46 protein-coding genes, 1 tRNA gene and 1 pseudogene (2 of these 48 running past the window's edge) are annotated in these 57,671 nt (G+C 47.2%); 29 read left to right on the forward strand and 19 right to left on the reverse strand.

From position 1 onward, the window contains the following. Window positions 1-530: the 5' portion of a hypothetical protein gene (locus ACQUQM_RS02140; RefSeq protein WP_432472834.1), read on the reverse strand. It extends 316 nt beyond the left edge of the window; the window shows 530 of its 846 coding nt (coding positions 1-530); the start codon lies at window positions 528-530; the stop codon falls past the left edge of the window. 576 nt (window positions 531-1,106) lie between these two features. Here ACQUQM_RS02140 and ACQUQM_RS02145 point away from each other — a divergent pair. Both ACQUQM_RS02145 and ACQUQM_RS02150 read left to right on the forward strand, forming a co-directional pair. Further along, entirely contained in the window at window positions 1,107-2,225 is a 1,119-nt protein-coding gene (locus ACQUQM_RS02145; RefSeq protein ID WP_432472835.1) for a hypothetical protein, read from the forward strand. A gap of 729 nt (window positions 2,226-2,954) precedes the next feature. Further along, window positions 2,955-3,824, forward strand: a complete 870-nt coding sequence (locus ACQUQM_RS02150) for a tetratricopeptide repeat protein (RefSeq protein ID WP_432472836.1) — start codon at window positions 2,955-2,957, stop codon at window positions 3,822-3,824. 364 nt (window positions 3,825-4,188) lie between these two features. On the opposite strand, the gene ACQUQM_RS02155 is transcribed toward ACQUQM_RS02150, so the two are convergent. Then, complete coding sequence (locus ACQUQM_RS02155) at window positions 4,189-5,100, reverse strand: LysR family transcriptional regulator (RefSeq protein WP_432472837.1); 912 nt, start codon at window positions 5,098-5,100, stop codon at window positions 4,189-4,191. A gap of 269 nt (window positions 5,101-5,369) precedes the next feature. Here ACQUQM_RS02155 and ACQUQM_RS02160 point away from each other — a divergent pair, with 269 nt between their 5' ends. The 9 genes and pseudogenes from ACQUQM_RS02160 (at window position 5,370) to ACQUQM_RS02200 (ending at window position 12,396) form a co-directional block, all read left to right on the forward strand. Next, window positions 5,370-5,678, forward strand: a complete 309-nt coding sequence (locus ACQUQM_RS02160) for a DUF1330 domain-containing protein (protein ID WP_432472838.1) — start codon at window positions 5,370-5,372, stop codon at window positions 5,676-5,678. 104 nt (window positions 5,679-5,782) lie between these two features. Next, window positions 5,783-5,858 (forward strand) — tRNA-Thr (locus ACQUQM_RS02165). A 603-nt stretch (window positions 5,859-6,461) separates the two neighbouring features. Continuing rightward, the gene (locus ACQUQM_RS02170) at window positions 6,462-7,244 is read left to right on the forward strand and encodes a thioesterase family protein (protein ID WP_432472839.1); all 783 of its coding nucleotides are present in this window, start codon (window positions 6,462-6,464) and stop codon (window positions 7,242-7,244) included. A gap of 120 nt (window positions 7,245-7,364) precedes the next feature. Further along, window positions 7,365-8,195: an SDR family NAD(P)-dependent oxidoreductase gene (locus ACQUQM_RS02175; RefSeq protein ID WP_432472840.1), complete on the forward strand. Its 831-nt coding sequence runs from the start codon at window positions 7,365-7,367 to the stop codon at window positions 8,193-8,195. Beyond that, on the forward strand, window positions 8,192-8,851 hold the full coding sequence (locus ACQUQM_RS02180; protein WP_432472841.1) for a glutathione S-transferase family protein: 660 nt from the start codon (window positions 8,192-8,194) through the stop codon (window positions 8,849-8,851). Before ACQUQM_RS02175 ends, ACQUQM_RS02180 begins: the two co-directional genes overlap by 4 nt. Before the next feature lie 131 nt (window positions 8,852-8,982). After that, window positions 8,983-10,199: pseudogene (gene fabB / locus ACQUQM_RS02185) on the forward strand (beta-ketoacyl-ACP synthase I). A gap of 76 nt (window positions 10,200-10,275) precedes the next feature. Further along, a complete protein-coding gene (lpdA, locus tag ACQUQM_RS02190) occupies window positions 10,276-11,721 on the forward strand; it encodes a dihydrolipoyl dehydrogenase (protein WP_432472842.1) in 1,446 nt (481 codons plus the stop codon). Beyond that, window positions 11,711-11,854 carry a hypothetical protein gene (locus ACQUQM_RS02195; RefSeq protein WP_432472843.1) on the forward strand — a complete coding sequence of 48 codons (144 nt, stop codon included), beginning with the start codon at window positions 11,711-11,713 and terminating at the stop codon, window positions 11,852-11,854. The genes lpdA and ACQUQM_RS02195 overlap by 11 nt, the downstream gene beginning before the upstream one ends. A gap of 179 nt (window positions 11,855-12,033) precedes the next feature. Beyond that, window positions 12,034-12,396 carry a MarR family winged helix-turn-helix transcriptional regulator gene (locus ACQUQM_RS02200; RefSeq protein WP_432472844.1) on the forward strand — a complete coding sequence of 121 codons (363 nt, stop codon included), beginning with the start codon at window positions 12,034-12,036 and terminating at the stop codon, window positions 12,394-12,396. A 143-nt stretch (window positions 12,397-12,539) separates the two neighbouring features. Here ACQUQM_RS02200 and ACQUQM_RS02205 read toward each other — a convergent pair whose 3' ends face one another. After that, on the reverse strand, window positions 12,540-13,730 hold the full coding sequence (locus ACQUQM_RS02205; protein WP_432472845.1) for a pyridoxamine 5'-phosphate oxidase family protein: 1,191 nt from the start codon (window positions 13,728-13,730) through the stop codon (window positions 12,540-12,542). 171 nt (window positions 13,731-13,901) lie between these two features. Continuing rightward, the gene (locus ACQUQM_RS02210) at window positions 13,902-14,888 is read right to left on the reverse strand and encodes a cyclase family protein (protein ID WP_432472846.1); all 987 of its coding nucleotides are present in this window, start codon (window positions 14,886-14,888) and stop codon (window positions 13,902-13,904) included. Window positions 14,889-15,016: 128 nt separating this feature from the next. On the opposite strand from ACQUQM_RS02210, the gene ACQUQM_RS02215 reads away from it, so the two are divergent. Then, window positions 15,017-15,964: a LysR substrate-binding domain-containing protein gene (locus tag ACQUQM_RS02215; RefSeq protein WP_432472847.1), complete on the forward strand. Its 948-nt coding sequence runs from the start codon at window positions 15,017-15,019 to the stop codon at window positions 15,962-15,964. Between the two features lie 148 nt (window positions 15,965-16,112). On the opposite strand, the gene ACQUQM_RS02220 is transcribed toward ACQUQM_RS02215, so the two are convergent. Then, complete coding sequence (locus ACQUQM_RS02220) at window positions 16,113-16,451, reverse strand: hypothetical protein (protein ID WP_432472848.1); 339 nt, start codon at window positions 16,449-16,451, stop codon at window positions 16,113-16,115. Window positions 16,452-16,781: 330 nt separating this feature from the next. On the opposite strand from ACQUQM_RS02220, the gene ACQUQM_RS02225 reads away from it, so the two are divergent. Then, window positions 16,782-18,887, forward strand: a complete 2,106-nt coding sequence (locus ACQUQM_RS02225) for a cache domain-containing protein (RefSeq protein ID WP_432472849.1) — start codon at window positions 16,782-16,784, stop codon at window positions 18,885-18,887. An 87-nt stretch (window positions 18,888-18,974) separates the two neighbouring features. Here ACQUQM_RS02225 and ACQUQM_RS02230 read toward each other — a convergent pair whose 3' ends face one another. Both ACQUQM_RS02230 and ACQUQM_RS02235 read right to left on the reverse strand, forming a co-directional pair. Further along, window positions 18,975-21,710, reverse strand: coding sequence for an EAL domain-containing protein (locus tag ACQUQM_RS02230; RefSeq protein WP_432472850.1), 2,736 nt, complete (start codon window positions 21,708-21,710; stop codon window positions 18,975-18,977). After that, window positions 21,710-22,840: a substrate-binding domain-containing protein gene (locus tag ACQUQM_RS02235; protein WP_432472851.1), complete on the reverse strand. Its 1,131-nt coding sequence runs from the start codon at window positions 22,838-22,840 to the stop codon at window positions 21,710-21,712. Before ACQUQM_RS02235 ends, ACQUQM_RS02230 begins: the two co-directional genes overlap by 1 nt. 370 nt (window positions 22,841-23,210) lie before the next feature. Here ACQUQM_RS02235 and ACQUQM_RS02240 point away from each other — a divergent pair, with 370 nt between their 5' ends. Then, window positions 23,211-23,987, forward strand: a complete 777-nt coding sequence (locus ACQUQM_RS02240; protein WP_432472852.1) for a CLCA_X family protein — start codon at window positions 23,211-23,213, stop codon at window positions 23,985-23,987. Window positions 23,988-24,070: 83 nt separating this feature from the next. Here ACQUQM_RS02240 and ACQUQM_RS02245 read toward each other — a convergent pair whose 3' ends face one another. From ACQUQM_RS02245 to ACQUQM_RS02255, 3 genes are all read right to left on the reverse strand, one after another. Then, window positions 24,071-24,592 carry a hypothetical protein gene (locus ACQUQM_RS02245; RefSeq protein WP_432472853.1) on the reverse strand — a complete coding sequence of 174 codons (522 nt, stop codon included), beginning with the start codon at window positions 24,590-24,592 and terminating at the stop codon, window positions 24,071-24,073. A gap of 317 nt (window positions 24,593-24,909) precedes the next feature. After that, entirely contained in the window at window positions 24,910-25,971 is a 1,062-nt protein-coding gene (locus ACQUQM_RS02250) for an alpha/beta hydrolase (protein WP_432472854.1), read from the reverse strand. Window positions 25,972-26,027: 56 nt separating this feature from the next. Beyond that, a complete protein-coding gene (locus ACQUQM_RS02255) occupies window positions 26,028-26,510 on the reverse strand; it encodes an Lrp/AsnC family transcriptional regulator (protein WP_432472855.1) in 483 nt (160 codons plus the stop codon). 206 nt (window positions 26,511-26,716) lie between these two features. Between ACQUQM_RS02255 and megL the strand changes: the two genes are divergently transcribed. Next, complete coding sequence (gene megL / locus ACQUQM_RS02260) at window positions 26,717-27,913, forward strand: methionine gamma-lyase (protein WP_432472856.1); 1,197 nt, start codon at window positions 26,717-26,719, stop codon at window positions 27,911-27,913. Window positions 27,914-28,314: 401 nt separating this feature from the next. On the opposite strand, the gene ACQUQM_RS02265 is transcribed toward megL, so the two are convergent. After that, entirely contained in the window at window positions 28,315-29,085 is a 771-nt protein-coding gene (locus tag ACQUQM_RS02265) for a hypothetical protein (RefSeq protein WP_432472857.1), read from the reverse strand. A gap of 287 nt (window positions 29,086-29,372) precedes the next feature. Between ACQUQM_RS02265 and ACQUQM_RS02270 the strand changes: the two genes are divergently transcribed. Continuing rightward, the gene (locus ACQUQM_RS02270; RefSeq protein ID WP_432472858.1) at window positions 29,373-29,492 is read left to right on the forward strand and encodes a cold-shock protein; all 120 of its coding nucleotides are present in this window, start codon (window positions 29,373-29,375) and stop codon (window positions 29,490-29,492) included. Between the two features lie 353 nt (window positions 29,493-29,845). On the opposite strand, the gene ACQUQM_RS02275 is transcribed toward ACQUQM_RS02270, so the two are convergent. Next, window positions 29,846-32,086, reverse strand: coding sequence for a cytochrome c3 family protein (locus ACQUQM_RS02275; protein ID WP_432472859.1), 2,241 nt, complete (start codon window positions 32,084-32,086; stop codon window positions 29,846-29,848). Window positions 32,087-32,189: 103 nt separating this feature from the next. Then, window positions 32,190-33,746, reverse strand: a complete 1,557-nt coding sequence (locus ACQUQM_RS02280; RefSeq protein WP_432472860.1) for an arylsulfatase — start codon at window positions 33,744-33,746, stop codon at window positions 32,190-32,192. A gap of 1,003 nt (window positions 33,747-34,749) precedes the next feature. Here ACQUQM_RS02280 and ACQUQM_RS02285 point away from each other — a divergent pair. Together ACQUQM_RS02285 and ACQUQM_RS02290 are read left to right on the forward strand one after the other, a co-directional pair. After that, a complete protein-coding gene (locus ACQUQM_RS02285) occupies window positions 34,750-35,181 on the forward strand; it encodes a hypothetical protein (protein WP_432472861.1) in 432 nt (143 codons plus the stop codon). 70 nt (window positions 35,182-35,251) lie between these two features. After that, a complete protein-coding gene (locus tag ACQUQM_RS02290) occupies window positions 35,252-35,761 on the forward strand; it encodes a glycine zipper domain-containing protein (RefSeq protein WP_432472862.1) in 510 nt (169 codons plus the stop codon). 15 nt (window positions 35,762-35,776) lie between these two features. On the opposite strand, the gene ACQUQM_RS02295 is transcribed toward ACQUQM_RS02290, so the two are convergent. Together ACQUQM_RS02295 and ACQUQM_RS02300 are read right to left on the reverse strand one after the other, a co-directional pair. Further along, entirely contained in the window at window positions 35,777-36,463 is a 687-nt protein-coding gene (locus ACQUQM_RS02295; RefSeq protein ID WP_432472863.1) for a potassium channel family protein, read from the reverse strand. Next, window positions 36,460-37,656 carry a cation:proton antiporter gene (locus tag ACQUQM_RS02300; RefSeq protein WP_432472864.1) on the reverse strand — a complete coding sequence of 399 codons (1,197 nt, stop codon included), beginning with the start codon at window positions 37,654-37,656 and terminating at the stop codon, window positions 36,460-36,462. Before ACQUQM_RS02300 ends, ACQUQM_RS02295 begins: the two co-directional genes overlap by 4 nt. 633 nt (window positions 37,657-38,289) lie before the next feature. On the opposite strand from ACQUQM_RS02300, the gene ACQUQM_RS02305 reads away from it, so the two are divergent. Both ACQUQM_RS02305 and ACQUQM_RS02310 read left to right on the forward strand, forming a co-directional pair. Further along, entirely contained in the window at window positions 38,290-39,822 is a 1,533-nt protein-coding gene (locus tag ACQUQM_RS02305; protein ID WP_432472865.1) for a phospholipase D family protein, read from the forward strand. Window positions 39,823-39,867: 45 nt separating this feature from the next. Continuing rightward, window positions 39,868-42,087 (forward strand): patatin-like phospholipase family protein, encoded by a 2,220-nt coding sequence (locus tag ACQUQM_RS02310; protein WP_432472866.1) that lies wholly within the window; start codon window positions 39,868-39,870, stop codon window positions 42,085-42,087. 104 nt (window positions 42,088-42,191) lie between these two features. On the opposite strand, the gene ACQUQM_RS02315 is transcribed toward ACQUQM_RS02310, so the two are convergent. After that, complete coding sequence (locus ACQUQM_RS02315) at window positions 42,192-42,875, reverse strand: DUF3313 domain-containing protein (protein WP_432472867.1); 684 nt, start codon at window positions 42,873-42,875, stop codon at window positions 42,192-42,194. Window positions 42,876-43,364: 489 nt separating this feature from the next. Here ACQUQM_RS02315 and ACQUQM_RS02320 point away from each other — a divergent pair, with 489 nt between their 5' ends. The 3 genes from ACQUQM_RS02320 to ACQUQM_RS02330 all read left to right on the forward strand — a co-directional run bounded on the left by ACQUQM_RS02320 (window position 43,365) and on the right by ACQUQM_RS02330 (window position 45,632). After that, on the forward strand, window positions 43,365-43,745 hold the full coding sequence (locus ACQUQM_RS02320) for a DUF3302 domain-containing protein (protein ID WP_432472868.1): 381 nt from the start codon (window positions 43,365-43,367) through the stop codon (window positions 43,743-43,745). Between the two features lies 1 nt (window position 43,746). After that, window positions 43,747-44,880, forward strand: a complete 1,134-nt coding sequence (locus ACQUQM_RS02325) for an HlyD family secretion protein (protein WP_432472869.1) — start codon at window positions 43,747-43,749, stop codon at window positions 44,878-44,880. Between the two features lie 245 nt (window positions 44,881-45,125). Next, window positions 45,126-45,632 carry an aminoacyl-tRNA deacylase gene (locus tag ACQUQM_RS02330; protein ID WP_432472870.1) on the forward strand — a complete coding sequence of 169 codons (507 nt, stop codon included), beginning with the start codon at window positions 45,126-45,128 and terminating at the stop codon, window positions 45,630-45,632. A gap of 46 nt (window positions 45,633-45,678) precedes the next feature. Here ACQUQM_RS02330 and ACQUQM_RS02335 read toward each other — a convergent pair whose 3' ends face one another. Then, complete coding sequence (locus ACQUQM_RS02335) at window positions 45,679-47,907, reverse strand: bifunctional diguanylate cyclase/phosphodiesterase (RefSeq protein WP_432472871.1); 2,229 nt, start codon at window positions 47,905-47,907, stop codon at window positions 45,679-45,681. 305 nt (window positions 47,908-48,212) lie between these two features. On the opposite strand from ACQUQM_RS02335, the gene ACQUQM_RS02340 reads away from it, so the two are divergent. Together ACQUQM_RS02340 and ACQUQM_RS02345 are read left to right on the forward strand one after the other, a co-directional pair. After that, entirely contained in the window at window positions 48,213-48,866 is a 654-nt protein-coding gene (locus tag ACQUQM_RS02340; RefSeq protein ID WP_432472872.1) for a cupin domain-containing protein, read from the forward strand. 2 nt (window positions 48,867-48,868) lie between these two features. Beyond that, the gene (locus ACQUQM_RS02345; RefSeq protein WP_432472873.1) at window positions 48,869-49,741 is read left to right on the forward strand and encodes a hypothetical protein; all 873 of its coding nucleotides are present in this window, start codon (window positions 48,869-48,871) and stop codon (window positions 49,739-49,741) included. Between the two features lie 262 nt (window positions 49,742-50,003). On the opposite strand, the gene arsB is transcribed toward ACQUQM_RS02345, so the two are convergent. Beyond that, window positions 50,004-51,053: an ACR3 family arsenite efflux transporter gene (gene arsB, locus ACQUQM_RS02350; protein WP_432472874.1), complete on the reverse strand. Its 1,050-nt coding sequence runs from the start codon at window positions 51,051-51,053 to the stop codon at window positions 50,004-50,006. Between the two features lie 712 nt (window positions 51,054-51,765). On the opposite strand from arsB, the gene ACQUQM_RS02355 reads away from it, so the two are divergent. From ACQUQM_RS02355 to ACQUQM_RS02370, 4 genes are all read left to right on the forward strand, one after another. Continuing rightward, entirely contained in the window at window positions 51,766-52,521 is a 756-nt protein-coding gene (locus ACQUQM_RS02355; protein ID WP_432472875.1) for a TetR/AcrR family transcriptional regulator, read from the forward strand. 78 nt (window positions 52,522-52,599) lie between these two features. After that, the gene (locus ACQUQM_RS02360; protein ID WP_432472876.1) at window positions 52,600-54,981 is read left to right on the forward strand and encodes an efflux RND transporter permease subunit; all 2,382 of its coding nucleotides are present in this window, start codon (window positions 52,600-52,602) and stop codon (window positions 54,979-54,981) included. Beyond that, a complete protein-coding gene (locus ACQUQM_RS02365) occupies window positions 54,978-55,781 on the forward strand; it encodes an outer membrane lipoprotein-sorting protein (RefSeq protein WP_432472877.1) in 804 nt (267 codons plus the stop codon). Before ACQUQM_RS02360 ends, ACQUQM_RS02365 begins: the two co-directional genes overlap by 4 nt. A 1-nt stretch (window position 55,782) precedes the next feature. Next, window positions 55,783-56,985: a hypothetical protein gene (locus tag ACQUQM_RS02370; protein ID WP_432472878.1), complete on the forward strand. Its 1,203-nt coding sequence runs from the start codon at window positions 55,783-55,785 to the stop codon at window positions 56,983-56,985. Window positions 56,986-57,358: 373 nt separating this feature from the next. Here ACQUQM_RS02370 and ACQUQM_RS02375 read toward each other — a convergent pair whose 3' ends face one another. Continuing rightward, on the reverse strand, window positions 57,359-57,671 hold the 3' end of the coding sequence (locus tag ACQUQM_RS02375; protein ID WP_432472879.1) for an ATP adenylyltransferase family protein. It continues 563 nt past the right edge of the window; the window shows 313 of its 876 coding nt (coding positions 564-876); its start codon lies beyond the right edge, outside the window; its stop codon occupies window positions 57,359-57,361.

Raw genomic sequence — 57,671 nt, forward strand, 5'->3', positions numbered from 1 at the left:
TCACAGATGGTGACATTCAGTATCAGCATGGCCGGCAGCCAGGGCGACAGCCGGGTCAGGTATCCGAGATGCCCGATACAGTAGCCGAACAGGAACAGGCCAAAATTGATGGCGCCCAGTGAAAAAACAATCCCCTTGCTGTTGTAGCCGGGCAGGGTGGCCAGAAGCGCTGTAATGAATACGCCATAAACCGGAATAAACAGAATAAACCCCTGGTACTGACCGGTCATAATCAGCAGGCTGGTGATCGGAATAGCCAGATAAGCCCCGGCAATCGGTAGGCGGTCTTCAGGCCGGACAGCTATCAGGGAAAAGTATTCCCTGAGCGCAGCCAGTGAAAGTACACAGAGAATCCATATTGCAACCTCAGCTCCGATAAACTGGACAACTAGCAGATAGCAAATCAGAACCCAAAGACTGGGAAAATAAACATCCAGTGGGTTTTTAAATGGTTTGAATACATTCAGGACGGTTATTGCAGAGATAACCAGAAAGACAGCCAACAGCACTAAAGCTGATGCAGAGAGCATCCGTAGTCTCCTTTAAAGGCGTTTCCTAGGAGTATAGGCAGAAATTTGTGATGTGATTAGATTAGTTTCCACTTCAAGTGCAGCTGGTCAGGTCCGTATTACGCAACTGACTGGATTGAACAGAGCCTGGACCACTTTTCAGCCTTTAGGCCGTTCTGGTGCTGCTGGTCACACTCAGATTTAAATGAAGTTGCACGGCAGTTAAACGAACGACCTAGAAAAACACTGGACTATGTAACACCTGCTGATAAATTAAACGAGTGTGTTGCAACGATCCACTGAATTCACAGCACAAAGCAGACAGCTATCAAACTAATGAATAGGGACCGTGTCTCCTTTTCCTTTCAGGCAAATCGTCTTGTGATGATCGGACAATCAGTTACAGAGGCGTTCTGACAAGCGGCGTAAACACGAGCTAAGCTGGCAACGACCGACTGTCGCTTGCCATATATCGGAAAGGAGCTTTCCTTGTCTGCAGAACAAAACCCATTGTCGGTTTGTGTCATAATTATCCCTGAACGAATCTGGCAAAGGCTTTTAAGAAGCCAGTAAAATAACCCTCACCGGGAAATGCTCATGTCGAAAATATTGGTTCATGCAGGCCCTCCAAAGACAGGTTCTACACAGTTTCAGGCTTTGCTGAACGAGAATAGTGAAGTCTTAAACGAACACTTAATTACAAAATTAAGTCCACAATTGAAACCGTCGATTCGTCCATATTTTCAAGCATTCAATAAAGCCAGAAGGGCTTCGGGAATTGAGAGGTTTGACCGCTACCCCTGGTTTTCTGATATTTCGGAATCTGCCTTTCTCAGGAAAGATGGGCATGAGCACAGCATTGTCTCCGAAGAAGCTTTATTCAAGCTCTTTCCTCACACTTATGAACTCTCAGCTTTCGATAAACTCCTATCAGAAATGTATGAGTACAGAACCTACCTTGTAGTACTCAGAGAGATAAATGGGCTGATAACATCGCAGATATCCCAGGCTATAAAAGGGGTCAGGAGGTTTGACTATCTGTCATGCCAGGGGCCACTGAAACGATACTCACTGGATCGCCTGTTTGAGGGCGTTATAACGAATGAGTATGACCTGGAAATACGGACGTTCAACCAACTGGTCAGAAGCCCTGATAGTTATGCAACAGCCTCAGAGGTTCTGCAAAGGACCTTTAATCGCCCGAACATTAACCTGAAAAAAATCGAAGGTATCAAAAACAAAAGCCTGGGCGCAGAAGGAACAGCTATCCTTCTGGCATACAACAATATCATTCGTATGATTATAGGGCAGCAAGAGCTGGATCGATTACGAATTGAAATACGAGACGCAGGCCGTGCCCTTGATGATAAAATTATGCAGAACTTTCCCACACAACATAAGTTCTGCCCCTTTTCCGAAACTGAACAATCTCGATTTAATGATAGACAGCTAAAGAGAAGCCAGAAGTTTATCGCGTATGCACCAGGAGCATGGGTAGACGAGGTATTTACACCCGTTATTAATAAGAAATCTATCGTTCTTCTCTCTCAGCTTGATAGCGCGGACAGGTCTGTTGCGGTTGAGATGCTCGAACACCATATCCATAAAATTCTGAGACAATGTTCACCGCTTAACAAATCCATCTCACATACAACTGTGACAGATGCGATCGCAGTCTTCCTAAAGGATGAGACAAAGCTTGTTCTGGGAGACTGATTTCAGGACGTTAAAAACAGAAGTAGCTGTTCGTAAATCTCCAACGCTCTATGCAAATAAAAAGGAGCTTTGTGCCTCTTTTATACCGCAAAACGAAGCGGATCGGACATGTTGAAGTACCTCCGTTCCGATAAGTAGCATAGCTGAGACCAATACTGACAACGCCAGCGTCAGGCTTGTTTGACGTGTCAGGTCGCTTATCAGACGTTGGATCGGAAAGGAACGTTTCCTGTCTGAACCAAATGATCTGGTCATAGGTTATTGAGGCTGGTTTACAATAGAATGCTTACAAAAGACTCGCCAATAAGTACATTTGTCAGTTAATTTCTGAGCTCAGGGATTTATCGACATACAGCATTAAGATACTGAAGATGGGTACAATCTCACTGAACTCATGGAGTGTTGGTAGCTAATCAACATTCCAGGAGAGGTTTACACCATCATTAGCTTTTCCAACTTATAGCGCCAGTGCTGAATGGTTGATGGGTTACGCTTCGCTAACCCATCCTACGAATAATGGAACATACAGGTCCGCTTTTGGCACAAAGGCGGACTTTGAGGCTACTCGGCTGAGTTCTATCTGAAGGCCTTCCCGACACTAAGTAGAAGTTCTGCGTTCTCCAACAGGCAGTGGGAATAATAAAAGCCATCTATACTGATCGCATATATGAAATCCTCATAATCATATCCCAAACACACCAGTCTTGGATTATCAGGGAGGATACTTTGATGGAATCTCGGCTTTCTACTTTCTGGACAATTGTTCTTATCACTTTCTTAACTGTTACGAATGCAAATGGACAAAGTCCTGAGGAATTAGACCAGGCTATTCAGCAACTTTCTGCTCATGCTCAAGAGGGTGATCCTGAATCACAATTCCAGCTTGGGGTGCTTTATTTAAAGGGGATAGGCGTTACCCGTGATACAAAAACTTCATTTGAATGGTTTCTCAAGGCAGCTGATCAAGGCCTTTCACAAGCGCAATCAGCAATTGGCTCGTTATACCAGCAAGGGGTGGGGGTAAGCCAAAACAATGTTGAGGCCGCAAGATGGTGGCAACTTGCAGCAGAACAGGGGGACATAGCCGCGCAGAGAGGTATTGGTTTTCTTTACCTAAGAGGTATCGGAGTCTCTCAAGACATAATCCAAGCCGAAAAATGGTATTTACTTGCAGGTAAAAACGGTAATTCGATGGCCCAGTTTGAACTCGGTTTATTATATGACAGGTGCCAGCACCAGCCTTCCATGATGCGCAAAATATTTTGTTCGTACTTAGGGAAGGGTAGCAAAGCATCCCCTGAACCAAGCCCGGTTAAAGCCGCTAAATGGTATCAATTAGCCGCTGAGGCTGGTCTTCCCAATGCTCAATATGCATTTGGCCTTATGCTTGCCCGAGGGGAGCATATAAATCAGGACAATATAAAGGCTGCTATGTGGCTAAACCTATCGTTTTCCCAATTGCCACCTGGAGGAGATCATGACGAAGCATACAAAGAGTTTATGCTGGTTAAGCAGAGGATGAATCCCGAGGAAATATCGAAAGCTAGAGCAATGACTCATGCATGGAGACCAAAATATAATCAACAGCCCCTTCACTAGTTGGCTAAATAACCCTGACTGATCATTCCCAGCTCTATTGCGACTGATCAAAACCGATAACCACATGACCGTGAAGTAAAGCAAAAAATGGAGCCAATGATGAAACCCATAGAGAAGATTACAACGTTTTAGCTTTTACTGAAATTTGTCATGGGTGTGCTTCGGTGCATGCAAACATGGACTGGCGCCTCAATTCGCATGTTGAGAGTCTTCAGCATAGCGGTCATTATGGTCATGCCATCATATATCAATCCAAATCTCCAAAAGCGGACCTATGAGTCTATATCTGTGTAAGGCAGGTACGTGCCAAGAGTCGCCATTCAATAGCGGTGAAACTGAGGCTGTTCACCTTCGCTACTAGTGATTACCCAAGGTGTTGAATTATAAAATCAACACAAAGCTTTATTTTAGGGATTTTATACTTTGCTTGCTGATACAAAATAAAAACATCAAGATTTTGATTTTGACGATTTGAAAGTGGTAAATCGACCGGGACTTCTACCAGCTCGCCGGAAGCCAGGTAAGGGCTAACCCACCAAAAAGGGAAAAGCGAGAGGCCTTCGCCAGCCAGTGTTGCCTCTAGTAATGTTTCACCGCTGTTGCACCAAAATACTGGATTAATCTCTATTGTTTGCCATTGGTTATTCCTTAAACACCACCAGGTTAGAGCGCCATATTTTCCTTTATATTGCAGTGTTGGGCAGGTTTGAAGATCTTCAACGGATAGCACCGTTGTGTCATACCGCGTTTGTAAATCTTGTAATAACTTTGTTGTAGCTACCAGTTTAAACTCAGCTTTAGAAAGGTTTTTTGCAAGCACTCGCTCCTGCGGGACATTGCCTGCGCGAATAGCAATATCGACAGCATCTTTACCTAAAACCGTTAAATCATGGGAAAAATCCAGGTCTAAAAATATGGCGGGATATTGCTGGCGGAACTTCTGCAAAACCGGTGCTAGTACTTTCTCGCCATAGCTTGGCATGGTGCTTATTCTTATCTTTCCCTCTATGGCGTCCAGGCGTTGTGATATTAGCTCATCGGCGTCATTCAACCTCTGCAGCACTTCCACAATCATTTCGTAGTAAACACTGCCCAGTTCCGTTGTACTGACGTTGCGGGTAGTTCGCTGCAATAATTCTATGCCTAACTCGCTCTCCAGGTCTTTTATCCTGCGAGAAATAGAAGATGCCGGAACATCAAACTCTTTGGCTGCCAGGCTAAAGCTATTCAGTTCGGCTGTACGCTTGAAATAGCGTAGTGCGCGCAATTTATCCACAATCACCTCGGAAACGACTAAATACAACCTGTTATTTTATCAATTATTGTTAAAAAAACAAAAATGATTTGTTTCAAACAGTCTGTTTCGCTGCACGACGGAGCCCTATCATGTCCATATTCTAGTGAGCAGCACAGCGTTGAAACCGTATATTGAGCAGGCATTGGCACGCCGCAACAAACTGTGGAGCTTAACCGAATACATACATTCTCTTCCTTGTACGCGAAAGTAGAGGGAAGTCCATACCAGCTAATGAACAGGAAACTACTATGTCTGCATATATGATGGCATTTGTTCGCACTAAAGACTTTGAAGCTTATAACCGTGAATACGCACCGCTAGCCTTCCCCCTTGTCGAGAAGCATGGCGGTCAGCCCCTGGTTATGACTGAAAATGTACAACCCTTAGAGGGGACGCTTCCCGAAGGTCGACTCGTAATTGTGGAGTTTCCATCACTAGAGAATGCAAAGGCGTTCTATGCCGACCCAGACTATCAGCCTTTAATCAAAGTACGCCAGCAGTATACTGACAGCGATGCTGTGATCTTTGACAAAGGGTTTGATCCTTCTGCCATGTAGATTACGCATTTTTGCATAGCGACGGCCTCATGTTACGGGGCCGTCAACATCTGTTTAATTCAAGAGCTCTCCTGTCTGGTGAGTCTTTGTAAGATAAAAGCTTAGCCGGTATAGCTCAGCCGGTAGAACAACTGACTTGTAACCAGTAGGTCCCGAGTTCGACTCTTGGTGCTGGCACCATTCTCCCTACCTGACAACCGTTTCTTTCCGTCTGGAATGCTCCCCTGGCAAAATCAGCCCGAAAAATTGTGTTTTCTGACTTCACTTTGATGCGCCAGCTTGGCAGCTTACAAAATGTAAAGATTCCTGATATGTCTTGTGTGAACCATATATGTCCGCTGTCGCCAGAGAGCTAACTTCAGGTTAAGCCCAGCGTTAGTACTGGCAGTAATTGGATTGCATACAGCTAAGCTTTTGCTGGCCTCTCCAGGGGACTTCATAACTCTACAGCGGACATAGCATTTAGAGAAAAGACTGGATAGTTGACTTTTAAATGCATATGCATGTAGTGTTGTGATATGGCTGATATCAGGGGGAGAAGCGTTTCTCAACTTGAGTGGGCATGGGAGATCTTTTTATTGAGATACCAAAGTTGATTGGCAATAAACGCAACAAAAGATTTATAAGCACCAGAGGCCCGAGTACAGTCAACATCTGCTGGAACTGAACCAGGCAATGGTTAATTTGAAAACAAAGCAACCAATAACATGCATATGCATTCTCTGTAAGTGTATGAGTTTTTGAAAGAAATTTTAGGGTGCGAAAGCATAGAAAGGTAGAGCAATGATTCTGGAAGAAATACTGAGCGCCATCAGAGAGGATCAAAAAGTTTTGATCCCAGACTCCTGGGCACAAGGCAGAACAACTTTTGGAGGGCTGACGGGCGCCATTCTTTGTGAAGCCACCGCCAGAGATACGGATCCAGCACGGCGCCTGCGAAATTTTGAAGTTGGTTTTGTCAGGCCACTGGAAGCCTTCAAGCCTTTTGACGTTCAAGTTGAAACCCTGGCTAACGGAAAGACAGTTACCATTAAATCTGCCCGAATTGTTCAGGGAGATAAAGTGAGGGCGACGGCTAGAGCGGACTATGTCTTACCGATTGAATCCAATGTGACAATTGAAACATTTATCCCGCCTTTACTTAAAGACAAGAAAGAGTCAGTTTTGTTACAAGGGGATCATTTGCCGTCCTTTTTCCAACACTTTGACAACCATATTGCGACTGAAGGGATGCCATTCTCCGGGCAAGATATTCCGCAACTCGGTGGCTGGATGCGATTTAAGGATGCTCCAACAAAAATGACAGCCTCCAGCCTGGTTTGCCTGACCGATTCCTGGCCACCCTCTGCTGCATCTCATTACAAAGGCTTTAAACCCCTCTCCACACTTAGCTGGAGTATTCATTTTGCAAACCTCATACATGAAGTTTCCACGACGGATTATTTGGGTTATCTGTCCAAAGCAAATTTTGCTGAGAATGGCCTGAGCTCTTCGCAGGCAGAAATCTGGGGCGCGCAAGGGCAGCTATTAGCAAGAAGCTTCCAGACCAATCTTATCTACGGATAAGTTTTTAATGCCACAAGGTTAAGACAGAGGGTGTCCAGTACGAACACCCTGATTTCCCGGTGGTTATTATAAATATGCATGTAGATGCATGTATATTTTAAAGGATAAGTGAGAAATATAATGACTTACAGTGATGAAAATAAAAGCAACTCCTGGGCGCTGGTGACAGGTTCATCGGGAGGCATAGGTTTGGCCTTTGCTGAGGAGCTGGCAAAAAAGAAGAAATCGATCATTCTGGTTGCCAGGAATGAAAACAGGCTTGTTGAACTCAGTAAAAAAATAAGCCAGCAATACGGCGTGGCGACCAAAACTGTAGCTGCAGATCTTTCATCTCTGGAAGGTGTAAACCACCTAATCAGTGAGACCAAAGAGCTGAAGGTGAACCTGCTAATTAACAACGCCGGCAAGGAGGAATCTGGAAGTTTTCTGACATTGCCCCCCGCTGAAATGCTCAGTTCGATTGCCTTAAACTGCTCAGCACCATTGCTGCTCACTCACCACTTAGCTAACAAAATGGCGAGCCAGGGTGGTGGTCAGATTCTGTTTATCTCTTCTATTGTTGCCTTTCAAGGCGTGCCTTTGATTGCAAACTACGCCGCAACTAAATCCTACCTATTAACTTTCGCTGAAGGCATAGCGTTAGAGCTGGAATCGCAAGGTGTCAAAATTTCCATTGCGGCTCCGGGCTTTACCAAAACTAATCTGGCACCGCATCAGAATTTTGAAAGTACCCCCTTTAAGCCTTTGGACGCGGAATTTGTTGCCCATTACACCTTAAATAAACTGGGTAAGCGGCGCCTGATCATTCCAGGTTTTATCAATAAGGTTCTGTTCTACCTTGGCAAATACCTGCAATCCCGTCGAAAAAACTCGCAAGCTTTCGGCAAGGTCTTCAGGCTGGTTCTAAGGGATGAGCTGGCGATTACTGACACTGCAAAGGTGGAACAATGAAGAGTGATTTAACTTTGTTTGTAAACGCGCTGACCGTTAACAGCATAAAAATGCTGCTGCTGTGTAACGCCATAGATATCAAGCCCGATTACAAGCACGTTGTGTTGCACCGGGGGCAGCAAATAAAAGCTGAAAGTTTTCTTCGGATCAATCCCGGTGGCAAGGTGCCGGTATTGGTCGAAGGTGGTTTTGTCCTCAACGAATCTAACGCGATCCTGCAATACCTTGCGAATAAGTATCAGTCATCACTTTGGCCCGGTGACATAGCCTCTCAGGGTGAGGTGCTGAAATGGCTGTTCTGGCAGATGAACCGTTGGAATGCAGCGGTTGGTGTATTTAGTCATCGTCGCGTGGTTTTACCCCATTGGGGTTTCGAGGGGCGGTGGACGTTGTCGCCGGAAGAGGTAGATCAATTTCACTGTTCTATGACCGTAATTGAGCGGGCATTAACCGGTAAGCATGCGCTTGTTGGCAACGGTTTTAGCATCGCTGATATCAGTCTTGGGAGTTATCTGATGTTTGCTGATGAAGCAGGGATCCCCCTTGAGGAATACCTTAATGTCTCTCGCTGGCTGAAGCAGTTGCGTGAGATGCCCTGGTGGCAGAAAACTCAACAGACTCTTCGGGATGTTTTGAACAACAATGCTGAGGAGTGATATGGCAATTGCGGCAAAGCTGTTTCTTTACCTGTTGATAACAATCTTTCGGTTATCAAATAGTAAAGCGGGGCCAGGCAACATCTGCTTAATGCCCTGGCAAGGTCGTAAGTGAAAAAGAGGTTTAAGTTATGAAACGCGTTGTCGTTACTGGTTTAGGTATCGTTTCCAGTATTGGAAATAATCAGGATGAAGTTTTTCAGTCGTTAAGATGCGGCAGATCAGGCATTAAGTTTAAGCAGGAATACAAAGAGATGGGGTTGCGCAGCCATCTGGCTGGGAGCATTGAAATCGACGTTAATGAGCATATAGACCGTAAAACCCTGCGTTTTATGGGGGATGCTGCCGCCTATGCTTATATTGCGCTGACAGAAGCAATTCAAGACTCCGGCTTGAGTGATGAACAGGTATCCAATGTACGTACCGGTCTGATTATGGGCTCGGGAGGGGCATCATCGTCGAACCTGGTAGAAGCTGCGGATGTTTTACGCAGTAAAGGCGTGAAGCGTGTAGGTCCTTACCGTGTAACACAGACCATGGGCAGTACGCTTTCGGCCTGTCTGGCGACGCCTTTTAAGATTAAAGGGGTCAATTACTCGATCTCGTCTGCCTGTGCTACCAGCGCTCACTGTATAGGTGCAGCGATGGAGCAGATTCAGTTTGGTAAGCAGGATGTGGTATTTGCTGGCGGAGGTTAAGAGGAGCATTGGACGCTGGCTTGCCTGTTTGATGCGATGGGTGCTTTATCTACGCGTAATGATTCACCAGAGACAGCCTCCAGGGCCTACGACGCTAACCGAGATGGTTTTGTCATTGCCGGCGGGGCTGGCGCGCTGGTTTTAGAGGAGTTGGAACATGCTCAGGCGCGCGGTGCCACCATTTATGCAGAACTTGTCGGTTATGGTGCAACCTCTGATGGGTACAACATGGTCGCCCCCAGCGGCGAGGGCGCAGTGCGGTGTATGCAGCAGGCTTTAGCAATGATCGACGGCGACGTTGATTATATCAATGCCCACGGTACCAGTACGCCAGCCGGAGATCTGCCGGAGTTACGAGCCATGAAAGAAGTATTCTCTGACAAGGTCCCAAAAATCAGTTCAACCAAGTCACTAACCGGCCACAGCCAGGGGGCTGCCGGAGTGCAGGAAGCTATTTATTCATTAATCATGCTGAAGAATAACTTTATCTGCGCGTCTGCCAATATCGAAGAGCTGGATGCTGAAGCGATAAGTTTGCCGATCGTTCAAGAAACGATTGAGCACATCAGGTTGAACAAAGTTATGTCCAATAGCTTTGCTTTGGCGGTACTAACGCATCGCTGATATTCCAGCGTATTGATCCTGCCTAGGTCATTCATAGCAGCATATGTGAAAGCTCTGGTATCTGGAAAAAGGGTATCTGTTTAATTGTTAGAGGTAAAAGCTATGAATAAAAGTCTTCAGGCACAAGTTGTTGTCATAGGTGCGGGCCCTGGTGGTTATACCGCGGCGTTTCGTGCAGCAGACTTAGGGTTAAACGTTGTATTGGTTGAAAAGCATTCGACTCTGGGAGGCGTGTGTTTAAATGTGGGTTGTATTCCCTCCAAGGCGCTCTTGCACTCGGCGAAAGTCATTGATGAAGCGAAAAGTATGGAGTCGCATGGGGTTTCCTTTGGTGAACCAACTGTCGATGTGGGAAAAATTCGTAATTATAAAGATGGCGTTGTCAGGCAGTTAAACAGTGGATTAGCGAGCATGGCGAAAATGCGTAATGTTCAGGTGGTACAAGGTGTTGCCAGGTTTACTTCTAAGCACTCTGTTGCCATTGAAGGGAATGCTGAAGTGGAAAGCATCAATTTTGAAAATGCTATTGTCGCTACCGGGTCCCGGGTTGTTCAATTGCCTTTCTTGCCCGATGATGAGCGTATTATTGACTCTACCGGTGCGTTGGAGTTGAGCGATATCCCATCCAAAATGCTGGTGATTGGCGGCGGAATTATAGGTCTGGAAATGGCCACGGTTTATCGCGCTTTAGGTAGCAAAATAACCATCGTTGAAATGTCTGATCAGTTGATCACTGCAGCCGACAAGGACGTGGTCAAAGTACTGCATCGTTACGTTAAAAAGCGGTATGAGTCCATTCTGCTGGAGACCCGGGTGACTGAGGTTGAGGCCAGGGACGACGGCTTGTGGGTGACGTTTGTGGGTGGCAACAGTGCCTTGGAACCACAGCGTTTTGATAAAATATTGTCGGCGGTGGGGCGTCGGCCTAATGGCGATCTGGTTGACGCGGCTAAAGCAGGTGTGACTGTCGACGAGCGCGGATTTATTCCAGTGAATAACCAGTTGCAAACTAATGTGGATAATATTTATGCAATCGGTGATTTGGTCGGTCAACCTATGCTTGCCCACAAAGCGACTCATGAGGCTCATGTGGTTGCGCAGGTGATTGCAGGTAAGAACCAGGTGTTCCAACCGAAATGCATCCCCAACGTTGCTTATACTGATCCGGAAATAGCCTGGGTTGGCGTTACTGAAAAAGAAGCTCGCGCTAAAGGTATTGATTACGGCGTAGGGACTTTTCCCTGGGCGGCGAGTGGTCGGGCTATAGGTGCCGGGCGAAGTGAAGGTTTTTCCAAGACTATTTATGATAAATCCAATGACCGTATTATTGGCGCTGCTGTTATTGGAATTAACGCGGGTGAATTAATTGGTGAGGCGGGGTTGGCGATTGAAATGGGCTGTGTAGCGGAAGATATTGCTTTAACGATTCATGCACATCCGACGCTTTCAGAGTCTTTGGCATTTTCTGCTGAGGCTTATGAGTGTAGTTGCACTGATTTGCCGCCCGCGGGAAAAAAGGAACCAGGGTTACTTAAAAGTGAGAAGTGAACTCCAACGGCTTAAGCTGGTCGATTCGGTCAATTCTGTAAAAGAGAGTTATATCCTTTACACCCCGGTCAGGCGACCTGAAGAGATGAAGGAATACAAGGCGCTGGAGGATCTTACAAAGGATGGGTATTAACTAGTTTGAGGATATACTCCGGCACGCATCATGCGATAGTAAGTGACTACTAATTGCTGTTTGACAGATAAATGCATGTGCATGTAATATCTTTTCTTATGACTAATAAATCGACTTACATTGAGGGGCTCAAGCAGCTTCCCTGCCTGAATTTGAGCCTGAGAAAAGCGACGCGCGTGATGAACCGCATCTACGATCAGCAGCTGTCTCAGGCCGGGGTGAACGGTGGCCAGTTCAGTATTCTACGGGCGGTCTCAAAGTTAGGTGAGACCACAAATAAAGAGTTGCAGGCACTGCTGGCGATGGACCAGACTACGCTCACCCGTAATCTGAAGCCGCTGACGCGTGATGGTCTGATTCACGTAACACCGGGAGAGGATCGCCGTCAGCGCATACTCACTTTGAGTGAGCACGGCCTGACCGTTTATCGAGATGCTGAAGTTTATTGGCAGCAAGCGCAACGCAAGGTCTATCAGCATATGGGGCCGGAACTTAGCCAGCAGCTGCTGGGGCTGAGCCAGGCGATAGTTAAGTTGGATTAAAAAATCAGGTGCATACATATAAATGCATCCCCGTGAATTAAGGTTGTATAGGAATATGTCAGCGAGCTGACATTTTTTAGCACTGATACATGTACATGAAGGTTTCCTCCGCTACGTTCGAATTTTTGAATCGTAAGGGCTGTTTAGTAACGTCCCCTCTGCACCGGTGTGCGCTCATCGGCCCCCTGAAGGAAGTGCGACAGATACCCCTGACGTTTCCAGATTATAGCTTCGTAGAGTTCGGGAAAATCGGATACTACAGAGTTGATTACTGACGGTAGCGCTAATAGCCGATCGCTCCATTGAGCAATCTTTGGTAATGCTTCTCTGTCGATAATCGGGAGTTGACGGTCGATGAGCCCCAGGCGAACGAAAAGCGGTGCGTAGGCCGCATCGACTAATGAGAAATCAGCGCCATTAAAGAACGGGCCTTCACCGAGTTCAGCCTCCAATATTTCGAGTTTAGCTTTATTCGCGCTCACCACGTCGCGAAACGCCTCCTCGGTTTCTGCAGTTGTCATGTGCAGAGTGTCCACCAGACAGTTCGAACAGAATTCGATCCAACTGCGGTTGCGTGCACGTTGTATCGGATCAGCAGGGTGAAGCCGGGCAGGTGTTAGTTCATCAATGAGTTCGTTTATCACGGCAGACTCGTAAATCACGTTGCCGCCATCCACTACCAACAAAGGAACCTTCCTGGTTGGAGATAGGCCCAGAAACCACTCGGGTGGCTCAGCGAGATCCACGTAGCGGATACGAAACTTCACTTGCTTATGCAGGAGCGTTATCACTGACCTCTGTACGAATGGACACAATTTGGAACCGACCAGCTCGAAATCTGCAGCCGCCAGCTTAGTGAGTTTTTCGTCAGCGAGATCTTGGTAATAGTGCCCGAAGTGTTGCAGCAATGCTTCTTCAGTGACACCGATGTCATACGCCGGTGATGAAATGCTGAGTGCGCGCCGGACCTCGAGTACAACCACCCCTCGTACCCTCTCTTTCAGGGAGCCCCATTGTTCGAAGTGCTGGTGTATCTTTGGATACAGCTCGTCGAACGCGGGCGAATCCCGCTCTATATACCGCGCTACACCTTTGAATCTGAACCCCTTTCTTGAGAGCGGATCGACGATGTTTATTTCGACAGCGGGGTTCCGTTGCAGGTTCGACACTGTATTGGGCGATCGAACCTCGCCGAACAGGATATGGTTGTCGTCGAGAACAACCATTGTTCCTTTCGGTGACAGATTCGGTGTGCCATTCTCATTAACCGTTGCCACGAACCCCAGGCGGTGTTGCGCAATCAACAGCTTCATTTCATCCGTCAGGATACCCATTAGTGATCCTCCATTGGTTCATTTTGAGATTTATCCGCGCCCCTGAAACTGTTGGCTGGAAACCGTTACACAGCAGGCCCTCCATCACCTCACATAAGAGGACCTGCTGAAACCGTCAAAAAGCAACAAGTAACATAACCGCCTAAGTGGCGACGCCCGCAATTAATGCTCTCAGTGAGCTGTATCGCCTGCCAGGCAAGCCGCCATAACACGCGCCGGACCACCGGTACCACCGACATGGTTTAACGCCCCCACCATCAGACTGCATTGACCCTGCTGTTGCGCCAGTTCGCCCAGGTTGGTTAAGTTTTCAACGATCAAAACATCACGCTGGTATAAACGCACATGCGCAGGCCAGGCATTGCTCCATTTATCATCTGTGCCTTTAGCGCCCTGACCGGAATCGGTACTGAAACTGTCAGCAGCAATACCTGAGATTCTGATCTGTTTTTCATCCATGATTTTGATTATTTCTGCAATCGCTTCAGCGCTAAATCCAGGGTGATTGAGACTGTTGACGTAGCGCGATTGATCCCAGTCTTCGGTGCCGGAAAAATAGAACTGCTCCCAACCCACCCGGCCAACCAGCCACACGCCTTCTTTGATCTGATCGGCAACAGCGCGAATATCAGCGGCTCGAATAGTCGCTTGTGAGCTGTCTGAGAAGTCCGTGATACTGGTATCCGGGCTTGGGTTTCCGCCATTTTTTTTCAGTTCTTTTTCTACGCGCTGTGAGATATCGATCAATACGATATCACCGGTCAATTGTGCTGTGGTCAGCTGATGAGCAGCTTTACGTTCAGCGAAAGGTATAGCGCTTGTTTCTGCACTTTGTTCATTATTCCAGTAATGATTCGGGGCGTTAAAACTAGTGCCATTGTGCTCCTGAATTAAAATCGCGCCACTCTCGAAGTGCCCCTGGTTAGTGGCCCACTTGTCGACCGGATATAACACCGCCTGATGGTAAAACCCGGCTATAGGGGTGCTATCGGCAATGGGCTTGCTTAAATCGGGTTTGGTGGCATCCTCTGTGCTGGGCGCAAAAGTGGGGATGGGATGGCTCAGGTCAATAAAGTTAAGTTCGACCTGAGTGTTTGCATGGATACTGCCTGCGCTAATACTGGCCAATATGGCTGCGGTAGTCAGCAACTTTTTCATGGTGGTACTCCTGATAAATGGAAACTTTGTATTATGTGATTGAGCCGGCTCGATAAGCGCATATTAAACCTGTCGCGTATGTGATTAAATGTCACCTTGTTCTTAACAGTTGTGATGAAATTTCACTTATGGATAAGCTCAGTCTTCTCAAGCAGTTTGTCGTATCGGTTGAACAAGGTGGCTTTGCCGCCGCCGCTAACCACTTAGGTTTATCCCCTTCGACGTTAAGCAAAGCTATGGCGCGATTGGAAGAACACCTGAACTTCAAGCTGTTTCACCGCTCGACCAGGCAGGTCAGTCTGACCGAAGCTGGTAGTCGATACCTGATTACCGCCCGACAGATCCTCATGGAACTGGAGCAGTGCGAACAACGGCTTCAACAGGCTAATGATGAGCCCAAAGGCCGGATAAAAGTTAACCTCCCGGTATCTTACGGACGACTTTATGTGATGCCGTTACTGCAACGCTTTATTCAGCAATACCCGGAAATCGAGCTGGAACTGTCATTTAATGACAGCTATGTCGACATGCTGGAACAGGGAATCGACCTGACAATTCGCAGCGGCAGCCTTGAAGACCGGCGTCTGGTCGCTCGTAAGCTGAGCCCCGTCGACTTTTTGATCTGCGCAGCCCCCGATTATCTGACAAAGAACGGATGTCCATCGACGGCAGCCGAATTCAGTGACCACCCCTGGATTCGCTTTCGTTATCGGCAGACGGGTCGATTAATGCCAGTGACAATGCCCGATGGAGACGGTGAGCAGAACTATGATCCCGGGCAGCAATTTATTGTCGATGACGGCGAAGCCCTGGCAGAACTTTGCGCTCAGGGTTTGGGGCTGACCCAGCTGCCCCATTTCATAGCCCGGGATTGGCTTAAAGATGGTCGTATTGTTCCGATTCTGCCCTACTACCGGCCACAGGAGCACGGCGTCTATTGCATTTATCCGAAGCGTGAATTTCTACCGGCAAAGGTCCGGGTGCTGATCGAATTTCTGATTCAGCAGATCGAAGCGAGTGGCGAGAGTGCCTATCGAACCTGGGCAGAAGAGCCGGAAGGCTGCTGGGCTAAATAGGAAATACTGGGCGCAAGACAGGCCTCTGGTCTGATCCATTGAGACTACTTGCCGAATCGGAGAGAGTAAGTTCAGCCTATCGACAGTCAGTCATCTATGTTGTTTGAGGCCTCTCTATTGCGGCTGTTGAGCCTTTGCCCGCCGGCAATTACTGGGAATATATCTGTACCGGTGAGTGTATCAAGAATGCATCATCCTGCTCGTCCTTCAGCATCAACTGAACACAGTCAGGGTCTTGCCATTTAATACTGTTAAACAGTTCAATAAGCCCTGCGGTATCTAACCCATCGGTTGTGCACATAAAAATATCGCATTGCATATTTTTTTTATCGCCCGCATAAGGGTCAACTTTCACGAGTTCGCAGTCGTGATGGTTCTGCCTGATATAGTTGCTGATAATATCGGCATTTGGGTGTTTGCTTTTATCCTGGCCGTTGCTGCCGTCATTGATCATAGATATCAGGATAATGTCAGTAACGCTGCTCATATCGGTTCGCCTCTGCTTATTGCCTTAAACACTAGATAGTAAGAACTATAGCTATAGGGGCGGGTTCTGGCCCGGATATTTCGTGAGGAGATTGGGGACGGAATTTTAGTAAACCATGCGAATGTGATAAGTGAGATAAGTGGTTCTGAGTTAAATATCGATGTTACCCAGTTGGTTCACTAAACCAGGTCGGTTCAACATTCCCGATAACAGGCAGCAACCAAACAGCAGGTTGTTTATGTAGCGGTCTTCGCATTCCTTTCTACAATGAACGTAGGTGCGTGCTTAGCGCGTGCAGAGCACCGCGAAGCCAGACACCAAGAGGTGTATATGTTCAGGTCTAAGATTTTTCTGAAAACCTTGTTAGTCATACTGCTGATCGTATTTACCAATGCTGGCTTTATTACGTTCTTCACCATTCCCATCGTAAAAAATAATGCCTATTCACTGGAAGAGAAACTGGCTAAATCTATGCTCAGTAAAGCCTCAGATACGGTTAACAACACCTATATCGAGCTGGAATCATTTAAGCAGAATGCCAACGCCATAATCCGCAAAAACTTAAGGAATATGGCGCTGCTGGTGGAGGGGGTTATTAATCAAAGGTACCTGAAATTCAGAGCAGGGGATATTTCTGAACAGACTGCAAAGCAATTAGCGATGGAGGATGTACGGGCACTGCGCTACGGCGATAACGGCTACTTCTGGCTTAATGATTTTGACTTCATCATGTTAATGCACCCCATACTTCCCGAACTTGAAGGGCAGGATCTGGTTGATCTGAAAGACGAAAATGAAGTGTATTTGATGCGTGAGTTCGTGAATGTCATAAAGGAGAATAATGCCGGTGAAGGCTATGTCGGCTACAGCTGGCCTAAACCTGGTGAGACCGACCCGCAACCTAAATTATCTTATGTTCGTTCCTTCGACCCCTGGCAGTGGATCCTGGGAACCGGTGTCTATATTGATGAGATTGATAAAGCTATCGCACTGAAGAAGCTGCGATTGGTTGAGCGGCTTATCGATGAAATGAAAAACACCGTCATCGGTAAGTCAGGGTATATGTTTATCTTCGATGCTGAGCAGAATGTTATTTACCATCCTAACGTGACTGAAAACAGACTTGCCGGTATATCCAGCCCAGCCACTGAAAAGCGACTGGTGAATGAGCTGATCAAAGCCTCTGGTACACCGGATCTGCCCTTTGAATATATCTGGGATAAGCCCGGTGACCCCGGAAACTATGCTTACGACAAGATTGGTTGGGTACGCTATTTTGAACCCCTTGGCTGGTATGTTGTGGCTTCTGCGTATGTTGCCGAGTTAGATGAAAGTGCCTCTAAAGTAAAAAATATTGTGTTGACGATAACGGCCATTGTACTTATCGCTTCGTTGACGTTCGGCTACATATTCTTCTGGCGACTGCTGAATCCGATCAATACCCTCGCTGAACTGGTGCAAAGAGTCCATGACGGTGATTTCGACGTCAGAAGTAATATCAAACGAGACGATGAAATAGGTATTCTGGCATCGGAGTTTGATGACATGGTCAGCAAGCTGAAAGATCATATTCAAAATCTGGACAGAAAAGTTGCTGAGAAAACAGAAGAGTTACAAAGCAAAAACTCGATTCTGGAGATTATTCCGGAAAAGCTATCCAGATATCTCCCGCCACAGATATATGAGTCGATCTTCCAGGGTGAGCGTGATGTTGAGATTACAACGGAACGAAAAAAACTGACGGTGTTTTTTTCAGATATCGAGGATTTCACCGCAACAACCGAAGAGATGCAACCTGAGGATCTGACCGTTCTGCTGAATGAATACTTTTCCGAAATGTCAGCTATAGCCACCCGGCATGGTGGCACAATCGATAAATTTGTTGGCGATGCGATGCTGATTTTCTTTGGCGATCCGGAAAGTAAAGGCGTTCAGCAGGATGCAATTTCATGTGTGAAGATGGCAATCGAAATGCAGCAAAAAATGGCCGAGCTACAAGCGAGGTGGTTGCAGACGGGGTATAAAAATCCTTTTCATATGCGCGTTGGTATAAATTCAGGCTACTGCAATGTGGGCAACTTCGGCAGCAATGAACGTATGGATTACACCATCATCGGCGAAGAGGTAAACCTTGCCGCCCGTTTACAATCAGCGGCAGATCCTGATGGCATCATGATCTCTTACGAAACTTACGCCCTGGTTAAGGATTTCTTCAGCGCAGAGGAGCAGACTCCCATCCATGCTAAAGGTATTCAACGTGAAATTCGGCCCTATGCACTAACCGGAATTTTTGATCAGGCATTGCTGGAATCGACATTTATCCGTAAAGAGCAGAACGGCATGCTGGTGGTTATCGATCTGGATAAGATGACTGAACAGGATCGTAAACAGGCTCGCACGGAGATGGAAAATATTATTCAAAAACTCAAAAAGTGATCTTGCCAGTCAAGGCCTCAACGGCGGGAAGCATATGATCTGATTATTTCTTTGAAGATACCTGAAGCTGGTTGCGACCAGGAATAATTAATGACTGGTCTCTAATCCGGTTGTTGTATCGGCAAGTGTATCGGCAAACCATGTCTCAAACTCACTTGCGGGTATCGGCTTAGACAATAGATAGCCCTGTGCGTAGTCACATCCCCAGGCTTTCAACAAATCATATTGTTGAGCTGTTTCAACGCCTTCTGCGATGACTTTTATTCCCAGCCTGTGCGCCATCATTATTATAGATTCACACAGTGCTACATCATCCGGATCATTTTCCAGGTTTTTAACGAAAGACTGATCGATCTTGAGATAATCAATATCGAATTTTTTAAGATAGGACAGTGAAGAGTACCCTGTCCCGAAATCGTCCAGTGACACTTCCATGCCGGCATCGCTGAGCAGAAATAGTTTGCTGGAAATAATCGGATTCGTATCCATCAGCAGTCCTTCGGTCATCTCCACTACTATTGCCTTGCCGGGAAGCTCCTGTTGGTGAAGGAATTCGAACCAGTCATACAGGTCATTGCTTTCATATCGAAACTGGGCCGGTGACATATTTACACTGATCTGGAAATCGGTCTGGAGCGATGTGCGCCATGATTTCACTTGCCGTGCTGCTTGCCTGAATACCCAGCTACCGATATCGATGATCAGTCCGTTCTCTTCAGCAATAGGAATAAATTCAGCCGGGCTAATGAAGCCTCTGGTTGGGTGCCGCCAGCGAATCAGGGCTTCCGCTTTATGCACAGAGTGATCATTCAGGTTTATGATTGGCTGGTAGAGTACGGTTAGCTGACTATCGGCAAGCGCTGTGCGCAGATCGTTTGCCAGAATTATCTTGTTTTGAATGGAGTCTTGCATCGTCGCTGTAAAGTAATTTCTGCGGTTGCGCCCCCGCTCTTTGGCGGTATACATTGCCTGGTTTGCGCATTGAATCAGCGAGTCTGCTGTGTTTGCATCGCTCGGGTAGAATGCAATACCAATACTGCTGGACAGATAGACTGTGTCCTTTGCTGATGTAAAGGGTTTTGCTAATTCAGCTGACAGATATTTCACTACCTTCTCGGCATCATTTAAGTGACTCAGGTTATTTAGAAAAACAGCAAACTCATCTCCCCCGATACGCGCTACAGTGCTGGAGTCAGAGCTACAGGATTGTAATCGCCTGGCGGTATCCCGGATCAGAAGATCGCCGGTTTCACGACCTTTGCTATCGTTTATCTCCTTAAAGTGATCGAGATTAAGGAATAATAGGGCGCAGATCTGGTCAGTTTTTTGAGATTCTTTAATAGACTGCTCTATCCGATCACTGAACATGCGCCGGTTAGGTAACCCGGTCAGAATATCAAAGTTTGCCTGACGCCAGATCAGCTCATCAGACTCTTTCTCTTTGGTGATATCAGTCGCGATACCACCGATAGCGTAAGGTTTATTATGATCATCGAGTATTGGAAATTTACTGACCAGAAAAGTACGGGAGCCTTTTTCGGTAACAATCGGGATCTCATATTGTACGGGGAGTGAATTGCTTAATACCTGCTGATCCCATTGCCTTACTTTTGCAATCTGCTCATCGGTCCAGAAGTCTGAGTCCAGGCCGCCGACCATCTGATCCGGATTTTGATTGACTAGCCTGGCCATCTGTTTACTGACCAGGCGATATCGATTTTCAGTGTCTTTTATAAATATGAGGTCTGGCGAGTTATCAACAATGCTGGATAGATGTTTATCATGCTCACGGATGCGCTGCAGCATCTTCTCGATTGCCATTCCCACCCGGTTAAATTCATTAAAGAGGCCTGATTTAAAAGGGCTTGGCGAACCGCTTTCAGGGGTATGTTCGGCATAACGGGTCAGCGGATGCAATGAGCTGGTAATCAGGTAACGGATAATCAGCATGGTGATAATGCCCAGAATTACAACCTGCAAGGTGGCGTAATAAAGGTTGCTGGTGTAACTGTCCAGCAGGGTACGCTCAGCACTATTGGGCAGGAGGGACCTGACTGTATAGTCATCGCTGTTGCCGATGCGCAGGTAATGCTCTCTTAAAATGTCATTTTCGGTAGTGAGCACGCCATCTTCGATCGTAACCGGTGCGTGTAATCTGTGTAATTGTTCAGGCTGGCTTTCCATGCTGTCGAGAATATTTTCACGGGAGCTGAGTGATATAGCTGAAGAGCCGAATAGTTCCTGTAACTGATTAATGATCCAATAGTTGTCGTTTAACAATACATAGGTATGCAGTCTCCCTATTACCTGCCCGAATTGCTCATCGACTATCGGCAGGGTCAGGCGTAACAGACTGAATTGTTTGCCTTCCAATTCGGTATATACGCTTGTCCAGGTAGAGAGGGGATTGTAGTTTTTGCTGAGTTCCGCCAGGGAAAGTTTCAGGTTGAGCATGCTGGCATTTATGGAAACAGTGCTGGAACCGTCGATATCCTCGACAACAATAGCATCAATGTACTGGCCGCTTGCGTCAGATAGTAATTTTTCTACGACTTGAGATATGTTGTCAGGATCGTTTTCATTGAGCCCCAGATGTACTTCATAGGTGTTGCTTAATTCCTGGCTGATCTGTTCAATGTTTTTGAATTGAGCCTTCATCAGGCTGTTCAGTGTACGTTGGTCCCGTTTGTTAGCGTGCTTGATTTCATGCTGGAGCGCCTCATTCGCACCATTGAAAGCCGGGATCAGTAGTATGGCGGAGGCAATGGCCAGCAAAGCGAGTACCAGAGACAGAATAACCGTTGAGAAGCGTGTAGTCTGCACTATTGAGCCTCCAGCGGCAGGTTACTAAGCCGGAACGCTTGCTGTTTTAGCTGGTTGATATCGGCTTGTAATTGACCCTTAGTCAGCAGTTTTATATCACCGGCAAAGATATGTGGAATGCGAGCGGTCTGGCTTTGCTGATCCAGCTTGATCGCTTCAGCCATAGCAATGCCATTATCATCATTGATACGCATTACGGTGACATCCAGCCCCTGTGCCTGAAGTTCTATCAGTTCAGACTCGCCGCCACCCCAGCCATTCAGTAACACATCCAGGCGGTTGGTTTCCCGCAGAGCCTGTAAGGCACCTAGCGCAACATCCGTTGAGTTGGCAAAAATCATTTTCAGATCAGGGTGTTGCTGCAGAGTGCGAAGGGTGGCCTGATAAGCTTTATCGCGGTTCCCCTGAGTATAATATGCTGCAACCTGAGTTATATCGGGATGTTTAGCCGCCTCATTGGCGAAGGTGTCACCGCGCATCTGACTGACATAACCGGAAGAGAAGTAGAGCATCAGATACTTACCCTTATGGTCAATTTTATTAAGCATCCATTCTGCCATTAGCCTGGTACCTTGTGCATGGTCGAAGCCGACATACAGGAAAGGGGGATTCGTCTGCCAGCGTAGTAATGGTGTGGTGATATTTTGCAAGATCAGTTTTGGTGTGCCCCGCGTAAGCAATCGCTCGATCATTCTGCTTTGAGGTGCGGTGTCCAGGGTGAAAACCAGATAATCAGGTTGCCAGGCTAACGCTTCAGATAACTGCTGGCTTTGCAGGGCAGAATCAACCGAAGGCCGGGAGAAAAATGATTTCAACTCATAAGGTGTCTGTGTGTTACGCAAGCGGTGTTCGAATGAGACCTGACTCCTGCGCCAATAGTCTGAGGTCTGCAGGCCAGGATAGATAATAGCGATGCGAACCGGTCGCTTCAGTACCGTTGTTATGGGGGTTGCTGGCGCGCGAACGATTTCGGCAAACTCACCCATGACGTCGGTTTGTCCCGGGTGCTGAGCGATGTAACTGCTGATTCGAATATATTCTTCAGCAGCATGAACCGTTGTGCTATGCAGTGCAGTGATCATCACTGCAAGTATCACAGCCAGAGTCTCGTTCCATGAAAACCGTACCATGAACACCAATCTCCCTTTAGTTTTTCACTCGGTATATCCGGCGGACGTTCTTTTCCACCCTGAATCACAGATTAGTACAGCCAAATAGTTTTGTTAGTCCAGAGTCCTCATTTTGAGGAAAGATCTGAAAGGGCTGATATTTGTTCTGATACCCCAAGATGATGAGGCCTGGCAAAGCTTCTTTTCTGAAGAAAACAGGATTCAGCAGGGCAGGTAATTAGCAGTTTTTCCAATACCATAGATAAGCTACTATTCAGCGGCGCGAGCTGTATGTAGTTGTGGGCTGTATGCAATGTATGAAGTTTAATAATACAGCCTGTCTGGTTTGTGCTCGGTTCCCAAGCTTGCTTTAAATACAGAAGGTAGAGTAATGGCATTATCCCGGCAGTTTTATCGTCGAGGCCCGGATCTGCGAGATGATCAGCGGGTCAGTTTTGTCGATGTCAGACGGCGCTTTGATTTTCGTTCTATCCGCATCGGTCGCTGGGTGACAGAACCGGAGCGGGATCGTGCCTCAGGGCTGTTTCACGATGCCCTGCTCGATCTTATGACGATACTCCAGAGTCCCGAATCCCTGATCTCTCTGCGTGGTTCGTTGTCTCTGGAATACGGTATTGGCGGGCTGCCTGGTGTTGCTGCGCATTATGATCCGTCTTCGCGCAGCTTTGCATTGGCGAAAAATGCCGGCCCGGGCAGTATCGCCCATGAGTGGTTTCATGCATTGGATCATTACCTTGGTGATAAAGCCTTTAGCGATACCGGGCCTAAGATGTTTGCCTCTAAGGCCTGGCTCTCAGAGGCGACTCCGGTGGTACATCCCCTGAATGATCTTCTTTTTGCCTGCTTGCGAAACATCATGCTGGATGAGTCGGGCTCACAGCCGAGTGAACTGTTCCAGAAATCTGCACAGATGGATAAGACGCTTGGGCAGGCGTATTACAGCCTGCCGGAAGAGTTGTGTGCCCGTTCATTTGAAGCCTTTATTCAGGATGCGGCTATCAGCAATAACTTCCTGGTCTCGGGTACTAAAACTACCGCCGAAGCTCAGCAAGGGCTGTATCCGATGGGGCAGCAGCGGCTGCGCATTAATAGCGCTTTCAAGGATTACTTTTCTCGTTTGGGTATCGCGTTAAAGCAGGGCAAGTAGCTACCCTGAAGTAACGCCGAAAACCTATAACGCGCACCTTAGCTCCCTGTACGCGTCTTAATTTGTGCGTTATAAAAATAAACTCAGGCATGAAACGGGTTAGCAATGGTGGAATCCTTACCCATCCAGCTTGCCTCAGGATGACGTTTACGCATCATATTTTTTAGCGGGCTCTCCTGGTCTTTTCTGGTATCGACCATCATCAGGAATTTACCTGCCAGAATAGCGTTATGGAATTTCGAGATGCGGTAGTTATCAAAATAAGTACCGAAAACCCCACCCCAATAGGCACAGATACCCACTATCAGCAGAGAAATCATAACCAGACTAATAGTAGAAAATTCAAAGCCGAAGGGTTGATATGTAGTTGCACCCCATACAAAGAGTACGCCCATAACGATGCCGAGCAATGTGCCACGCTCTGATGACCGAACAATATCGGTTTCATCGATAGCTCTTGCCAGGTGAATATGGTGCTGTTCGATGGCATCTATATCCCTGCCAACCACATGAATATGATCGTCATTAATATTCAGCTCATGCAGGTCATCGGAGATATGCTCAACGCTGTCGATATCATCGGTCATGTAATAATGCTGTTTCATATACTCCTCCTCTCAAAGACATTGTCTTAAATTAAGTAAAGCAGCTATCAATAAGTTTAGTTGAGTAACCTTTAAACCGGTTAAAAAGTGGATTTCATGTGGTCCAAATAAAAAGAGATATTCTGCCGCAAAAGAATGATTAAACTGAGACAGCTGCGAACAAGCCTCCGGCGCCCCTCTGGATACAGTTTTTCAGATATATTGGCATCAAGGCAGCATACCCAAAGGGCATGCTAATGACAGGCATGCTGGTGATTCTTCGCCTAAGTGGTCCTGCGTCAGATTGAGAACGAATAGGTTTTTAATCTGACTTTGCTTTATCTGTGCTGCAACAGAAATAATCTTATCTGCTCAAAGGCGTCCTTAGCTTCATCTAATTCCGGCTCAAAAAGATGCCAGACGTGCATCATCTCCCGCCACAATTGCAGGGTTACGTCAGAACCTTCTGCCCGCGCTTTGTTAGTGTAGCGTCGGGCATCGTCGGCCAGGCACTCTGAGTTGCTGGCCTGAATAAGCAGCGGTGGCAGGTTCGACAGGTCGTCGTGTATCGGCGAGATTCTCGGGTCATTGGGTCTCACTCGGGTATTGAGCCAGCTGGTCAGCAGCAGGATTGTCCTTGGCACTCGCATTATCTGCCCCATAAAGCTTTGCAGCATGGCGTCGGTGGCCAGGTTTTTTCTGATACTGGGGCTGGACAGAGTGCTGTCCGTTGCCGGGGATAGCACGACTGCAGCCTTAGGGGCAGGTAGTTGGCTATCACGAATCCAGGCTAAGAGAACCAGACACATATTAGCGCCGGCAGAGTCGCCTGCGATATAGAGCTGGTCTGTCGGTTTTTCGCCATCAGGCCCGTTATTTAACAACCACTGATAGGCATCCTGACAATCTTCCAGGCAGTCCAGCCGTGCGTTTTCGGGGAGCTTGCGGTAGTTCACTGCGAATACCGCAGCGCCGCTGATTTCAGAGAATTTACTGGTGATGATCCGGTGACTTTGCGGGCTGCCCATCATAAAGGCGCCGCCATGGATATAGAGCAGTCTTTTGTCCGGATCGGCACCGGGTGCGATAACCCACTCTCCCTCAACGGGTGCTGAATCAGCGGTACTAACAACGGCGTTGGTCGGTACTCTCAGGCCGGCATCATCCATTGTCTTCCGCAACTGGTGAAGTTGTTGTTGCTTGGTCAGCCTTTCGAAGTCGGGGTCGATATCGGTAAACTGTTTTTCCAGTTCAAAGTGTGGCGGCGATGCGGCTTTGTCAGAGAATAGAGGCTCTACCTGCAGATCGTACTTCGACAGGTCTTGCCCGGTTAAAGCGATCTTAGTAAAGGCCCAGATAGCTATCAGCGAGATGATGAATAACAGTGGTAACCAGATCATGGCAGTTCCTTTTATGGCTGGTTGATGGGAGCGTGAGCGACTTCTTTCCCCGGTCCCTAGTTAATATGAGATAAAGGCAGTTCGGTGCGGCTGATAACCTGACGCATCACAAAACTGGTTCTGATACTCGATACCCCTTCAATCTGATTCAGTTCTTTGAGTAGGAACTTTTCATAATATGACATATCCGGCATCAGCACCTTCAGCAGGTAATCGGCGTCGCTGCCGGTGATTAACGCGCACTCTAATACTTCATTGTAACTGGTAATGCTGCGTTCAAAATTTTCCAGGGTTTTCGGCAGCTGTTTTTCCAGGCTGACATGAATATATACGGTCAGCGGTAAGCCCAGAGCATTCTGATTGAGCAGGGTAACTTGTCTGTCAATGATGCCGGCTTCTTCAAGTTGGCGCACCCGGCGGGAGCAAGGTGAAGGAGACAGGTTGACCTTTTCTGCCAGTTCGAGATTACTGATGTTGCCATTGCGTTGAATCTCTTCAAGAATTTTTCGGTCAATCCGGTCTAATTTTTTGCTTGGCATGATTCACCAACTTTTTATTGTTTTTTGGCTTTCTGTGCCAATGTTTCTTCTGAATTCCTTTAAAAAGAACATAATGGCTACTCGATACTGGCTATTCTAATCACTTAGTTTTTTCGAATTCAACTGTTTTGTTTTTAGTTTTTGAAGTGTGCTGTTGCAGTTTTGAATATGCATGCGTCTGAAAGTGTTGCTACGTGGAGAGAGTGATGAACAAGAATAAGAGCCAGTCCTTTTCAACCCGTGCTATTCATTCCGGATATGATGCGTCAGAGAATGAGGGCGCGTTGAATCCGCCGGTGTACATGACTTCTACCTTTTGTTTCGAAGACGTTGAGCAGGGCGCGGCTCGTTTTGCCGGTGAACAAACCGGTCATTTTTACAGCCGGATCTCTAATCCGACTCAGGAACTGCTTGAAGTTCGTTTAGCCGATCTTGAAGACGGTGAGGCTTGCCTGGCAACCGCTTCAGGTATGGGCGCAATCACTGCGACATTATGGACTCTGTTATCCCCGGGCGACAAAATTATCGCCGATGAAACCTTGTACGGCTGTACCTTTGCCTATATGCAGCACGGACTGAGGAAGTTCGGTATCGATGTAGAGTTTATTGATTGTACCGATATCGAAGCGGTAGCGAACGCGCTGACCGCAAACACCAAAGCAGTGTATTTCGAAAGTCCGGTTAATCCTAATATGCGGGTCATGGATATTCAGGCGATCAGCCAGGTGGCGCATGACTACAACCCGGATATTAAAGTGATCGTCGATAATACCTTCTGCACGCCGGCACTGCAGCGTCCGCTGACGCTGGGTGCCGATCTGGTTGTTCATTCCGCAACAAAGTATCTGGGTGGGCATGGTGACCTGATCGCCGGGGCGGTGGTGGGTGAAAAGGCCGTCATTGATCAGGTGCGGGTGTTTGGCCTGAAGGATATGACCGGCGCCGTAATCGCACCCTTAACCGCCTTCCTGATTCTCCGAGGTTTGAAAACACTGGAGCTGAGAATGGAGAGGCACTGTAAAAGTGCTTCTGAACTGGCTCAGCATTTACAGCAACATTCAGCGGTTGAGTCGGTCTATTATCCGGGGCTTGAAGATAACCCATATCATGCGCTGGCCAAGGCGCAGATGAGTGATAATGGCGGCATGATCGCGTTTGAACTGAAAGGTGGGTATCAGTCAGCGGTGACTTTCATGAATAAGCTGGCAATGATTAAGCGAGCGGTGAGTCTGGGTGATGCCGAGACGTTATGTCAGCACCCGGCAAGCATGACCCACGCAACTTATACGTCTGAAGAGCGGACCACCCATGGCATCAGTGAAGGTCTGGTCAGAATCTCGGTAGGCCTTGAATCTATTGAGGACATCTTTGCCGATGTATCTCAGGCGCTGGAAAGCGCTTAACGCCAGGGAAGTTACTCGCTTTGTCGTTTATTGCGTGGTCTGCCGGGTACGTTCTATTTGAAAGCCTGTACCCAGAAGGCATACCAAGGCATAAGCGACCTGTTCACATCTTCCTTAGTCAGCCATGCTAAATGTCGAATTTAATTTGGCAGAGTTCACTATGAGTGTAATTCAGAGAGGTTGTTCACAACCTGATTGTAATAGAAGCTGTTGCTGTTAGCTGGTCCTGCAATTGTCGAATTCAAATATGCCGCAAGGGTCGCCACTTCAGATGCTTTCAAACCAAGCAACTTGGCGAGTTACGTTTCTTTATGCCACGAAAAAGCGCTGGTATTGGTGGACCTGGAAATGCTCTTCTGCAAGATCTGAAGGACGTTTCCCTATGTTCAATGACTAACTGTTTAAAAATGGTAGAGGATGTTCAATCCCACGCCATATTCATCAGCATCGTATAGATACCAATCGGGATCGCCACGGCTACCATTCTCATAGTTATAGTGAAGCAGTTGTCCATATAAAGTAGAAGACCACGAATCGGCAAACTGCCAAGTAAGTCCTGTATTAACAAAGTAAGTCCCGTCCGTGTCCGAACCAAAACCGACATTTGCCTTAGAGTTCCAGGACCACTTGTCTGAGAGAGGATAATTATGAGTCAATCCGACTATTGCATCTGTCCAGTTTTGGCTCAGATTTCTAGTCGCTGAGGATGCTCCAATTGCGAGTTTGGCATCATAATCATGTTTGGTATAACGAGCACCCAGTAGAACCCCCCAATTATGATTTCCAGTATTTGCAAAATTATAAGCTGCTGCCACTTCGGCGACAGTCGCAGTTAATGAAACTGAACCAGAAGCAGGAGTCCCAGATAAAATTGTGCCACTGTTGCTCCCAACCAGCTCCAATTGGGCTGCGTTGTAGAGGATAGTCCAGGTACCGTTGGTAGAGAAGCCTCCTAAGCCGAATGCAGAATCAACGAGATCTTGAACATCATCGCTACTAAGGTCAGTATTAAATTTAACCGAACCAAGAGCCGTATTGAGACCGGTATCCCCTTCAATATTGAGAGCGTAGATTCCAGTACCAATTCCATGCCGCCAGTTATCTTGAGCTTGGACGGGTACACATACAAGGACCCCAATACTGAGTAGTGAGCTTTTGATTAATGGGTTCATGTAATTAATACCTTTCTTTATTGGAATATTTCAGCTCTCAAACCTTCGGTTAGAATTCCTTTCTACAGGGATGATTGGACTACTTAGCATTCTGTTTTGTGAACTGATTCAATTTTAGACTACGTTGTATTATTTGAAATGAAATAAAGTCTCCTTCCTATCAACACCTATAGGGCCAGATTAGAAGTTTAAGGCTGCTCAATGAGAGGGAGTTCACATCAACATTATGCGAATAGGGTTACCTTGGGGCCGCAAAAATATTGATTCAATAACCAGAGGATCTGTTTGTGGACCATTCTGAAATCAAGACGGGGGGCTATGCAGCTCTCGATGAATGCCAGAAAGTAGAATACGAAGTCGGACAAGGTCAGAAGGGGCTGTGTGCAAATAACGTTGTGCCGATTTAATTTAAGCAGTAACACATAGAAATAACAGCCAGGCGACGCTATAAGGTGGACGCCTGTTGTTGGGCTATCACTCTGAGTTGTTCTCGGGTGACCGTTCTGTGTAAACGGTTAAACTCTGTCGCACAGACCAAAGCCGCCCCGAATGTCTCCTGTGTGCCATTAGCGACCAAATGTGAAGATCATCGGTCTGCTCGCTTTGTGCCAACAGCGGACATCGAGAGGGCGCAGGGTTAGACTATTATCGACCCGAAGTGGTCATTCGAAAGAGGCAGATAACAGGTGGCATCGCGCATAAAGCGGACAATTGCTGCGCTGTACATACGCAGGGGCAACGTACAAATTACCATGCATTATTATCTGTATTTTTTTACAAGAGCATTAACTTCTGGTGACCCAGGAGCAATTGCAGATAGTTTACTTAGATATGGAAATATCTCATTTTGCCTACCCAGTGTTTCGAGTAGGTTTATTTGCAGCATTAATAGATCAAATTGATGGTTCCATTTCCTATTGGCAGCTGACAGGACATCCACCGCTAGCTCCGTTTCACTATCATTCACTAGGGCGATTGCAAAAACAAAACTGAACCTTGGGGTAGCATCCTGCTTTTTCGTTGCAGCTTCCAGATAGGGAAGAGCTAAGTCATGTTTTTTATTTCTAACTAAAAAAAGCCCGTAGCTGTGGTTAGCTGCACCACTATCCGGAGCAACTGCAAGGGCTCTCTTCAATAGGGGCTCAATTTTATTTTCTCGCCCTGTTCGCCGATAAAAATCGGCCATATTAATGATTGCCGGAACATAATTAGGTTCAATCCTTAACGCACTTAACAAGTTTTGTTCAGCTGCTGCTATATTCCCTAATTTTATTTCTAGATTTGCTAAATTTAATCTTGTTGCAGGCGAATCATTTGTTAAAGATGACGCATATCTATATTCATCAATTAAAGACCGAAACTTGGTAGATAAATCTTCAGGCAAGATGATCATTAAATCTGCCAAGGTTTCAGCTAATTGGAAGCGAACACTTTGGCTATCATCATTCAAGTATGGAGCGAGAATCTCCCATCTAGTCTGAGCAGGTAAGTTTTGCAACGATGCTATAGCCGCTTTTCTCAACAGTGAACTTTCAGAAGTAAGTTGGTTTTGTGCGAATTCAACGCTTACCCTGGAAGGTATAGATGCTAAATTAGATAATAAACTGGCGCGAATATAGTCAGGTAAAGCTTCATCGTCTGCACTTATAATTACCTGCCTTGTTGCCAAAACATCCCCGTCTGATGCTTGCTGGTGAGCATAGCCCCAATGCTCTAGTGAACCGGGGTTATCTCCCCACTTTTCGAAATATTTTAGTGCCCAGGAGTTATCCTGATTTGAATGACATGAAACGCATGCATTTGGTACACCAAGATCAATGGATAGCCTGGGTCTGGGGGTTGTGAAGCTATGGTCTCTTCGTTGGTCAACGCCCATATAAGTACGTTCAGGCATATGACAATTCACGCACTGAGAACCGCTACTCTTTGTTGGATGGTGGTGATGTTTACTGGTGTCATAGACATTGGAATTATGGCATTGAGTACATAGTCCATTCCCCGTGACGATGGTCTGTCCGCTATGTGGATTGTGGCAATCGCTACAAGTGACACCGTTTTGAAACATTTTGCTCTGCATAAATGAACCCAAAACAAAGACTTCCTCCCTCATTTGACCGTCGTCAAAATAATGGGGGCTATTTAATGGTTGCAGAATATTAGAATCAAAAAAGTCTTTCGCGTGATCCTGTTTAGTAATCGGTGTTCTTAAAGAATGACATCGAGCACACATATTGATTTCTTGAGCAGTGGTGTTTTCTGCGGCCTTGGCTATAGCGTCGCCTTCCATAAATTGCCAATTAGTTTTCTTAGGCAATGCCAAGTCAAAACCAGTCCCGCCCTCAATTAGAGCGCCCTCGTTAGCAAGTTTTATATGCTCAGATGCTGGTCCATGACAGGATTCACAGGAAACACTAATTTCAGAAAATGTGGTGCTGTATGTGTGGTTTATTGGATCATAGTTCTTTTCAACGTTTGTTGAATGACAACTTGCACACCGATTATTCCAATTCTGAAAATGTCGAGTCCAGAAAAACGGGTGTTCAGTAGTTATATTCTCACTAGGCTGTAGATTAAACCAACGCTGCCCACCTAAAGCTTCATCTCTTGAGTCCCAGGCAATATTCAATGCCTGAATATGTCCGTTTTCAAACTCTACTAAGTATTGCTGTAATGGATAATTGCCAAATGTATATTTAACTTTAAAGTCTTCTTCTACGCCCGATTGATTGATTGTCTTTACAAAATACTCAATGAATCCATCATGACCTTTTGAATAAAAAAAGCTATCTATCCCATGAAATTCGAGATTTACGTTAGAAAAACTTCCTAAAACGTTACTTTTTGTAGCTTCTGCCATTGATTTCGCGTGGTGAGATTTACTCCATAATTCGAATTCCTTCTCATGACAAGCTATACATTGCTGAGAGCCTGTATATTCAGCTCCATAAGCAACAAAAGTTAACAACAAACAGATAGCAAAAAATGATACTTTAAAGCTCATAGAGACTAGATCACCAAAAAATTCATTAAGCTATATCTAGAAGCAAAAAAATGGAAGGACATACAGTAAACTGTATGCCCTTTGAAGCTTGTGTTAGTAGCAATTAACGATTTACGGGAAATGCACCTTTTTCCAATTCCTTGAGAATTTTCATCGCTTTTAGGGAGCGATAATTAATACCAGAAGCACTTAAACTGGAACCTGGCTGGAATGGATAACCTTCTAGGCTAGCCAAAAAGCCTTGTACCTTTCCTTGAATTGGGACAAATAGCCACATGTTATCCCCATACCACCGCAAATAACCAAGTTCAGCTTCTTCCCACATTCTTTCATAAGGATCCGCTTTAAGATTGATGATTAACGGCCAGGCAGGGGTTTCCCTGATGGCAGTATTTATTCCGCCATTCAGTGTTGCAAAATGAACCTTCCAATCATTCCAGCGAACTGCATTTAACTCACCACCTTGGCCGAAATAAAATATTTCTTCTCTCGGGGCTTCTGCTTTTCCTTGGAAATATGGCATAAAGTTATAGCCATCCAAATGAACCTTCCAGTCTTTGCCATTTGCACGGTGACCTTTTTTAACTTTATCGACAATTTCACCTTCTCCTGCTGCCGCTAACAACGTAGGTAACCAGTCTTCATGTGACATGATGTCGTTGATGACAGTACCGCCTATGATAACACCAGGCCAGCGAACCACTGCGGGAACTCTAAAGCCGCCTTCCCATGTAGTGCCTTTTTCTCCATGAAATGGAGTAACGCCGCCATCAGGCCAGCTGATTGTCTCTGCACCATTATCGGTACTGTAAATAACAATCGTATTATCTGCTATTTTCAGCTCATCCAGCTTGTTTAGCAGTTTGCCGACATGGTCATCATGCTCAACCATCCCATCTGGATAAAGTCCAATACCTGTACGGCCAATCGCTTCTTTTTTCAAACGCGTCCAAACATGCATGCGGGTGGAGTTGAACCACAAGAAGAAAGGCTTATCAGCTTTTACTGCGCGATCGATAAAAGATAAACCAGCATTGAGGAACTCTTCATCAGCTGTTTCCATTCGCTTGCGTGTCATAGGACCTGTGTCTTCAATCTTCCCATTGGCGGTACTTTTGATTACACCACGTGGTCCATATTTCTCACGAAACTCAGGGTCTTTTGGATAGTAATAGGTCTCAGGCTCTTCTTCAGCATTCAGGTGGTAGAGATTTCCAAAGAATTCATCAAAGCCATGATTGGTGGGTAAGTGTTTGTCTTGGTCGCCCAAGTGATTCTTACCCATTTGAGCCGTCATATAACCTTTTTCTTTAAGCAGGTCACCAATAGTAGGTGCCCATTCAGGTATACCGTGATCCGAGCCTGGCATACCGATAGTCAACAATCCTGTACGAAAGGGGTGCTGGCCGGTGACAAAAGCAGCCCTGCCAGCAGTACAGCTTTGTTGAGCATAGTAATCAGTAAACATTGCGCCTTCTTCAGCAAGACGATCAATATTGGGGGTTTTGTAGCCCATAATTCCATGATTGTAGGCACTTATATTATGAACACCTATGTCATCTCCCCATACTACAAGAATATTCGGTTTATCGGCTGCGATAGAAAATACCGGTAACAAGAGAGCAAACAACGCACCTCTCATCCTGATCTTGATCTTCATCTTGATCCTCCCGTCGTCGCTTACTTTTAATAGAAAACAAAATCCTTGGATATAGCATGATGCCGTCCCTCCCACCTTGTTTGTCAGGCGGTTATTTGTTGTAACTGATGACAATAATGTATAGTTCATAAGGTATTTAAATACAAAGATGCTCCTACGTTTACCCACATTCGCGGATTAGCCAATCTATTGATAAAACAAACATTTTGTCTGCAATGTATCATTGGCACATGCCTCCCACCGATGTTTATCAACTGTCACCGGGCAGAATGAACGACTCAAATATGTCGGTAGTGAGCTGTTATCGAGCTTTTATGCGTATCAGATTTTTGTTTACTGCTAGGGTGAAAAGATTCTTTTGATTTAGTCGGCTGAACGTCTGATTAGGGCTGTGAGTTCAACTGATCGACGCAACACTTTATCTTATGTCTAAAGATGGAGTGATTGAAGGTATGGGGTAGATAGTTGTGATCCCTTGGAAGCAACTCTCGAATATCCTCTGTGCCAATTAGTGACTGTTATAGTGATCAAGAATAACAACCTTTATAACCACAGATGGCGGAAATGGATTTACTCCTATTCCACGGCTAGTCAGTTAACAGCTGTTTGAGTTAACTTAGGATTTTTCCTCTGGTTATAAACTCGCTCAATGTAATTAAAATGGCCAGCTATAGCTTCTGAGCGGATTCGGTGATTTCTCATACTTGTCTGGATTGAAAACTAATCATATTGTGAATTTTGATTCTCCGTGAACCATGGTCTAACATGCTTGCATGTCTTCAGAGTTACCTCTCTCTTTGGTCCTCCAATGCCCATGAATCGTGGCCTCTGAGTAAAATAAAGTTTTTTGATGAAGCCAGAAAACAAGATACTGCCTTAGCTGCGTATTTTCAGAAAGCCTTCCGACTCGTACGTAAGCTGTAGTCAACGCCCGGTTTGACTGGGAAAAGCCAAATCAGGCTGGCCAGATAATCGTCCATGGACGGGATCAGGAGGTGACATTATGCGTCACTCAAGTCTGCATACTCCGTTAATTTTCGTACTGACATTTATGTACTTGTCCATTCAGCCACTTCAGGCGTTAGCTGACAATATCAGCGGTGCCGACCGGGTTCTGTGTGCCACATTGCAAGCGATGCGCTGCACAGACAATGCTGTGTGCGAGAGCGGGTCACATCGGAAATGGAATATCCCGGATTTTATTGAGATTGATCTTGTCGAAAAACAGTTACAGACCACCGCGGCAAGTGGGGAAAAGCGCATTACCCCAATCGAAACACTTGTGCGTGAGGGTGGTCATATATTTATTCAGGGGATCGATAAGAAACGGCTATTCAGTATTGTCATTGCAGAGCAAAGCGGTGACCTGACGGCAGCAATGCCGAGTGACCGGGCAGCGCTTGCTGTCTTTGCCGTCTGTACCCCCCTGCGCTAAATGCCGGGTACCAGAGGAGGAAATGATGCGTATCGTAAATGTTAGGGCTGCTTTCTTAATGGGCTGTTTTATGGCGATGTTAACTATGCCCGTCAGTTCAGAGGGACAAAAATCACTGGCTTCGACACTGGATATCTACGTTTTCCCTACTGCGGGGCAGGATTCAAAGCAGCAATCTACAGATGAAGCCAGTTGCTATAGCTGGGCGGTATCAAATACCGGCAGCGATCCTTTTGAGGTTTCCAGGCAGGCGGAACAGCATGCGCAGCAATCCGCTTCAAGCCAGCAGCAGGCCAGCCAGGCAGGGGCAGGATCCGGTGCCAGAGGTGCGTTTCGTGGTGCCGCTGTCGGAGCTCTTATAGGTGAGATTGCCGATGATGATGCAGGTAAAGGCGCGGCTATTGGCGCAACCGCAGGGCTTCTTCGAGGGCGAAGGCTCGGGCGTCAGGAACAAGCGCGAGCGCAGCAACAGGCCCAGCAACAGAGCCAGAATCAGCAGCAGGCAACGGCACAACAGATGAATAGCTTTAAGCGGGCTTTCTCTGTTTGTCTTGAAGCTAAGGGTTATATGGTGAAGTAGCCTGAAAGGGCAAATTTACTCGTCATATCTCTCGCTATGACTGCCTTGTGAACTGTAGATAGCGACCAGTCGGGCGACAATAATAGCCAGATAAAACTGGCCGATAATGGCCTGCAATATCACCCAGTTCTGGGCAATGGTTGTATGAGGTGATATGTCTCCGTAGCCTAAAGTAGTCATGGTGACATAACTGAAATACAGATATTTCAAAAACGTATCGGAATCAGTATAAGAAAAACTTTCAAATATAGATCCAGGACTGTTCAGGTCTATTACGGTATAGATATATGCCCAGACTACGCCTAACAGAAGGTACGCGCTGATGGATGCGGATATGATGTTGAAATCAACAACTTTTTCATTCATCACATAGCGTAATAGTTCAAATGTAATGAATAGATAAAATAAAACGTTGAGTGTTATAAGTGTGGTGCTTTGATAGTTGCCAGTGTAAATAAAACCACTCCAGTTGTGGAATATAGCCGGAATGGATAAGGCTATTGCAGCAGTGAGCTCCCACTTTTTTTCGATGACAAGGAGTAAGAATGAAAACATTGTTACCGATAGTAAAATGTTGCTTATTAAACGCTTATACTCGCCTTGCCAATAAGGTGGGAAAATCAGTAAAAAAATAAGGCTGCTCAAAAGCAATATAAAGCTATAACGGGTTCTGAACTTTTTTTGAGTCAGTAAGGTTTTCATTTTTTAAACCGGTCAGACATATAAAGTGCGCTAAAACCGTGAGCAAATGTACTTATCAGGACCGTTAATATAATGACGGAAAGTACTTTTTCATAACCCACTACGCCCAGCTCGCCGATGACGATTAGCAAATAAAGTAAAGAGGCAATACCTCTTGGACCAAACCAACCAATGAATATCTTGCTATAGGCGTCCAGGCCGCTGCCAATAAGACACAAGGCAACCGGCAGCATCCGTATAACGGTCAGGCTTAACACAGCATAGATGAATGTATTCAGGTCCCAGTACTGGGAAAAATACGGTACACCGGCCAGCCCCATTATCAGAAATATTGATAACGACAGAAGTTGGCCTTCAGCTTCCCCGAACTCCTGTATGCGTTCACGTACCACAGGGGTTTTGACACCCAGCATCAATCCGGCAAAGAAAGCCGCAATAAAGCCATTGCCATGAAGCATTTCAGCGAAAGAAAAAGCCAGCAGAGCCAGTGATAAAGACGCTAAGCGTTGGAATACCGAGTCCATCCAGTCATGCTCAGCGGCATAGTCAACCATGCGCCCGCCGATAAAACCTACCAGGCCACCAATTAGTGGACCAACCGTTAACTGCATTGCCATGTATCTGAGCCATTGACCATCCCCTGAGAGTGCTGCTTCTCCGCTTGCTAACACAGCGATACAGACAAAAATTGGTGGCAGCGCAATACCGTCATTGAGGCCGCTTTCAATACTAATAGACTCTCTGATGCGTTCAGGCACTTGCTGGCTTTTCACAACGGCCTGACCCAATGCGGCATCGGTGGGTGAAAGAATGAACGCCAGTAACATCATCATCCAGATACTCCATCCGGGAAACAGGAGATACGCACTGACAGTACCCAGTACCATGGTAAGCGGCAAGCCAACCAGCAGGAGCCTTGTGGGCATGCCCGCAAGTACTTTGCGCAGATCGGTAAACTGAATCAGAGAGCCATCGACGAATAGAATAATGATCAATGTGATTTCGGCGATGACTTTGATTGATTCGGTATTAATCTGTACTGCGAAAAGATCCAGCCCCAGCGGACTGAATAAAACCCCGAGTCCGGCAAATACCATCGGCGCGGTAACTGGTGAACGTTCTGAAACCTTAGAAAATAATCCGAATAGGAGGATAAGCAGTGCGGTGAGTATCAGGGCCTGATGGTCATGCATGAAGCGCCTCATCTATTGTTGGCGGCTATTTATATCTCTGCATTGAAGGGTGATGTGATTACTGAGCTTGATTTAATCACCCTGAAGCCGTATTTGAATCTATGCCTGAACCCATGCCTTAACCAGGGTAACGCTTATGTTGAAAGGAGAAACACTATCGATATTCAGCAGTCAGACTATGATCTTTTTCCCGGATCCATAATGTATGGGAACTGCATTTACTATAGGTCACTTCTGCGAGAGGTGAATAACTTGAGGGCTGAGTCGTGCTTTGAAAAATTAATTAGCTAAAGTTGCTGTTAGCGTGAATGGCTTTAACAGTTAAACCTTGAAATGTTGTGACTATAGAAATTGAGATGAATTTGCGATTGGTCTGTTTATGAACTTAGATGAATTGGTGTGACCGCGTCTGTAAGGCTTACTTTGCATGTTACTGCTGCTGCTGATTATAAGTGAGGCCAGAGTTTAAGGAGGTCAGTTGCGCACGAGTTCAGGTTTACTGCCGCGGCAGTGGGTGTTGAATAAATAACATCAGCCGTAGAACTCCCCGGGCTAACTTATATCAGTATGCAATATTCAATAAGCACCTGCTGGGCTAACGTGGTTACTCATGAATAGCGAGGTCGATAGCATATGAAGGAGATTCAGCGGGCTAGTGCAATCATGCTATTGCTTATCTTTCTGACAGGCTGTGCGTCACTCGCTGAAGAAATGGAACATCCTGTAGAGCAGTCTGTCACACCGCTAACCAGTACCCTCTCTGAATTAGCTGACACTCATCGAGCGCAACAAAGGACACCTGAGCTGAGTGGGGTGTTGTTGCAAGAGACGGGATGGGATGCCCTGGCACAACGCCTGGCACTGATAGAACAGGCCGAGCATTACATCGATATTCAGTACTATATCTGGAATGGCGATATTTCAGGTCGATACCTGGCAAGCCGCCTGATTGCCGCTGCGGAACGAGGCGTACGGGTCCGGGTCATGCTCGATGATATTAACCTCAATGAGCGTGAGAATCTGCTGGCCGCACTTGATCGCCATCCACGGATAGATATCCGTATTTTTAATCCGATTCCCAGTCGGCGCGGGTTGGTTAAGTGGTTGAATGTATTAGGGGACTTTTCCCGACTAAACCGCCGTATGCATAATAAGTCGTTTACCGTTGATGGTGTTTTTTCTGTTGTCGGGGGACGCAATATTGGCGATGAGTATTTTGACCTTTCCGGAGAACTTAATTTTCGTGACCGCGATGTCCTGGTTGCCGGTGCGGTAGTTTCTGATATTCAGGCCAGTTTTGTACAGTACTGGGGCAGTCGCTGGTCTTATCCTGTCCATTTATTGGCCGATGACACTGTCACCGAACTGTCAGGGTTTAATGATGTTGAAGTTCCCCAATACCGGCATCAGCCCGATTTGCCGGAAGGGCTGGAAGCTGCCGGACACTTTTTAAAAGATTTGATGGGCGAAATGAGTTGGGTTAAGGCCCGTTTTGTTTCTGACCGCCCGGTCCCGGAAAATGCTGATGACACCAGTAAACCCAAGGCTACAGCCAGATTATTAGCTGAACTGGCACATCAGGCGGAACAGGAAATTCTGTTGGAATCCGCTTACCTGATTTTCGATGATCGTCAGCTCGGTGAGTTGCAACAACTGGCAGACAGAGGTGTTGTGATTAAAGCGTTGACTAATTCCATGGCCTCAAATGACCTGATTACCAATCATTCTGGCTATGCGGGCCGACGTCGGGCGATGCTTGCGGGTGGCATGCAGCTTTTTGAGTTAAAGCCGGATGCGATCTTGTGCAATAAGACGATCCGGGATCCGTCCAGGTGTGCACCAACAGCTAGTTACGGGCTGCATGCAAAGTCAGTTGTATTTGACAGGAAAGTAGCCTGCATTGGTTCTTTTAATCTTAACTTGCGTTCCACCTACCTTAATACAGAGTCGATTCTGGTAATTGAGAATCAAGCCGTTTCGGCAAAGCTTGCCGACGATATAGAGCTGGCGATGCATGCAAGAAACAGTTGGCAGTTGAGATTACATGATAATCAATTGTACTGGTATTCCGGAAAGGAAAGCTGGACAGAGGAACCTGAAACTGAGCAATGGCAACGAATAAAGTCACGGTTTCTTCAACTATTTCCGATTGAGAAGTACCTGTAACCAGGCAGTGATGATGGTTATTCCAATACATTTGGAGAAAAAAACATGACCTGTGTGCCTGCAATACATACCACAGCAACCTTTGTCAGGATTATCATTGCCGCTCTGTTGTTGTGTCTGTCCTTGCAGGGGCTGGCGCAAGAGACTGACCGCCCCAAAATAGGTGTTGCGTTAAGTGGTGGCGGTGCCCGGGGAGCGGCACATATTGGTGTTCTTAAAGTACTGGAAGAGCAGCAAATCCCGATCGATTATATTGCCGGCACGAGTATGGGTGCGATTATCGGTGGCTTGTATGCCAGTGGGCTGAGTGTCAGCGAGATCGAAGCGCTTTACCGGACGATTGACTGGAAGGATGTGTTTGACGATCAGCCAAGCCGGCTGGAGAAGTCCTACCGGCGTAAGCGGGATGATGACCTCTATCTGATCGACAAAATGCCAGGCCTCAAAAATTGGGAATTGAAGCTTCCCACCGGCCTGATTCAGGGAGAGAAGTTCGACCTGGTGCTGAGGCGTGCTACGCACAGGGCGGCACTGATTGAGGACTTTGATCGCTTACCAGTGCCTTTTCGGTGTGTGGCTACCGATATCGAGACCGGTGAAGCAGTGGTTTTCTACAAAGGCGATCTGCCTGCAGCGATGCGCGCCAGCATGGCTGTCCCCGGTCTCTTTGCAGCAACCCGGGCGGGGCAGAATAAACTGCTGGTGGATGGTGGCATTGCCAATAACTTACCGGTGGATGTCGTGCGGGCAATGGGTGCTGATATCGTCATCGCGGTTGACATCAGTACCCCCCTGAAATCAGACGCTGAAATTAAAGACCTGATCAGTATCACTGAGCAGTTAACCTCGTTACTGACGCGCAGGAATACCGAGCAGCAGATCGCCAGTCTGACCGGGTCGGACATCCTGATAGTGCCCGAACTTGATGATATTACCTCGGGAGATTTCGAGCGTGGTTCGGAAACTATTCAGCTGGGTGTGGCAGCCGCACAAAGGCAGCTGGAGCAACTTGCAGGCCTGAGTATCAGTGCCGTCGCACACCAGACCCTCCTTGCACAGCGTTCTTTACCTGAGCCTGAAGAGAACAAAAAACTGGCTTTTATCCGTATAAAAAATGACTCGAAGCTGGCAGACGAGAGCTTGCTCAGCCGGATGAAAGTTAAGTCTGGCCAGGCTGTCGATATTGATCGTATCGAGGCGGATGTGCGCACCCTCTATGGACTGGGGATTTTTGAGTTAGTGACCTATCAGCTGTTAGAAGAACAAGGGCAAACCGGTTTGTTGATCGATGCCCGGAAAAAGAGCTGGGGGCCGAATTATCTGCAGCTTGGGGTTGCCCTGGATAGTACGCTAGAGGGTGAAAATAGCTATAACATCGCTGTCGGTCATATGATGACTGAGATGAATGATCTTGGCGGGGAGCTTCAGACTAACCTGCAGGTGGGTCAGGATCCTTTTTTACGCCTCGAGTATTATCAACCCCTGGATTATGATTCAGCTTATTATATGTTGCCCCGATTTATCTTAGGCAAGCAGAGTATCAATCTGTTTGAAAATGAGCGGCGGATAGCCCAGCTTCGCCTGACACGTGCTGAGCTTGAGTTAGCGCTGGGGCGGGAATTTTCGACCTGGGCTGATTTGCGTGCCGGGATCCGGCTTGGACAGATCGATACCCAGGTATTAACCGGTACTCCAACTTTATCTGAAACCCGTTTCAGTACGGGGGAGTTCTTTACCAGCCTTACGCTGGACCGGTTTGATAACTTCAACTTTCCACGTGATGGTATCTTTGCCGGTATTAACCTGACCAGTTCTAAAGAGATACTGGGAGCATCCGGTGAATTTGATCAGCTGAGTGTTTTTTTTAACAGTGCCCATCAGTTTGGCGTTAATTCTATCCTGCTGGGAGGTGAGTTTGGCGCTACTGTAGAGGGTATGGCTGCGCCGCAGAATCGTTACCGTCTTGGTGGTTTTATGCGGTTGTCAGGAATTTCAAAAGGCCAGCTAACAGGTCAGCAATATCTGCTGTTTCGTTCTGCTTTTCTACATCGGGTCGAGAGTTTTAAGTTACTTCCGCTTTACCTGGGGGCTTCGCTGGAGGCTGGTAATGTGTGGGAGGACATGGACCAGATTGACAGTGGTGATCTGCTTGGCTCGGGTAGCCTGTTTTTTGGCATCGATTCACCCATTGGCCCTATCTACAGTGGCTACGGCGTTGCTGAAGGAGATAAGGCGATCTTCTTTTTCCTGGGGCGAACTTTTTAGATCGGCATACTCGCAGAGCACGAACAGGACTTGTTCGCATGTTCCTTTGGTTTAACAGAGGGATATTCGATCACCCAGGGGTGATCGAATTCCAGGGCAATAATTTATTTGTGGGCTTTGTCCCAATTACGGCGGAATCGTTTCACCCAATAGTCCAGTGTTTCATCTAAAACCCGCACATTGGAGCCACCTTTCTGAACTTCTGTCTCATCACTTATACGTTGGTCGATTACGGCAACCACGCGGTCACCGCTGACTGAATCGTAACCTTCGGCTTCCAGAGCCGCACGGTATACAATTTCTTCCTCGCCCTGGGCACTGTCAACGGCCTTTTGGCTGGCGCTGATCAGAAGGGCGATCGGAATGTAGCCAAGGGCACTCCGTTCAGGTGACTTTTTTTCCAGACCGGTAAGCGCCATTCTTACCACCAGAACATCAGGTCCGGGCTGTGTTACGAAGGGGTAGTCAGGCTCAAATGCAGCCTTAAGCTTTTTCGTGAAACTGTCGGTGATATATTTTAATTCCCGGGGATTCACGCCCTTATATTCAGAGCCCTGGGCATGCCAGACTTCAACCGGCGTCAGCATCAGTTTGTTGTATTTTTTCAGGTCATGGAGGTCTTTGCCGGGTCGGAGATAGACTCTGGCTCCGTCACTCCAGGAGCGTTCGCTGAAACCGTCATAATTGCCCAGAAAGCCGGAATTTGATTTCTTAACTGGCTCGCTGCCGCAGCCTGACAGTAGCAAGGCGCATAATACGCTGAGGATTATGCTATAGAATGTTTTCATGATGTGTACCTTTCAGCTGTAACTTCTTACAGTTTCACTTTGCAGAACACAACCTGAAAGCAGGTACGTCAATCTGGGCTATCCCTGTCCTGATGGCGATGGAGACGGCTATGCCCGCGAAGTCATCGTTGGCGAATGGGGAATGATCCCCGGAACTGTCGTACACGCAAGCATCTTCAGAAGGTGGGACCAGGAAATGGCGGAATCCAGTACTGCATTTAATGGGTTCTGAATGCCATGATCGCGGGGAGGGTTACCATATTACCTTCTGGCCGATGGCGATTATAAAAAAGTATAGCCACGAAATTTTAATTTTGTTTATGGATGTTTAAACCGCAACAGAATAACTGCTTGAATTCACATTCAGCGAGAAGTAATGCTGCATATAGCTGGATTCAATCTGTCAGTAACACGATTTTGTTGTACTACACTGAAACGTAGTTTCATTTCTAATTCTAAGAAATTCATTTAAAGACGGAGCGGATTCGAATGTTTCTCGATTATGTTGCGTTGTTCCTTGTGGTTTTTGTCGTTATTTTTTTCTTCTACGCGATCATTGTTATCCATGATATTCCTTATGAAATAGCGAAGCATCGAAACCATCCGCACCAGGATGCGATCCATGTTGCAGGCTGGGTCAGTTTGTTTACGTTGCACGTTTTATGGCCGTTTCTCTGGATTTGGTCAACATTATATCGTGAAGACCGTGGCTGGGGGTTCTCCGGACATGTGAGCAACGCTAAGCCTGATGGTGAGGGCCGATCGGAGCCGGAAGGGCAAGAACTACTGGCACTGCAAGAACAAGTCACTGAACTCTCGTTGCAAGTAGAAACGCTTAAACAAGCGATTAACCGTAAGCCGGGAGAGTAAGATGGATCTGTTATTAATACTTACCTATGCCGGCCTGTGCGTAGTTATTTTTAAAGTTTTTCGTATTCCGTTGAATAAGTGGAGTGTACCAACTGCAATTCTAGGCGGGGTGATTATCCTCGGTTCGCTGTTACTGGTAATGAACTATAACCACCCTTACGGTAAATACGCTAAGGAAGTGTATGTCTCGATACCGATTGTGCCTGCGGTAAGAGGTCTGGTGGTTTCTGTCGATGCGATGCCAAATGCTCCGCTAAACAAGGGCGATGTTCTTTTTAAGATTGACCCCAGGCCCTATCAATTAAAAGTGGAACAGTTGTCCGCACAAACTTTCGAAGCAGAGCAGAGTGCTAAGCAGATTCAGGCTCAGCTGGAGCTGGCTCAAGCGCGGCAAAAGCAGGCTAAAGCCGACAGAGACAGGGCTCGGCAGTCTTTTTCACGCTATGCAAAAGGCAGTCGTACTAAAGGTGTGTTTTCTAAACAGGAAGTGGAAAACAGACGCCAGCTGTATTTAGCAGCAGAGGCCAGTCTTGAAGCCGCTGAGGCTGATTTAAGGCGTGCTGGTTTTGCCCACGAGTCGACTATTGATGGTGTGAACACACAGGTGCTACAGCTTCAGAAGCAGTTAGAGGCAGCGCAATATGATCTGGAACGGACGGTCGTAGTTGCCCCTATGGCCGGCATGGTGACCCAGGTTGCGCTCAGGGCTGGTGTCATGGCTGTGCCTATGCCGCTGAGGCCGGCGATGGTATTTATTCCTGAGCAGGAGAACTTGTTTGCCGGTAGCTTCTGGCAGAATTCGCTGGAGCGGATGAAGCCTGGATTTGAGGCTGAATTGATAATCGACGCGGTACCTGGCCATGTCTTTAAAGGTGAGGTTGTCAGTGTGTTGCCGGCGATGAGTGAAGGTGAGTTTCAGTTCGGCGGTACACTGGTATCTGCACGTCAATTAAGTACTCATGGCAGGGCTATCGCTGTGATTAAGCTGGATGCGGACTGGAACCGATACAATCTGCCCCGGGGCGTGCAGGGTAAGATGGCAATATATTCTGATCAGTTCACCCACGTTTCTGTTATGAGGCGGATACTGCTGCGTATGCTTGGCTGGTTAAACTATGTCTTCCCAATGAAGTAGATAACATCATATCGTTTGAATGAACCGTCAGGCTGTTTGAGGCTGTGACTTGTAGTACCAGATTCCCTAAGTGTTGCTTATGCCGGAGAACTTCCGTCAGTACTGGTGTTACCAGAGCAAGCCGAAAACGAGATCAGGCATTCAGCTGAATTCAAATGCTGTGGCATGTGTAATAGTAATGAAGCTACGCGAGGGCGACTATACTTTGTGTAGGCAATCTAAGGCGTAACGCAGGAGGTAATACTATGACCGTTGCAGCCACACTGAATACCTATCTTGAGCAGAAATCCTGTCCATTCGATATGGTTGAGCATCCTTTCTCCACCACTGCAGCAGATGCTGGTAGTTTCTCCTCTATTCCCCTGAAGCAGGTCGCCAAAGCGGTGGTACTGCATGATCAGGATCACTATCTGGTGGCAGCCATCCCCGCGATGAATAAGCTGATGTTACCGCAGGTTGAAAGTATCCTGGGTTGTCATACGGAACTGGCCCACGAGGGGGAGTTAAATCCGTTGTTCCAGGATTGTGAAAAAGGAGCCATTCCGGCTATTGGCCAGGCTTATGGTCTGAATGTGATCTGGGATGATGCACTAAAGGATGAGGATGATATCTATCTTGAGGCGGGGGATCACCGTCATTTGATTCATCTTAAACGTAAGCAGTTTATGTCTTTGATGGGGCACAATCCCCATGGGGAAATCAGCTGTGCACCGGATGAACTTTATGATCTGAGTCATGTTCGCCCGTTATGAGAGGCTAAAGTTGTTTTTATCTAAAGCCTGTTTCTGACAGGCTTTTTTATGCATTCTCCAGACGGGTGGCGTTGTGGATAAAGCTTTCCAATTGATCGACAGGCATTGGTTTGGCATAGAAATAACCCTGAATCATATGGCAACCTATCTCGGCAAGCAGGTCGGCCTGGGCCTGGGTTTCGGCACCTTCTGCCAGCAGGGTGAAGTTCAACGCCTGTGCCATATCTGACAGCATTTTTACGATCAGTTGGTTCTTCTGATTATCTTCCAGGTCGGAGACAAACGCGCGATCAATCTTCAATTTACTGAATGGGATAGTGGTCAGGTATTGCATCGAGGAATAACCGGTACCAAAGTCATCGATGGCGATGCTGAATCCGGCATCTTTTAGCTGCTCAAGTTTGTAGATACTGTTCTCTGGATCTTCTAGCAGTGAGGTTTCGGTGATCTCGAGTTCGATTTCGCTGGGCGATACTGAGTGGCGTTTCAGTATAGATTGTAATTGGTTCTGGAAATCGTTCTGCTGAAGTTGTTTAGGCGAGATGTTGATACTGACCCGGTCGAAACGAGTGTCTCGGTTCGCCCATGATCGGATCTGACAGGCCACCATTTCGATGACTGAGTAGCTTAGTTCAATAATCAGATCAGAGGCTTCGGCGACCGGGATAAACTCATACGGCGATACTGTGCGCTGCAATTCAGCTGAGTTCCAGCGAATCAGTGCTTCTAATGAACTAAACTGGCCCGTTGCCAGATCATACTGGGGCTGGTACACCATATGAAACTCTTGTTTGCGCAGGGCGTTACGCATTGCGCTGGCGATCAGCAGGTCATTACTGAGCTGACTATCGATGTCCGGTGTGTAGATATTGATATCAGTCTTACGCTGTTTCTTGGCAAGGGCCATCACTGAGAAAGCTTTATCGATAAGCACTTCGATATTATCGCCGTGCTGGGGATAGAAGCTGGCACCAATGCGAATTGAACAGTTGAGTTTATGTTGTGCGATCAGGTAGACCCGGCTCAAGCTGTCGTTCAGCGCTTGCAGCTGTAAAATCCGGTCACGCTCTTCGAGCTGCTCGGTATTGGGCAGATAGGCGATAAAACGGCTCTCTGAAAACACGCCGAGTACCGTCTTTTGATTGAGGCACGTTTCTATCCGGTTACAGATCCGTTTTTGCAGTTCATTGATTACGGTCGCCGGGTAGGCTGCGGTTAACTGGTTGAAATCATCGGTACTGATAATCAGCAGCATGCCATTCTGGCTGTGGGTAAGGTACTGGTCTGATACCTGTTGTTTAAACAGTTTCTTATTGGGCAGTCCTGTGGCGGTGTCCTGCTGGAGGAAGTCCATCAGAGGGGTCAGCAGGCGTCGGTTGAGTGTGTAGAACAGAATCAGAACCGTAGTAAAAATAGCCAGAAAGTACGCCAGCAGGTTCAGGGTTTTGCTGACGATCACAGAATTAATGACGAGTTTAGGAATAGTAAATACCAGATACCAGTCAGATGCGTCGATTGGGAAAGCGCAATACAGATAGTCCTGAGTGTTGAACAGGGTTTTGTTGGTGCTTTGCAATAGTGAGCCAGCAGGGTATTCGGAAAGTCCCGGCAGGTTATCGATATTGCTGTCTTGCCGGCTTGTATCCGGGTGGATCAGAATATTACCGTTACGTTCAGCCAGAAAAGCGAATCCGCCCATATCCAGTTTAATATCGAGAACAGTCTGCCTGACAAAATCCAGTGTCAGATCGCCGGATATAACGCCGCTGAATTGTCCATCTTTTACAATAGGCGCGGTAATAGCAACGTACATCTGCTTGTATTCATCGACGCCAAGGTAGGGGGCGGTTATATGTGGCTTTTGTGCTTGTTTGCTTGCGATATACCAGGGGCGAAGACGGGGATCATAGCCCGCGGGAATGTTCCAGTCGGTAAACCATGAGTAGCCATCTTCGAGACCGTAGTACAGATAAAAGAAATCTGTTGCTTTAAATGTTTGCTGCAGATAAAACTCGTAGCGGGGGTTGTCACGTATTGGCGCACTGCTCTGTGATAGTGTATCCGCAAGGCTGGTTATAGTGTTGAGGTTACCGTTGAGCCACTGGCTAAGCTTGTCTGAAGCTGTGTTTGCTTGTAATAACTGCTCATTTTGCAGCGAGCTGAGCATGTTGTCGCTAACTTGTTTATAGGCGACAAATGTCGATGCTATCAGGCCGAGCAGCAGCAGGGACATAATACTGTACAGCAGCTTATTCTTATTGTTCAGTTTCAACATTGTTTGGCAGCACTGGGTTAACGTTCGGTCAGTTGAACTGAGTCTGTTTCAATTTTTGATTAAGATGAAACACTCTAACAGAGAGGAGTAACTTAATGTTTTATCACCTACTTATTCTGTGTATTCGCTCGTGTGATTTTATGTTTTCTTGATGTATATCAAGAAAGATGGGTGGTGATATATGAATAAAAGATACTATGCGTCAGCGAAGCTTAGTATCGCAAAGCTCAAAATATAGCCACATAACATTTATCAATATATCGTTTCTATTATCATCTTCCGATAATCGGAGTAGGGGCATAACTATGCTGAATATGGATTTCTCTGAAACAGTCGCAATCCAGACCCTGGATCAGGATTGGGTGGCCAGCCCTGCTGCGGGTGTCTGGCGTAAACCACTGGCCAGAGAAGATGCCGAACGGGGACACGCAACCAGTATCGTCAAGTATGAAGCCGGCGCCGCTTTCTCTGCCCATGGTCATCCAAAAGGCGAAGAGATCTTGGTACTGCAGGGAGTATTTTCCGACGAAAGCGGAGACTATCCTGCCGGCACATATTTTCGCAACCCAGAGGGCTTTAGCCATGCGCCTTACAGTAAGGAAGGCTGTGTAATTCTGGTGAAGCTGCATCAGTTTCAGGCGCAGGACCGGGCGCATGTTTGTATCGATACCCGCAGTGCGCTAGGGGCGCAACCGGGTGTTTGTAAACAGCTGTTATTACATCAGTTTGGTGCAGAGAAGGTCGAAATGATTCGCTGCGTGGCCGATTCCGATCTGGATTTGAGCAACGCCAAAGACGGTCTGGAAATCTATCTGATTTCAGGCTGTCTGACAGAGGGTAACAAGGTTTATTTTGCCGGGCAGTGGCTTAGGAAAGCAGCCGGAGGCGATGGGATCTATCGTGCTTCCGCGGGAAGCCTTATTTGGGTGAAAAGTAATCACCTGAGTGCTCCGTTGTAAGTATGAAATTGATTCTGAGCCGCAAAGGTTTTGATACTTCTGCTGGTGGAGTACCCAGTCCGATACTGCCCGATGGCTCTCTGATCTCATTGCCTATTCCCGATGGGGGTTCTCAGATCAGGTACCGGGATCTGCAGTGTCAGGTTATTAAGCAGAACCTTAAGCAGAATCTGAATATTGGCACTTTGGTAAAGCAGCTGAGTCGGAATCGGATAACCGGAGTGCAGGGTGCCCACCTTGATCCCGATCTTATCTATGATAGCTATCCCAGATCGCCCGGCTGGCAGCCAGTGCTGGGGCAGACGGGGTCAGCGCAAGGGCATCTGCGCAAACAAGGAGTAGGGGAAGGGGATCTGTTCCTGTTCTTTGGCCTGTTTCGTGAGGCAGAAAAACAGGGCCAAAAGTGGCGTTTTGTGCCGGGCAGTACCGCTAAGCATCTACTATGGGGCTGGTTGCAGATCGGTGAAATCCTTGCGGTGGATTCACTGCAGAAGGATATTCCCCCATGGCTTAGTTATCACCCTCACATGCATGGCCTCCCCGATGCCAACAACACTCTTTATATAGGCCGTGATCAGCTGAGCATAAATAGTGCTTTAACGGCTATACCCGGGTCCGGGGTTTTTAGTCATTACTCTGATCAGCTATGCCTGACCGACCCCGGTTCAAGGCTGCCCAGCCAGTGGCGTTTACCGGGTTGGTTTTATCCTGAGGACAGAGCGCCACTAAGTTATCACGCAAAGATGGAACGCTGGGGCAGGGACCGGGAAGATACACTGCTTCGCTGTGCCGCACGGGGCCAGGAGTTTGTGCTGGATGCAGGGGAATACCCTGAATCCATTTCATGGATACGTGATCTTGTTGAAAGCGCTTGAGCAGGTCACAAAAGCCTTATCATAATGAGTCGGTAAGCATGTTGTGAACATCTCTATTAGAGTCGCGGCTGATCGATTTTTATTTAGCTTATAGTCTTGTCGGAAAAGAAGGGGCTGATAAGTGATGTGCACACCTGCCTTTGCTCAAATTCGTTTAGTACAGCTCGCTTTCGATACCGGTATCAAGTATCAAATCTGCTCAACGCTTTGTTTCAAACTAAAATTACCCCTATTGCCTTTCTTCTTTAGATAAGGACTTTGTTTATTTCACTGCTTCGTCATGGGCTGGCATGCTGGTAGGGAACCAATGTTGAGTACGGTTGACGAAGGCGACTAGCGATAGCATTACCGGCACCTCAACCAATACCCCTACCACCGTTGCCAACGCTGCTCCAGAATGCAACCCAAACAGCGATATAGCTACAGCGACTGCCAGCTCAAAAAAGTTCGAAGTGCCGATCAGGCAGGCAGGCGCGGCAATATTGTGTGGCAGCTTCCAGGCTCGAGCCAAAAGGTAAGCAATCGCAAAGATGCCGTAGGTCTGAATCATCAACGGAACAGCGATTAGTAAGATCGTCTGGGGTTGCTTCAGGATTGTTTCTGCCTGAAAGCCAAACAATAACACCACGGTAGCTAATAACCCCACTACCGACCAGGGTTTTAGATTACGAACGAAATCGTTGAGCTTTTTGTCACCGCCTCGCTTGATCAGGTGGTCGCGGGTCAGAATTCCGGCAATAAGTGGTAAAACAACATAGAGGATGGTGGAAAATAGTAATGTTTCCCAAGGTACTTGAACATCATTGATACCCAGCAGAAACGCGGCGATTGGCGCGAAGGCGAAAACCATAATGATATCGTTTACCGCCACCTGTACCAGGGTGTAGTTCGGATTTCCCTTGGTTAACTGACTCCATACAAATACCATTGCGGTACAGGGGGCTACACCCAGCAGAATCATGCCGGCAATGTATTCCCCTGCAGATTGAGGGTCGACCCAACCGGCAAATAATACCCGGAAGAATAGCCATCCTAAAAAGGCCATCGTGAAGGGTTTGATCAGCCAGTTCACCAAAAGAGTCAGTAACAGGCCCTTGGGACGTTTACCTACATCTTTAACTGCCGCGAAGTCTATCTGGATCATCATCGGATAGATCATTACCCAGATTAAAAGTGCGACCACAAAGTTAACGTGAGCATATTCGAGCTTTGCGACAAGCGCGAAGATACTTGGGAATGTATTGCCAACCGACACGCCAATCAGAATACAAAAACCGACCCATATAGAAAGATAACGTTCAAACAGGCCCATAATAGGTCTCCGCTTCATGATCAATGAGTTTTACGGTTGTATTGATGCTAATAAATGTTCTCATCTTAGCAAAACTCTCTTCTGTGGCCAGACCAGCCAATCGTTGGGGGCCGCAGGAGGAATACTCGGTCCTTTTGGAGGGTGTGCGGTTCTATTATAGAGTTAGTCAACCGATGAACAGGACGTTATCAGATACGCGAACTATCAGGTGGAGCTGTGGTGGCGCTTTTCGCAAAGAAACACATGAAGCAGGCGTTTTGAGATATGGACGAATATATATCCAACTTAAACCCACATAAAATATAGATTTAGTCTGAAATAGTAATCTTAATGTCGAAACGTTTTAGGTAGAGCCTCCACACATTCCTTATAGACAAAGCTGCGACAGGATCTGCCATAGGTACAGCAGTCTGTGCCCATTAATGTTAATTATTTTGTGCCTGTCCCCATGGCTTGTAATTATTTATGCTGTGAACCCTCTTAAGTCACGAACTTGTTGAGATCCTCTTTGAAGATGTATCAGTAGCATGTGTTAGATAAGCAGGTTGTGTGTAATCGAGTACAACAATGTAAAGGTGGTATGCTCGGTCTCATATCCGATACTGTTTGAGTAAGTCATAAAAAATTCATAGAAAACTGAGTTAAACCGTTGGTTATTTTTTATAATCATGTCTATAATCGACGAATCGTCATTTATAGACAAAGAGTTTTTATGAGTCCCCGTTATGTTGATCCGGAAATCTTGCAGGAACGCGAGAATATTCTATTGGATCAGGCACTGTTACTTCTACAGCAACAAGGGGTCGAAGGATTGACCATGGATAAACTGGTTAAGCAGGTACCTTTTTCTAAGGGGACTGTTTATGGTCATTTTTCCGGTAAAGAGGACTTGTTGTTAGGTCTGTGTAACCGGGGCATGGGCATCATGTGCAGCCTGTTTGCCCGGGCTGCTGCATTCGAAGGTAGCAGCCGTGACCGGATGTTGGCGATTCATTTTGCCTACCTGTTGTATTCCCGTCTTTACCCGATGATGTTTATGTTGGTAATCACCGCAAAATCGCCGGGCATTACTGAGAAAGCATCAGAGAAACAGCGTGCTGCACATCTGCAGCTGGAAGCTCGGCTCAGTGGCAGTATTATCACGACGATTGAACAGGGGCTGTCAGGGCAAGAGTGTATGAACCCCGGCAATCTGAGTATTGAGCAGATCGCCTTTGCCAACTGGTCAGCTGCGTTCGGTTCGATCGCCCTGCTGAGCAAAGATATCGAACAGTGCGGCGTACGGGCGCAATTGCAGAGCGATCAGGCCCTGATAACTAACATTAGCCTGCTCCTGGATGGTTTACAGTGGCGACCGCTGATGTCGGAATTTGATTATAGTTTAACCCTCGAGCGGCTTAAAACAGGCTTGTTTGCCGCTGAGATGGAAGAGTTGAATGCCCGGGAAGAGATGACCGATCCGGGTTAATGGTTTTAGTTATGAACTGCGGCGCTTGCGCCGTTTTTTTCTCACTTATAATGACGTTTCGTCAATAAAGGCAGAACGATGAAGGAAAAACTGTTTAGTTTTGTTCTCCGACGCCCGTTTCTGGTATTGCTGGCATCTATTGTGTTGGTAATGGTTGCGGCATCGGGTGCTCAAAAGTTGGTATTCAAGAGTGATTATCGGGTCTTTTTCAGTCCTGAAAATCCTCAGCTGATCGCATATGAGTCGATGCAGAATACCTTTAATAAAAGCGATAACGTGTCGTTCATTGTTATCCCTGCAGAGGGCGACGTATTTACCCCGCAGACGCTCGGCGTAATCAATCAGATTACCGCCGCAGCCTGGCAGGTACCTTATTCAACCCGGGTTGATTCGATCACAAATTTTCAGCATACCTGGGCTGAAGAGGACGATATGATCGTCGAAGACCTGGTATTTGACGATGCTGAACTCAATGCCGACGAGCTGAAGCGGGTCCGTGATATCGCTTTGCATGAACCCTTGCTCGTGGATAAGCTGGTTTCCGAGCAGGGCCATGTCACGGTGGTGAATGTGACGGTCCAGCTGCCGGGAATTAATCCGGTTGTCGAAGTGCCGGAAGTAGTTACTAAGGTCAGAGCGATTCAGCAACAGTTTATGGCTGACAATCCGGGGCTTGAGATTAAGCTTTCCGGCATGGTAATGATGAATAACAGCTTTGCTGAGTCTTCTTTGAACGACAGTGCTACTTTGATTCCGGCCATGTTTGGCGTGGTTATCGTAACGATGCTGTTTTTGCTGCGAACCTTTAGTGGTACTTTTTCCACTGTGGTGATTATCGCCGTCAGTATTGCTTCGGCGATGGGGCTTGCCGGTTGGGGAGGATTGTTTCTGTCAGGGCCCTCTGCCAGTGCGCCGACTATGATTCTCACGCTGGCGGTTGCTGACTGTATCCATATACTCAGCACCATGTTTTATGAGATGCGTCAGGGTGTGGAAAAGAAAAAAGCGTTGCATGACAGCCTGAGGATTAACTTTCAGCCAATTATGCTGACCAGTGTTACAACCGCGATCGGTTTCCTCAGTATGAATTTCTCGGACTCACCTCCGTTCCGTGATTTGGGTAATATCGTTGCGATGGGGGTGATGGTGGCATTTATCTTCTCTGTTACGCTTTTCCCTGCGCTGCTGATGATACTTCCCGTGAAAGTTAAGGTGCGCAAGGAAGAGGACCGCGACTGGACCCGTTCACTGGCGGTATTCGTGACCAGTAAGCGTAAGGTACTGTTGCCAGGTATGACTGTGCTCATGCTGGTTCTGATCGCTTTCCTGCCACAAAACAAACTGAACGATGACTTCGTCAAATATTTTGATACATCGGTACCCTTTCGTCAGGCAACTGACTTTATGCAGGATAATCTTTCCGGCATGACGCAGCTGGAAATTTCGATAAACAGTGGTGAATCAAGCGGCATTAATGATCCTGAATATCTGGTGAAACTGGGGGAGTTCAGTGCCTGGCTGCGGGCTCAGCCGGAGACCGATCACGTTAACACCCTTACCGATACACTGATGCGCCTGAATAAGAATATGCATGGCGATGATCTGGAATACCATCGTTTGCCGCAGGATCGGGAGCTCTCGGCGCAATACCTGTTGTTATATGAGATGTCGTTGCCATACGGTCTGGACCTGAACAATCAGCTGGACGTTGATAAGTCTTCGGTAAGGGTGATCGCTACCCTTAATAATATGACCAGTAATGAACTGATTAGAATAGAAAATAATATCAACCAATGGTTCGTGCAGAATGCGCCTCAGTATGAGGTACTGATTACCGGTCCAAACCTGATGTTTGCCCATATCGGGCAGCGTAATATTGTTAGTATGCTGGTGGGAATTTCGGCGGCTTTGGTTCTGATATCGCTGTTGTTGGGTTTTGCGCTGCGTTCAGTACGTTTCGGTCTTATCAGTCTGATTCCGAACCTTGCCCCGGCGGCGATGGGTTTCGGTGTCTGGTACCTGATCGATGGCCAGGTCGGGTTGGCGTTATCGGTAGTTGCTGGTATGACGTTGGGTATCGTCGTGGATGATACGGTGCACTTCCTGAGCAAGTACCTGCATGCCCGCAGAGAACGTAATGCCGACAGTGTGGCGGCGGTGCAGTATGCTTTCGGGAGCGTGGGCCGTGCGTTGTGGATCACTACCTTCGTACTGGTGTGTGGATTTATGGTGCTGGCTCAGTCCAGCTTCAAGATAAATGCGGATATGGGCTTCCTGACCGCGGTGACGATTGTCATAGCATTGATTGTTGATTTTCTGTTTTTGCCGCCGCTGCTGATGCTGCTGGACCGGGAAAAAGATACTAAAGAGTTAAGCTCTCAAGAATCAAAAACAATTCAATCAAAAACGATTGAGTCAAAAACTTTAGAGCGAGCTGTAGAGCAAGGAGTTGAGCAATGAGTAACATAATGGGCTTTGTTAAACCGATCAATTTGTTGTTGGCAGCCGCTTTGGTTGTCAGTACCCCGGTGCTTGCGCAAACTCCCGAAGAGCAGGGCCTTGAAATTTCTCAGACTGCTAAGCAGCGGGATCTGGGCTGGGCAGATATGCAGGCCGATATGCTGATGGTCTTGCGTAATAAACAGGGGCAGGAGAGTACGCGTGAGATCCGCCTGAAATCCCTGGAACAGGAAACGGATGGCGACAAAAGCCTGACCGTCTTCGATAAGCCCCGTGATGTCAAAGGCACAGCATTTCTGAGCTTCTCCCATGCGGTTGGTGCCGATGATCAGTGGCTTTATCTGCCTGCACTGAAACGGGTGAAACGGATCGCTTCGCGCAACAAGTCCGGGCCATTTATGGGATCTGAGTTTGCCTATGAAGATCTGTCTTCATTTGAGATCGAAAAATATACCTATCGTTACCTGAAAGATGAAGCCTGTGAGGGCGGTGACTGTTTCGTGGTGGAGCAGTTTCCGGTGGATAAGAACTCCGGTTATACCCGCCGTATTGTATGGCTGGATAAAGCCGAATACCGGATATACAAAGTTGAGTTTTACGATCGTAAAAACAGTTTACTGAAGACTCTGACCTTCAGTGGCTATCAGCAGTATCTTGATAGGTACTGGCGTGCTGATCTGCAGCAGATGCAAAACCATCAAAATGGTAAGAGTACAGACCTGCAATGGAGCGGCTATCAGTTCCAGGTCGGCCTGACTGACAGCGACTTCAACAAAAACTCACTCAAGCGGGCGCGGTAATATGCAGCTGAAGGCGATTGCGCTGAGCCTGTTGGCGCTGCTTCCTGCAGCCAGTCAGGCAGATGAGGTGTTCTTTGAGTTCTCCGGTAAGGTTTCGGCTGAGTTGCGAGGCTATGCTGACGAAGGTCAGTTTACCGGGCAGGACTATCGCTCCTCGGCAGCTGCCGCATTTGAACCGGAGCTGTTCTGGGAGTGGAACGATGGCGGCGACAGTCTGACATTCACGCCTTACTACCGTGTTGATCAGCGTGATGATGAGCGCAGTCACGGTGATATCCGAGAGCTGAGCTGGATTCATGTCGGTGAAGACTGGGAGCTGCGCACCGGTATACGCAAAGTCTTCTGGGGAGTGACCGAATTCAGCCATCTGGTTGATGTGATCAACCAGACCGATGCTGTCGAAGACAGTGATGGTGAAGATAAACTAGGCCAGCCGATGGTTAATCTATCGCTGGTCAGGGATTGGGGTATTGTCGATCTGTTCGTTTTGCCGGGCTTTCGGGAACGAACGTTTGCAGGCCAGGATGGACGTTTACGCAGTGGCCTGATAGTCGATACCGATGCTGCGGTTTATGAGTCAGGTGCTGCTGAAAATCATGTTGATACTGCTGTCCGCTGGAGCCAGAGTTTCGATCTGTTTGATCTCGGCTTGTACTGGTTCCGGGGTACTAACAGAGATCCCCGGTTTGAGCTCGGCACGAACAATGGTCAGTCTGTGCTGATTCCTGTTTATGAACAGATTGATCAGATCGGTTTTGACGGCCAGGCAACGATTGACAGCTGGTTGTGGAAACTGGAACTGCTCTGGCGGGATAGTGAGACTGAGCAGTACGGCGCAATGCAGGGCGGTGTGGAGTACACCTTCTACGGCATTCAGGAATCAGCAACCGACCTGGGATTACTGGTTGAATACGGCTGGGATGAGCGGGGTGAAGATGCTACCGCAGCATTCCAGAACGATATCTTTATTGGCAGCCGGATTACTCTGAACGATGTCGCCAGCACTGAATTCCTGGCGGGCTTTGGTTACGATCTGGACTACCAGAGCGAGAGCTTGTTCGTTGAGGCCAGCCGTCGTTTTGGCGATAACTGGAAACTGAGTCTGGATGGTCGCCTGTTTAATGCAGGAGAAGCTGAAGATCTGCTGGTTAGTGCCATCGAACAGGATGACCTGATCCAACTCACCGCTGAATACTATTTTTAAGCGGAGCTTAAAATAGCAGACCGCCGAACAAGTTCGGCTCGCTAGACCGCTGAGCAAGCTCAGCTAGCTAGAACGTGGCGCAAGCGCCACTCGTTAGTAGCTAGAAAAAGCAAAAACCGCCCTCGAGAGGCGGTTTTTCTTTGCCGAAATTCTGCTCCGACTCGGAATTACGTATCCTGCTACTGGTTTTCCGTGGGAGTGACGCCCCGTCACGATAAACTTAGTGCTTCTTTAACTTCTCGCCGCGAGGTACCCGAAGGGGCATGCCAGCGCGCCTCCTACAAGGAGGTGTTTTTTGGTCGAGAATGTTTTTGGGTTTTGATCTGGCTTTTTCTAGCGAGCCGAACTTGTTCGGCGGTCTGCTTCTTCCGATCTAGCTAGCGGCGTAGCCGCGGTCTGTCTTTCCCGTTACGCTGCGCAATGTTTTACTGATGCCCATTGCTTTCAGCTCTTCAGCTTGTTCATCTGTTCGCACCAGGACAGCGCCACAGAATGCCAGGGCATTAAATGATATGCCGCTGACACTTTCCAGGCTGCGTGGCACCAACATCATCCAGCGTCTGGTGAGTAGTAAGTTATACGGGGTTATGACGGTGCTGCCTGCGATATCGATATGAAGCAGGCTTAACAATTCACTGTAATGGTTATTTAGCCAGTGCGCGGCCCGTTCAGGGTCATCGAATAGC

Origin of the sequence: Amphritea sp. HPY, assembly GCF_050870985.1 — a bacterium.
In the GTDB taxonomy this organism is placed as follows: domain Bacteria; phylum Pseudomonadota; class Gammaproteobacteria; order Pseudomonadales; family Balneatricaceae; genus Amphritea.

Bases quoted from the DNA above. Each gene is read 5' to 3' on its own strand.
- ACQUQM_RS02345 (WP_432472873.1), top strand. From the start codon at position 48,869: ATGAAATTGATTCTGAGCCGCAAAGGTTTTGATACTTCTGCTGGTGGA.
- ACQUQM_RS02225 (WP_432472849.1), top strand. From the start codon at position 16,782: ATGTTCAGGTCTAAGATTTTTCTGAAAACCTTGTTAGTCATACTGCTG.
- ACQUQM_RS02210 (WP_432472846.1), bottom strand. From the start codon at position 14,888: ATGAAAAAGTTGCTGACTACCGCAGCCATATTGGCCAGTATTAGCGCA.
- ACQUQM_RS02255 (WP_432472855.1), bottom strand. From the start codon at position 26,510: ATGCCAAGCAAAAAATTAGACCGGATTGACCGAAAAATTCTTGAAGAG.
- ACQUQM_RS02275 (WP_432472859.1), bottom strand. From the start codon at position 32,086: ATGAGCTTTAAAGTATCATTTTTTGCTATCTGTTTGTTGTTAACTTTT.
- ACQUQM_RS02355 (WP_432472875.1), top strand. From the start codon at position 51,766: ATGAGTCCCCGTTATGTTGATCCGGAAATCTTGCAGGAACGCGAGAAT.
- ACQUQM_RS02320 (WP_432472868.1), top strand. From the start codon at position 43,365: ATGTTTCTCGATTATGTTGCGTTGTTCCTTGTGGTTTTTGTCGTTATT.
- ACQUQM_RS02325 (WP_432472869.1), top strand. From the start codon at position 43,747: ATGGATCTGTTATTAATACTTACCTATGCCGGCCTGTGCGTAGTTATT.
- ACQUQM_RS02340 (WP_432472872.1), top strand. From the start codon at position 48,213: ATGCTGAATATGGATTTCTCTGAAACAGTCGCAATCCAGACCCTGGAT.
- ACQUQM_RS02280 (WP_432472860.1), bottom strand. From the start codon at position 33,746: ATGAAGATCAAGATCAGGATGAGAGGTGCGTTGTTTGCTCTCTTGTTA.
- ACQUQM_RS02235 (WP_432472851.1), bottom strand. From the start codon at position 22,840: ATGGTACGGTTTTCATGGAACGAGACTCTGGCTGTGATACTTGCAGTG.
- ACQUQM_RS02365 (WP_432472877.1), top strand. From the start codon at position 54,978: ATGAGTAACATAATGGGCTTTGTTAAACCGATCAATTTGTTGTTGGCA.
- ACQUQM_RS02205 (WP_432472845.1), bottom strand. From the start codon at position 13,730: ATGGGTATCCTGACGGATGAAATGAAGCTGTTGATTGCGCAACACCGC.
- ACQUQM_RS02175 (WP_432472840.1), top strand. From the start codon at position 7,365: ATGACTTACAGTGATGAAAATAAAAGCAACTCCTGGGCGCTGGTGACA.
- ACQUQM_RS02250 (WP_432472854.1), bottom strand. From the start codon at position 25,971: ATGATCTGGTTACCACTGTTATTCATCATCTCGCTGATAGCTATCTGG.
- ACQUQM_RS02180 (WP_432472841.1), top strand. From the start codon at position 8,192: ATGAAGAGTGATTTAACTTTGTTTGTAAACGCGCTGACCGTTAACAGC.
- ACQUQM_RS02305 (WP_432472865.1), top strand. From the start codon at position 38,290: ATGAAGGAGATTCAGCGGGCTAGTGCAATCATGCTATTGCTTATCTTT.
- ACQUQM_RS02170 (WP_432472839.1), top strand. From the start codon at position 6,462: ATGATTCTGGAAGAAATACTGAGCGCCATCAGAGAGGATCAAAAAGTT.
- ACQUQM_RS02240 (WP_432472852.1), top strand. From the start codon at position 23,211: ATGGCATTATCCCGGCAGTTTTATCGTCGAGGCCCGGATCTGCGAGAT.
- ACQUQM_RS02290 (WP_432472862.1), top strand. From the start codon at position 35,252: ATGGCGATGTTAACTATGCCCGTCAGTTCAGAGGGACAAAAATCACTG.
- ACQUQM_RS02200 (WP_432472844.1), top strand. From the start codon at position 12,034: ATGAACCGCATCTACGATCAGCAGCTGTCTCAGGCCGGGGTGAACGGT.
- ACQUQM_RS02300 (WP_432472864.1), bottom strand. From the start codon at position 37,656: ATGCATGACCATCAGGCCCTGATACTCACCGCACTGCTTATCCTCCTA.
- ACQUQM_RS02315 (WP_432472867.1), bottom strand. From the start codon at position 42,875: ATGAAAACATTCTATAGCATAATCCTCAGCGTATTATGCGCCTTGCTA.
- ACQUQM_RS02265 (WP_432472857.1), bottom strand. From the start codon at position 29,085: ATGAACCCATTAATCAAAAGCTCACTACTCAGTATTGGGGTCCTTGTA.
- ACQUQM_RS02160 (WP_432472838.1), top strand. From the start codon at position 5,370: ATGTCTGCATATATGATGGCATTTGTTCGCACTAAAGACTTTGAAGCT.
- ACQUQM_RS02215 (WP_432472847.1), top strand. From the start codon at position 15,017: ATGGATAAGCTCAGTCTTCTCAAGCAGTTTGTCGTATCGGTTGAACAA.
- ACQUQM_RS02285 (WP_432472861.1), top strand. From the start codon at position 34,750: ATGCGTCACTCAAGTCTGCATACTCCGTTAATTTTCGTACTGACATTT.
- ACQUQM_RS02310 (WP_432472866.1), top strand. From the start codon at position 39,868: ATGACCTGTGTGCCTGCAATACATACCACAGCAACCTTTGTCAGGATT.
- ACQUQM_RS02145 (WP_432472835.1), top strand. From the start codon at position 1,107: ATGTCGAAAATATTGGTTCATGCAGGCCCTCCAAAGACAGGTTCTACA.
- ACQUQM_RS02335 (WP_432472871.1), bottom strand. From the start codon at position 47,907: ATGTTGAAACTGAACAATAAGAATAAGCTGCTGTACAGTATTATGTCC.
- arsB (WP_432472874.1), bottom strand. From the start codon at position 51,053: ATGGGCCTGTTTGAACGTTATCTTTCTATATGGGTCGGTTTTTGTATT.
- ACQUQM_RS02245 (WP_432472853.1), bottom strand. From the start codon at position 24,592: ATGAAACAGCATTATTACATGACCGATGATATCGACAGCGTTGAGCAT.
- lpdA (WP_432472842.1), top strand. From the start codon at position 10,276: ATGAATAAAAGTCTTCAGGCACAAGTTGTTGTCATAGGTGCGGGCCCT.
- ACQUQM_RS02360 (WP_432472876.1), top strand. From the start codon at position 52,600: ATGAAGGAAAAACTGTTTAGTTTTGTTCTCCGACGCCCGTTTCTGGTA.
- ACQUQM_RS02295 (WP_432472863.1), bottom strand. From the start codon at position 36,463: ATGAAAACCTTACTGACTCAAAAAAAGTTCAGAACCCGTTATAGCTTT.
- ACQUQM_RS02370 (WP_432472878.1), top strand. From the start codon at position 55,783: ATGCAGCTGAAGGCGATTGCGCTGAGCCTGTTGGCGCTGCTTCCTGCA.
- ACQUQM_RS02220 (WP_432472848.1), bottom strand. From the start codon at position 16,451: ATGAGCAGCGTTACTGACATTATCCTGATATCTATGATCAATGACGGC.
- ACQUQM_RS02150 (WP_432472836.1), top strand. From the start codon at position 2,955: ATGGAATCTCGGCTTTCTACTTTCTGGACAATTGTTCTTATCACTTTC.
- ACQUQM_RS02330 (WP_432472870.1), top strand. From the start codon at position 45,126: ATGACCGTTGCAGCCACACTGAATACCTATCTTGAGCAGAAATCCTGT.
- megL (WP_432472856.1), top strand. From the start codon at position 26,717: ATGAACAAGAATAAGAGCCAGTCCTTTTCAACCCGTGCTATTCATTCC.